42 protein-coding genes and 1 tRNA gene are annotated in these 46,061 nt (G+C 68.8%); 19 read left to right on the top strand and 24 right to left on the bottom strand.

Going from position 1 to position 46,061, the window contains the following annotated elements; all coding sequences use genetic code 11:
- Positions 1–732: LPXTG cell wall anchor domain-containing protein (locus Q0P88_RS12540; RefSeq protein ID WP_295014645.1), on the top strand; the 732-nt coding region annotated here is incomplete at its 5' end.
- A gap of 154 nt (positions 733–886) precedes the next feature.
- On the opposite strand, the gene rplI is transcribed toward Q0P88_RS12540, so the two are convergent.
- The 4 genes from rplI to rpsF form a co-directional block, all read right to left on the bottom strand.
- A complete protein-coding gene (gene rplI, locus Q0P88_RS12535; protein WP_251443739.1) occupies positions 887–1,339 on the bottom strand; it encodes a 50S ribosomal protein L9 in 453 nt (150 codons plus the stop codon).
- Positions 1,340–1,350: 11 nt separating this feature from the next.
- A complete protein-coding gene (rpsR, locus tag Q0P88_RS12530) occupies positions 1,351–1,605 on the bottom strand; it encodes a 30S ribosomal protein S18 (protein ID WP_040168021.1) in 255 nt (84 codons plus the stop codon).
- A 79-nt stretch (positions 1,606–1,684) separates the two neighbouring features.
- Positions 1,685–2,200, bottom strand: coding sequence for a single-stranded DNA-binding protein (locus Q0P88_RS12525; RefSeq protein ID WP_295014641.1), 516 nt, complete (start codon positions 2,198–2,200; stop codon positions 1,685–1,687).
- A gap of 5 nt (positions 2,201–2,205) precedes the next feature.
- Positions 2,206–2,571 (bottom strand): 30S ribosomal protein S6, encoded by a 366-nt coding sequence (rpsF, locus tag Q0P88_RS12520; protein ID WP_295014639.1) that lies wholly within the window; start codon positions 2,569–2,571, stop codon positions 2,206–2,208.
- Positions 2,572–2,731: 160 nt separating this feature from the next.
- Here rpsF and Q0P88_RS12515 point away from each other — a divergent pair, with 160 nt between their 5' ends.
- Positions 2,732–3,583, top strand: a complete 852-nt coding sequence (locus Q0P88_RS12515; protein WP_295014637.1) for a bifunctional 2-polyprenyl-6-hydroxyphenol methylase/3-demethylubiquinol 3-O-methyltransferase UbiG — start codon at positions 2,732–2,734, stop codon at positions 3,581–3,583.
- 75 nt (positions 3,584–3,658) lie between these two features.
- Positions 3,659–4,819 (top strand): hypothetical protein, encoded by a 1,161-nt coding sequence (locus Q0P88_RS12510; protein ID WP_295014635.1) that lies wholly within the window; start codon positions 3,659–3,661, stop codon positions 4,817–4,819.
- Between the two features lie 129 nt (positions 4,820–4,948).
- On the opposite strand, the gene Q0P88_RS12505 is transcribed toward Q0P88_RS12510, so the two are convergent.
- The 10 genes from Q0P88_RS12505 to Q0P88_RS12460 form a co-directional block, all read right to left on the bottom strand.
- The gene (locus Q0P88_RS12505; RefSeq protein ID WP_295014633.1) at positions 4,949–6,661 is read right to left on the bottom strand and encodes an ABC transporter ATP-binding protein; all 1,713 of its coding nucleotides are present in this window, start codon (positions 6,659–6,661) and stop codon (positions 4,949–4,951) included.
- Positions 6,658–7,674 carry an ABC transporter permease gene (locus Q0P88_RS12500; protein WP_295014631.1) on the bottom strand — a complete coding sequence of 339 codons (1,017 nt, stop codon included), beginning with the start codon at positions 7,672–7,674 and terminating at the stop codon, positions 6,658–6,660. Before Q0P88_RS12500 ends, Q0P88_RS12505 begins: the two co-directional genes overlap by 4 nt.
- A gap of 1 nt (position 7,675) precedes the next feature.
- The gene (locus Q0P88_RS12495; protein ID WP_295014629.1) at positions 7,676–8,752 is read right to left on the bottom strand and encodes an ABC transporter permease; all 1,077 of its coding nucleotides are present in this window, start codon (positions 8,750–8,752) and stop codon (positions 7,676–7,678) included.
- 104 nt (positions 8,753–8,856) lie between these two features.
- Positions 8,857–10,491 carry an ABC transporter substrate-binding protein gene (locus tag Q0P88_RS12490; protein ID WP_295014627.1) on the bottom strand — a complete coding sequence of 545 codons (1,635 nt, stop codon included), beginning with the start codon at positions 10,489–10,491 and terminating at the stop codon, positions 8,857–8,859.
- Positions 10,492–10,630: 139 nt separating this feature from the next.
- Positions 10,631–11,047 (bottom strand): DUF779 domain-containing protein, encoded by a 417-nt coding sequence (locus Q0P88_RS12485; protein ID WP_295014625.1) that lies wholly within the window; start codon positions 11,045–11,047, stop codon positions 10,631–10,633.
- Positions 11,048–11,068: 21 nt separating this feature from the next.
- Positions 11,069–12,616, bottom strand: a complete 1,548-nt coding sequence (locus Q0P88_RS12480) for an aldehyde dehydrogenase family protein (RefSeq protein WP_295014623.1) — start codon at positions 12,614–12,616, stop codon at positions 11,069–11,071.
- A gap of 231 nt (positions 12,617–12,847) precedes the next feature.
- Complete coding sequence (locus tag Q0P88_RS12475) at positions 12,848–14,179, bottom strand: GAF domain-containing protein (protein ID WP_295014621.1); 1,332 nt, start codon at positions 14,177–14,179, stop codon at positions 12,848–12,850.
- A gap of 105 nt (positions 14,180–14,284) precedes the next feature.
- Positions 14,285–15,727 carry a CCA tRNA nucleotidyltransferase gene (locus Q0P88_RS12470; RefSeq protein WP_295014619.1) on the bottom strand — a complete coding sequence of 481 codons (1,443 nt, stop codon included), beginning with the start codon at positions 15,725–15,727 and terminating at the stop codon, positions 14,285–14,287.
- Positions 15,728–15,812: 85 nt separating this feature from the next.
- Entirely contained in the window at positions 15,813–16,868 is a 1,056-nt protein-coding gene (locus tag Q0P88_RS12465) for an LLM class flavin-dependent oxidoreductase (protein WP_295014617.1), read from the bottom strand.
- A 29-nt stretch (positions 16,869–16,897) separates the two neighbouring features.
- On the bottom strand, positions 16,898–18,412 hold the full coding sequence (locus Q0P88_RS12460) for a methyltransferase (protein WP_295014615.1): 1,515 nt from the start codon (positions 18,410–18,412) through the stop codon (positions 16,898–16,900).
- 116 nt (positions 18,413–18,528) lie between these two features.
- On the opposite strand from Q0P88_RS12460, the gene Q0P88_RS12455 reads away from it, so the two are divergent.
- From Q0P88_RS12455 to trxA, 5 genes are all read left to right on the top strand, one after another.
- Positions 18,529–20,793 carry a DUF6049 family protein gene (locus Q0P88_RS12455; RefSeq protein WP_295014613.1) on the top strand — a complete coding sequence of 755 codons (2,265 nt, stop codon included), beginning with the start codon at positions 18,529–18,531 and terminating at the stop codon, positions 20,791–20,793.
- On the top strand, positions 20,790–22,415 hold the full coding sequence (gene murJ / locus Q0P88_RS12450; RefSeq protein ID WP_295014611.1) for a murein biosynthesis integral membrane protein MurJ: 1,626 nt from the start codon (positions 20,790–20,792) through the stop codon (positions 22,413–22,415). Before Q0P88_RS12455 ends, murJ begins: the two co-directional genes overlap by 4 nt.
- Positions 22,416–22,432: 17 nt before the next feature.
- Positions 22,433–23,077 (top strand): YigZ family protein, encoded by a 645-nt coding sequence (locus Q0P88_RS12445; protein WP_295014610.1) that lies wholly within the window; start codon positions 22,433–22,435, stop codon positions 23,075–23,077.
- Positions 23,078–23,240: 163 nt separating this feature from the next.
- Positions 23,241–24,194, top strand: a complete 954-nt coding sequence (gene trxB / locus Q0P88_RS12440) for a thioredoxin-disulfide reductase (RefSeq protein ID WP_295014608.1) — start codon at positions 23,241–23,243, stop codon at positions 24,192–24,194.
- A 71-nt stretch (positions 24,195–24,265) separates the two neighbouring features.
- Positions 24,266–24,589 (top strand): thioredoxin, encoded by a 324-nt coding sequence (trxA, locus tag Q0P88_RS12435; protein WP_295014606.1) that lies wholly within the window; start codon positions 24,266–24,268, stop codon positions 24,587–24,589.
- 1,230 nt (positions 24,590–25,819) lie between these two features.
- On the opposite strand, the gene Q0P88_RS12430 is transcribed toward trxA, so the two are convergent.
- The 9 genes from Q0P88_RS12430 to rpmH all read right to left on the bottom strand — a co-directional run bounded on the left by Q0P88_RS12430 (position 25,820) and on the right by rpmH (position 31,595).
- Positions 25,820–26,158 (bottom strand): tryptophan synthase subunit alpha, encoded by a 339-nt coding sequence (locus tag Q0P88_RS12430; protein WP_295014604.1) that lies wholly within the window; start codon positions 26,156–26,158, stop codon positions 25,820–25,822.
- A 92-nt stretch (positions 26,159–26,250) separates the two neighbouring features.
- A complete protein-coding gene (locus Q0P88_RS12425) occupies positions 26,251–27,222 on the bottom strand; it encodes a ParB/RepB/Spo0J family partition protein (protein WP_295014602.1) in 972 nt (323 codons plus the stop codon).
- Positions 27,222–28,097 carry a ParA family protein gene (locus tag Q0P88_RS12420; RefSeq protein ID WP_295014600.1) on the bottom strand — a complete coding sequence of 292 codons (876 nt, stop codon included), beginning with the start codon at positions 28,095–28,097 and terminating at the stop codon, positions 27,222–27,224. Before Q0P88_RS12420 ends, Q0P88_RS12425 begins: the two co-directional genes overlap by 1 nt.
- 443 nt (positions 28,098–28,540) lie before the next feature.
- Positions 28,541–29,188, bottom strand: coding sequence for a 16S rRNA (guanine(527)-N(7))-methyltransferase RsmG (gene rsmG, locus Q0P88_RS12415; protein WP_295014598.1), 648 nt, complete (start codon positions 29,186–29,188; stop codon positions 28,541–28,543).
- 15 nt (positions 29,189–29,203) lie between these two features.
- Positions 29,204–29,689 carry a R3H domain-containing nucleic acid-binding protein gene (locus Q0P88_RS12410; protein WP_295014596.1) on the bottom strand — a complete coding sequence of 162 codons (486 nt, stop codon included), beginning with the start codon at positions 29,687–29,689 and terminating at the stop codon, positions 29,204–29,206.
- Positions 29,686–30,771: a membrane protein insertase YidC gene (gene yidC, locus Q0P88_RS12405; protein WP_295014594.1), complete on the bottom strand. Its 1,086-nt coding sequence runs from the start codon at positions 30,769–30,771 to the stop codon at positions 29,686–29,688. Before yidC ends, Q0P88_RS12410 begins: the two co-directional genes overlap by 4 nt.
- Positions 30,772–30,774: 3 nt before the next feature.
- Positions 30,775–31,125, bottom strand: coding sequence for a membrane protein insertion efficiency factor YidD (gene yidD / locus Q0P88_RS12400; RefSeq protein WP_295014592.1), 351 nt, complete (start codon positions 31,123–31,125; stop codon positions 30,775–30,777).
- Entirely contained in the window at positions 31,122–31,454 is a 333-nt protein-coding gene (gene rnpA / locus Q0P88_RS12395; RefSeq protein ID WP_295014590.1) for a ribonuclease P protein component, read from the bottom strand. The genes yidD and rnpA overlap by 4 nt, the downstream gene beginning before the upstream one ends.
- A 3-nt stretch (positions 31,455–31,457) precedes the next feature.
- Positions 31,458–31,595 carry a 50S ribosomal protein L34 gene (rpmH, locus tag Q0P88_RS12390; protein ID WP_022879826.1) on the bottom strand — a complete coding sequence of 46 codons (138 nt, stop codon included), beginning with the start codon at positions 31,593–31,595 and terminating at the stop codon, positions 31,458–31,460.
- Positions 31,596–31,894: 299 nt separating this feature from the next.
- Here rpmH and dnaA point away from each other — a divergent pair, with 299 nt between their 5' ends.
- From dnaA to Q0P88_RS12355, 7 genes are all read left to right on the top strand, one after another.
- Entirely contained in the window at positions 31,895–33,292 is a 1,398-nt protein-coding gene (gene dnaA, locus Q0P88_RS12385) for a chromosomal replication initiator protein DnaA (RefSeq protein ID WP_295014586.1), read from the top strand.
- Between the two features lie 486 nt (positions 33,293–33,778).
- The gene (gene dnaN, locus Q0P88_RS12380) at positions 33,779–34,918 is read left to right on the top strand and encodes a DNA polymerase III subunit beta (protein WP_295014584.1); all 1,140 of its coding nucleotides are present in this window, start codon (positions 33,779–33,781) and stop codon (positions 34,916–34,918) included.
- A 134-nt stretch (positions 34,919–35,052) separates the two neighbouring features.
- Positions 35,053–36,243, top strand: coding sequence for a DNA replication/repair protein RecF (recF, locus tag Q0P88_RS12375; protein WP_295014582.1), 1,191 nt, complete (start codon positions 35,053–35,055; stop codon positions 36,241–36,243).
- A complete protein-coding gene (locus Q0P88_RS12370) occupies positions 36,236–36,721 on the top strand; it encodes a DUF721 domain-containing protein (RefSeq protein ID WP_295014580.1) in 486 nt (161 codons plus the stop codon). Before recF ends, Q0P88_RS12370 begins: the two co-directional genes overlap by 8 nt.
- A gap of 119 nt (positions 36,722–36,840) precedes the next feature.
- A complete protein-coding gene (gene gyrB / locus Q0P88_RS12365; protein ID WP_295014578.1) occupies positions 36,841–38,916 on the top strand; it encodes a DNA topoisomerase (ATP-hydrolyzing) subunit B in 2,076 nt (691 codons plus the stop codon).
- Between the two features lie 75 nt (positions 38,917–38,991).
- Positions 38,992–41,559, top strand: coding sequence for a DNA gyrase subunit A (gene gyrA / locus Q0P88_RS12360; RefSeq protein ID WP_295014575.1), 2,568 nt, complete (start codon positions 38,992–38,994; stop codon positions 41,557–41,559).
- Positions 41,556–41,957 (top strand): DUF3566 domain-containing protein, encoded by a 402-nt coding sequence (locus Q0P88_RS12355; RefSeq protein ID WP_295014573.1) that lies wholly within the window; start codon positions 41,556–41,558, stop codon positions 41,955–41,957. The genes gyrA and Q0P88_RS12355 overlap by 4 nt, the downstream gene beginning before the upstream one ends.
- Before the next feature lie 89 nt (positions 41,958–42,046).
- Here Q0P88_RS12355 and Q0P88_RS12350 read toward each other — a convergent pair whose 3' ends face one another.
- Positions 42,047–42,760 carry a VIT family protein gene (locus Q0P88_RS12350; protein WP_295014571.1) on the bottom strand — a complete coding sequence of 238 codons (714 nt, stop codon included), beginning with the start codon at positions 42,758–42,760 and terminating at the stop codon, positions 42,047–42,049.
- Positions 42,761–42,911: 151 nt separating this feature from the next.
- On the opposite strand from Q0P88_RS12350, the gene Q0P88_RS12345 reads away from it, so the two are divergent.
- The 4 genes from Q0P88_RS12345 to Q0P88_RS12330 all read left to right on the top strand — a co-directional run bounded on the left by Q0P88_RS12345 (position 42,912) and on the right by Q0P88_RS12330 (position 45,876).
- On the top strand, positions 42,912–44,195 hold the full coding sequence (locus Q0P88_RS12345; RefSeq protein ID WP_295014569.1) for a histidine kinase: 1,284 nt from the start codon (positions 42,912–42,914) through the stop codon (positions 44,193–44,195).
- A complete protein-coding gene (locus Q0P88_RS12340) occupies positions 44,183–44,884 on the top strand; it encodes a response regulator transcription factor (RefSeq protein WP_295014567.1) in 702 nt (233 codons plus the stop codon). Before Q0P88_RS12345 ends, Q0P88_RS12340 begins: the two co-directional genes overlap by 13 nt.
- Complete coding sequence (locus Q0P88_RS12335) at positions 44,881–45,750, top strand: hypothetical protein (RefSeq protein ID WP_295014565.1); 870 nt, start codon at positions 44,881–44,883, stop codon at positions 45,748–45,750. The genes Q0P88_RS12340 and Q0P88_RS12335 overlap by 4 nt, the downstream gene beginning before the upstream one ends.
- A 52-nt stretch (positions 45,751–45,802) precedes the next feature.
- A tRNA-Ile gene (locus tag Q0P88_RS12330) sits at positions 45,803–45,876 on the top strand.
- The last annotated feature ends 185 nt before the right edge of the window (positions 45,877–46,061 follow it).

Genomic DNA, 46,061 nt, shown 5'->3' with positions numbered 1-46,061 from the left:
GTGACCGCCCCGGTCTCCGTGCTCGGCAACGCGATCGGCGTCGCCGGCGACGGCACGGTCACCAACGGCACCGGCACCAACGGCACCGGCTCGACCGGCAGCAACCCGCCCGCCACGGGCGGATCCGCGCCCACCGGCCCGACCACGGGCGGTGACGACGGCGTGCTGGGAGGCACCCAGGTCGTCGCACCCGTGACCGCCCCGGTCTCCGTGCTCGGCAACGCGATCGGCGTCGCCGGCGACGGCATGGTCACCAACGGCACCGGCACCGGCACCGGTTCGACCGGCACCGGCTCGACCGGAACCCCGGCCGGTTCCGGGCTCGGCGCCATCACCTCCGGGCTGGGATCGATCCTCGGAGGATCCCAGATCGCCCTTCCGATCACCGCCCCCATCACGATCGGCGGCAACGGGATCGGCGTCCTCGGTGACGGGACGGTCACCAACCCCGGTGGGAACAACCCTGGGGGAAACAACCCCGGAGGCAACAACCCCGGTGGGAACAACCCTGGAGGGAACAACCCCGGGGGGAACAACCCCGGAGGCAGCAACCCGGGAACCGTTCCCGTGGTCTCCGTGACGCACCACGCCGCGGCCATGACCGCCGCCGCCTCGACGCCGGCCATGCTGGCCAGCACGGGTGGCGAGGGAATGCTCCCGCTGGTCCTGTTCGCGCTGCTGCTCCTCGCGGGCGGCGCGGGCGCACTGATCCGCCGGCGTCGTGTGAGCTGACGCCGGTCACACGGGGCCGCCGTCCCCAGCGGCGGCCCCCTTCCCCCGCGTGCGGCCCCCGGTGACGGGCATCGTCCCCAGCGGCCCGTTCCCGACCCCGCACGCAAAAGGGGCCGTCTCCGAGAGGAGACGGCCCCTGAAGGCGTGTCGCGGCTTACTTGGCGGCGACGACCTGCAGCGTGATCACCGCGGTCACGTCGTCGTGCAGACGAACCGTGGCCTCGTGGTCGCCGACCGACTTGATCGGCGAGGTGATGTGCACCTTGCGCTTGTCGATCGCGCCGATGCCCGCGGCCTCGACGGCGGCGGCGACATCGGCGGTCTTGACCGAGCCGAACAGGCGACCCTCGGCGCCCGCCTTGACGGCGAGACGGACCTTGGCGGCCTCGATGGCGTTCTTCAGCGCCACCGCGTCGTCGAGGTCGTGGATCGCACGCGCCCGACGGGCGGCCTGGATCTGCTCGACCTGCTTCTCGCCACCGCGCGTCCACGCGACGGCGAAACCCTGCGGGACGAGGTAGTTGCGGGCGTACCCGTTCTTGACCTCGACCACGTCACCGGCGCTACCGAGCCCGGCGACCTCATTCGTGAGAATCAGCTTTGCCATGTCGGTGCTCCTTAACGGCCGGCGCCGGCGTAGGGCAGGAGAGCCATCTCGCGCGCGTTCTTGATCGCCTTGGCGATCAGACGCTGCTCCTGCACGGACACACCGGTGATGCGACGGGCGCGGATCTTGCCGCGCTCCGAGATGAACTTGCGGAGGGTCGCGACGTCCTTGTAGTCGATGACACCCACGCGGATGGACTTCGCGGGAGCGGCGTTCTTCGCGCCCTTCCGCGGCTTGCGGCGGTCGCCGCTCGACTTTCCAGCCATGAGTCTTCCTTACGAGAAATGGTTGTCGGATCCGTCAGGATCCGGAATCTTGGTGCTGCTCCGGGTGATCCGGGCCGCGTCAGAACGGCGTGTCGTCGCCGAAGCTGCCGGGAGTGCTCCACGCGTCGGCGCTCGAGGAACCGGGGGTCGACCACGGTTCTTCCGAGACCTGCTGCTGCGGACGTCCGCCACCCTGCTGCCCGCCGCCGGAGAACCCGCCGCCGCCGTTCGAGGCGGCACGGGTGACCTGCGCGGTCGCGTAGCGGAGCGAGGGGCCGATCTCGTCGACCTCCAGCTCGATCGCCGTGCGGTTCTGGCCCTCGCGATCCTGGTAGGAGCGCTGACGCAGACGGCCCTGCGCGATGACGCGCATGCCCTTCGTCAGGGATCCCGCCACGTGCTCGGCGAACTCGCGCCACACGGACGCGCGGAGGAACAGCGCTTCGCCGTCCTTCCACTCGTTCGCCTGGCGGTCGAAGGTGCGCGGCGTCGAGGCGATGGTGAAGTTCGCCACCGGCAGCCCGTTCTGCGTGTACCGCAGCTCGGGGTCGGCGGTGAGGTTTCCCACCACGGTGATGACGGTCTCGCCGGCCATGATCCTTAGGCCTTCGCGACCTTGGGCTTGCGAGCGGCCTTCTCCTCGGCGCGCTTGGCCTCGGCGGCGACCTGGGCGATCGCTTCCTCGGCACGCAGCACCTTGGTGCGGAACACGAGCTCGCTGAGGTTCAGCTGGCGGTCGAGTTCGTTGGTCGCGTCGCTCGTCGCGGTGAAGTTCACGACGGCGTAGATGCCCTCGGACTTCTTGTTGATCTCGTAGGCGAAACGGCGCTTGCCCCAGATGTCGACCTTGTCGATCGAGCCACCATCGTTGGTGATGACCTTCAGGAACTTGTCGAGGTTGGGGGCAACCTGGCGCTCGTCCAGCTCGGGGGTCAGAATGACCATGAGCTCGTACTGGTGCGTCACTTACCCACCTCCTTCGGACTAGAACGGCTCTCGGGACTTTCCCGGGAGCAGGAGGGTGTGTTGCACGTGCCGGGACACAGGAGTGCCCAGGCAACCTGCACAGCTTAGCGGATCCGGCTGGGAGCGGCGAATCGGATCCGGACGCCGGTAGCGTGGCGGCATGAGCAAGCCCGTGACGAGGACGGTGCGGATCGACGGGGATACCGCCCGCGCCGCCAACCGCGAGAACTGGGACGACCGCGTCGCGCTGCACGTCGACGCGTACGGGCTGGAGGCCTTCGACGACGCGGAGCACCTCTCCGACGTGGTGCGCGCCGACGCCGCGGCGCTCGAACCCTTCCTTGCGGACGGGTTCGAGGGGATCGAGCTCTGCCACCTCCAGTGCCACATCGGCACCGACACGCTCTCGTTCGCGCGGCTGGGCGCGCGGGTCACCGGCGTGGACTTCTCGGCACCGGCCCTCGAGGCCGCGGCCGCGCTCGCGAGCCGTCTCCTCCTCGACGCGGACTGGGTGCAGACCGATGTGCTCGACGCGGCCGCGGGGATCGACCGCACGTTCGACGTGGTCTACACCAGCATCGGGGCGATCTGCTGGCTGGACGACCTGGACCGCTGGGCGGCTCAGGTCGTCGCTCTGCTGCGGCCCGGCGGCGTCTTCTACATCCGCGACGGACACCCCGTGCTGTACGCCCTGGACGAGACCCGGGACGAGCTCGTGCTGCGATACCGGTACTTCGACACCGGCGAGGCGCAGGCGTGGGACGACGACAGCACCTACGCCGGCGACGGCACGGTCGCCCACTCCCGGACGTACGAATGGCCGCATCCGCTGTCCGCGATCGTCAACGCCCTGATCGGCGCGGGACTGCGGATCCGTCTGCTCGACGAGGGACGCACCCTCCCGTGGCGCTTCAGCCCGCGCATGGTCGAGGTCGACGGCGACTACGCGTGGCCCGAGGCGGAGCGCGACCTCGTCCCCTGCACGTTCACGATCGTCGCCACGATGGACTGAGCGGATGCGGTGGGAGCAGGACGACCGGCACGGCCTCGCCCTGGCTTTCGCCCTGTTCGGCGTTAGCGTGGGAGCGTGACCGCACCGAACCCGCCCCTCGGATCAGCGCGGTTCGACGCGTCTCCGCTCACGATGCCGGTCGATCGGGGCGCCCTGAACGCCTACCTGTCGAGAGCGCGCGCCGACGGCACGGCCGGCGGCCGTCCGTTCACGATGCTCTTCGTCGCCGGCGTCGCCGGGGCGTTCGTCGTCATCGGCGGTTCCGTGTTCGGCGCGGCGCTCGCGCAGACCATCGGAGGCGCGAGCCTGGTCGTCACTCCGCTGCTGATCGTGCTGCTGCTCGCCGCGGTCGCCGGAGTCGTGTGGGCCGGACTGCGCGCGCAGCGGATCCACCGGTTCCGGCTGGACGCCTTCGCCCGGGCCAACGGCCTGTCCTACCTGCCCGAGCTCGCGAACCCGTCGCTCCCGGGGATGATCTTCGACCTCGGCCACTCCCGCGCCTCGACCGACCTCGTCCGCGGAAGCGTTCCCCGTTTCGTCGAGTTCGCGAACTACCGCTACACGACCGGATCGGGGAAGAACTCGCAGACGCACGAGTGGGGCTACATCGCGATCCGCCTCGACGTGCCGTTGCCGAACATCGTGCTCGACGCGCGGGAGAACGACAGCTTCCTCGGCTCGAACCTGCCCGCCCGCTACGACCGCCATCAGCGTCTCTCCCTCGAGGGCGACTTCGACCGGGCGTTCTCCCTGTACTGCCCGGAGGGATACGAGCGCGATGCGCTCTACCTCTTCACGCCCGACATCATGGCCCGGTTCATGGATCATGCCGCGACGTTCGACGCCGAGATCATCGACGACTGGCTCCTGCTCTACACGCGACAGAAGGTGTCGACCCTCGATCCGTCCGTCTGGGCCGAGGTCTTCGGCACCGTGGGAGCGGTGCTCGACAAGCTCGCGCAGTGGGCCCGTTGGCGGGACGAGCGGCTGACCTCCGCCGCCGGAGCCGGCGCCCCGGGTCATCAGGAGGGGGCAGCGGTCCCCGCCCCGCCCGCCGCGTTCGCGGTCGGGTTCTCGGCGCCGACGCCGCCCGCCGCCGGTCAGCCCTGGTCGCCGCCTCCGGGCGTGGCGGCCCCGGGACGTCGTCTGCGACGCAGCTTCCCGTGGATCGGCGTGCTCGTGGTCGTGGGAGTCGGGTTCTTCTGGTTCGTGTTCCCCGTCCTGTTCGGCCGCTGAGCCGCCCCGTCGCGGAGGGACCCCCGAGACGACGAACACGCACACGAGGCGACGTTCGGCACACGGATCCGGTGATCTCGTGCGCCGAACGTCGCGTCGCGTGCGTATCGTGCGGGGCGATCGAACGCCTCAGCCCCGACGGACCGCCTGCCAGAGCGCGCGCCGCTCGGCCTGCTCGACCGGATCCGGCACGGGGAGCGCGGCCAGCAGCTCACGCGTGTACGGATCCTGAGGGTCGTTGAGCACCTGCGCGGTCGTTCCCTGCTCCCGGATCGTGCCGCGCTGCAGCACGATGATCCGGTCGCTGACCGCGTCGATCACGGCCAGATCGTGGCTGATGAACAACGACGCGAAGCCCAGCTCGGCCTGCAGCTGCACGAACAGGTCGAGCACCTTCGCCTGCACAGAGACGTCCAGAGCGCTCGTGGGCTCGTCCGCGATGAGCAGTTTCGGATCCAGGGCGAGCGCGCGGGCGAGCGAGGCCCGCTGACGCTGCCCCCCGGAGAGCTCGTGCGGATAGCGATCGCCGAAGCTCGTCGGCAGTCGCACCGCGTCGAGCAGCTCGTCCACCCGCGCGCGCGCCGCGGCGACATTCTTGGCCCGCCCGTGCACGACGAGCGGCTCGGCGATGCACTCGGCGATCGTGAGCAGCGGGTTGAAGCTGGTCGCCGGATCCTGGAAGACGAAGCCCACGTCCGGTCGCAGCGGCGCGAGCCGGCGCTGCGAGACGCCGTTCATCTCCTGGCCGAGCACGCGGAGGGATCCGCCGACGACCGTCGTCAGGCCGACGACGGCCCGCCCGATCGTCGTCTTGCCCGATCCCGACTCTCCCACCAGGCCGACGACCTCGCCCGGCCCGACGTGGAAGTCGACGCCCTTGACCGCGACGACACCGCCCCGGCCGAACCGGCCCGGGTAGCCGATCTCGCACGCGCGGGCCACGATGAGGCTGCCCTCCGGGGCCGCAGCCCCCGCGTCCTCGCTCGACGACTCCGGACGGGACGCCGACTTGCCCTGGCCGACGTGCGGCACGGCGGCCAGCAGCTCCCGGGTGTACGGCTCGCGGGGGTTCGCGAACAGCTCGCGCACGGGCGCCTGCTCCACGATGTCGCCGCGCAGCATCACCACGACCCGGTCGGCGAGGTCCGCGACGACGCCCATGTTGTGCGTGATGAGCACGATCGTCGCGCCGAACTCGTCGCGGCAGGCCCGGAGGAGTTCGAGGATCTCCGCCTGCACGGTCACGTCGAGCGCCGTGGTCGGCTCGTCGGCGATGATGAGCCCCGCGTTCAGCACGAGCGCCATCGCGATGACGATGCGCTGCTTCTGGCCGCCCGAGAACTGGTGCGGATAGTCGTCGACGCGGGTGTCCGGATCCGGGATCCCCACCTTGCGCAGGATCTCGACCGCCTGGGCGCGCGCCTCCTTCTTGGAGAGCTTGCGGGACGCGTGCGCACGAAGACCCTCGGCGATCTGCCATCCCACCGTGTAGACGGGGTTGAGCGCCGTGGACGGCTCCTGGAACACCATCGCGGCATCCCGTCCGCGCATGGCCCGCAGCTTCGCGTGCGAGGCATGCACCACGTCGGTCTCGCCGCCCTCCCGGCCTCGCACGATGACGGCGCCCGACATCGTCGCCGTCTCCGGCAGCAGGCCCAGCAGCGCGTTCGCGGTGACGGTCTTGCCGGATCCCGACTCGCCGACGATCGCGAGGACCTCGCCCGCGTGGGCCGAGATGTCGATGCCCTTGACGGCGTCGACCGGCTCGCCGTCGGTCGCGAACCGCACCCTCAGGTCGCGGATGTCGGCGACCGCGGGGGCCGTGTTGATCGTGTCGGTCATGCCGCACCTCCCGCGCGACGGCGGGTGCGCAGTCGCGGATCGCTCAGGTCGTTGAGGCTCTCGCCGACGAGCGTGATGCCGAGCACCACGAGCACGATCGCGAGGCCGGGGAAGACCGAGGTCCACCAGATGCCACTGGTGACGTCGGCCACGGACCGGTTCAGGTCGTAGCCCCACTCGGCCGCCGAGGTCGCCTCGATGCCGAAGCCGAGGAAGCCGAGGCCGGCGAGGGTCAGCAGCGCCTCCGAGGCGTTCAGGGTGACCACGACCGGTAGCGAACGGGTGGAGTTGCGCAGCACATGGCGGATCAGGATGCGCCCCGTGGGCACGCCGATGACCTTGGCCGACTCGACGAACGGTTCCGCCCTCACCCGCACGACCTCGGCGCGGATGACGCGGAAGTACTGCGGCACGAAGACGACCGTGATCGACAGGGCGGTCGCCATGACGCCGTTGAACAGACCCGACTGCCCGTGCCCGATGACGATCGTCAGCACGATCGCGAGCAGCAGCGACGGGAACGCGTAGATCGCATCGGCGATCACGACGATGATCCGGTCGAGCCAGCCGCCGAAGTAGCCCGAGAGCAGGCCCAGCGCGATGCCGACGAAGATCGAGCAGGCGATCGCCGCCAGGATCACGAGCAACGCGGTCTGGGATCCCCAGATCACCCGGGAGAGCACGTCGAATCCGCTGACGGTGGTGCCGAGCAGGTTCGTCGCGTTCGGCGGCATCTGGGTGCCGAACTTCTGCCCGTCGGGGCCCGTCTGCTGCGCCCAGGAGTACGGCGCGAGCAGCGGGGCGAAGAGCGCGACGAGCACGAAGAGCCCGGTGATGATGAGGCCGGTGACCAGCATGCCGCGCTGCAGACCGACGCTCTGGCGCAGCTGCGAGATCACGGGCAGCCGCTCGGTCCAGCGCTTCTTGCGCGGGGTCTGCGCGGCGAGCGCTTCGGTACGCGGCGTCGGCAGATCGCGGTCGATCACGGGGCCGTCGGGAGTGTCCGCAGTCATCTCAGTACCTCACTCGCGGGTCGATCATGGCCGCGACGATGTCGACGATGAAGTTGGTCAGGGCGACGATCACGGCGATCATGACGACGATGCCCTGCACGGCCACGAAGTCCCGCGCCTTCAAGTATTCGGCGAGCATGAAGCCGATGCCCTTCCATTCGAAGGTCGTCTCGGTGAGCACGGCTCCCGCCAGCAGCATCGCGATCTGCAGGCCCATGACAGTGATGATCGGGATCAGCGCGGGCCGGAACGCGTGCTTGGTGAGCAGCCGGTACTCGCTCACGCCGCGCGAGCGGCCCGAGGTGACGTACTGCTGCGCGAGCGTCCCGATCACGTTCGTGCGGATCAGGCGCAGGAACACGCCCGCGGTGAGCAGACCGAGGGCGAGGGCCGGGAGCACGGCGTGCCACAGCACGTCGGCGATCGCCGGACCGTTGCCGAGGCGGATCGCGTCGAGCAGGTAGATCCCCGTGGGCGTGCTCACCCCGCTCATGAGCAGCTCGGTCTGCGTGCTCGCCCGTCCGGAGACCGGCAGCCAGCCCAGCCAGACGGAGAACACGAGCTTCAGCAGCAGGCCGACGAAGAAGATCGGTGTCGCGTAGGCGAGGATCGCCATGATCCGCAGCGTCGCGTCCTGCCACTTGTCGCGGCGGTGCGCGGCGATGAGGCCCAGAGGGATCGAGACGGCGAAGGCGACGATGAGGGCGTAGATCGCGAGCTCCAGCGTCGCGGACCCGTAGGTGAGCAGGACCTGCAGCACGGGCGTGCCGTCGGTGATGGTCTTGCCGAAGTCGCCGTGCAGGATCGCACCCAGATAGTCGAAGTACTGGATGAGCACGGGTCGGTCGTACCCGGCCTCGTGAACCCGCTGAGCGAGCTGCTCTGCGGGCAGGCGGCCGCCGAGGGCTGCGGTGATGGGGTCACCGGTGACCCGCATCAGGAAGAAGACCAGGGTGACCAGGATGAACACGGTCGGGATGATCAACACGAGGCGGATCAGGATGTAGCGCCAGAGTCCTCCTCCGGAGGATTTCGGGCGCGTCGCCACGGGATCCGCGGCGAGGACGTCAACAGCCATGAAGGGAACCTTCGTCAATACGGGGGCGCGGCACTGCGCCCGGGTCAGGACAGGGCGACGGGGCATCGTCGCGCGTGCGGCGATGCCCCGTCGTGGTGGTGTTCTTACTTGCTCAGCGGCGCGTAGCGGAACTTGAACGACGCGTCGAGCGTGGTGCCGTCGACGCCGGATCCGACGACCGCGACCTGCTTGCCCTGGAGCAGCGGCAGGGTGGAGAGGTCCTTCGCGACCATGTCCTGCACCTGCGCGAGATCGGCCATGCGCTTGTCCTTGTCGGTCTCGGTCTGCGACTTGACGATCAGGTCGTTGACGGCCTGGTTGTCGTAGTGGTTGCCGAGGAAGTTCTTCGTCAGGAAGAACGGCGACAGGTAGTTGTCGGCGTCGGAGTAGTCCGGGAACCAGCCGAGCTGGTAGGCCGGGTAGACGTCGGCGGTGCGGTCCTTCGAGTACTGGGTCCACTCCGTCTGCTGCAGGTTGACCGTGAACAGGCCGCCCTTCTCGAGCTGGGCCTTGATCGCCGCGTACTCGTCACCCGACGACGGGCCGTAGTGGTCGCCGTTGTACTGCAGGTTCAGCGCGACGGGGGTGGTCACGCCTGCCGCGGAGAGGACTTCCTTCACCTTGTCGAGCGAGGGGCCGCCGCTGCCATCGCCGTACATCGACTTCAGCGGCGTCGTGGCGCCGGAGAGGCCGTCCGCGACGAACGAGTACAGCGGGCTGTACGTGTCCTTGTAGACGTCCTTGGCGAGCGCGGAACGGTCCACGAGGTCGGCAGCCGCCTGACGGACGGCCTGCGCCTTGGCCGGGTCGGCCTCGGGGGTCGTCGCGCCGTAGGGCATCGTGTTGAAGTTGAAGACGATGTAGCGGATCTCGCCGCCGGGACCCTCGACGAGCTTGACCTTCTTGTTCTTGGAGAGGTCGTCGACGTCGGTGGCGGAGAGGCTGCGGAAGGCCACGTCGATGTCGCCGTTGCCGATCGCGAGCTTGAGGTTGGAGGCGTCGGCGTAGTACTTCACGTCGACCTGCGCGTTCTTGGGCTTGCCGAGCTCGCCCTGGTAGCCGTCGTACGGCTTGTAGGAGATGAGCTGGTTCTTCTTGTAGCTGGCGATCTCGTACTGACCCGCGAACGCCTTGCCCTTGACGATCGTGTCGTCGTCGGTGACCTTGTCGGCCGAGAACACCTTCTCGTCGACGATGGGCGCCGCAGGGCTGGAGAGGATGAGCGGCCAGATCTGGTCGTTGCCGTTCTTCAGCGTGAAGACGACCGTCGTCTCGTCCTTCGCCTCGGTGCTGGCGAGGTTGCCGAGCAGGGAGGCGGGGCCGTTGGGGTCGTTGATCTTGAGCATGCGGTCGAAGGAGAACTTGACCGAGGCAGAGGTGAGCGGGTCGCCGTTGGCGAACTTCAGGCCCTTCTTGAGCTTGACCGTGTACTCGGTCGGCGAGGTGAACTCCGCGGAGGTCGCGATGTCGGGCGTGACCTCGGCCGTGCCGTACTTGCTGTTCATGAGGAACGGGTAGATCTGGTTCATCACGGCGAACGAGCCGTTGTCGTACGAACCGGCGGGGTCCAGGAACGTGACCTTGTCGGTGGTGCCGACGTTGATCGTGCTCCCGGTGGATCCGCCCTTGCCGGAGCTGGTGTCCGTGCTGCTCGTCGCGCAGCCCGCGAGCACGAGGGCGGAGACGCCGATCGCGCCGATGGCGAGGCCGAGTCGGCCTCGAGTGCTGTGGAAAGACATATACACCTCTGTATCGGTTCCATGACCGCTGAACCTCGCGGCCGTGAGTGCCCGTCGCCGCAGGTTTTCACGGCGCACGGACACCCGATTGTATGCATGGCTTTCCGGATCGCGAGAGATCCGACGCCGAGACGTGATCTCAGGACGTGTGGTCCTCCGTGTCAGCGCTCGACGACGCCCGCAGCCCGAGGCCGGCCAGCTCCTCCGCATCGAGCATGCGGGAGCGGGTCAGGAACCGCCGCCCCGTGGGTGCCTCGACGCTGAATCCGGCCCCGCGCCCGTCGACCACATCGATGGTGAGGTGCGTGTATTTCCAGTACTCGAACTGCGACGCCGACATGTAGACGGCCACAGGATCGTCCAGACCGATGTCGAGGCCGCCCAGGAGCACGTCCCCGGATCCGACGAGGAACATGCCGACGGGATAGCACATGGGTGCGGACCCGTCGCAGCACCCGCCCGACTGATGGAACATGAGCGGCCCGTGCTGGGCGGTGAGAGTGCGCAGCAGCGTCGCCGCCTCCGGAGAGACGGCGACGCGCAGGGAATCCGACATGAGCTCGCCTCGACCCGCGGCTCAGAAGAAGCCCATCGGACCCTCCGCGTACGAGACGAGGAGGTTCTTGGTCTGCTGGTAGTGGTCGAGCATCATCCTGTGGTTCTCCCGCCCCACGCCCGACTGCTTGTAACCGCCGAACGCGGCGTGCGCCGGGTACTGGTGGTACGTGTTGGTCCAGACGCGGCCGGCCTCGATCGCCCGTCCGGCACGGTAGGCGGTGTCGATGTTGCGGCTCCACACACCGGCGCCGAGTCCGTAGAGCGTGTCGTTGGCGATCGAGATCGCGTCGTCGAAGTCGGAGAAGCTCGTCACGGACAGCACCGGTCCGAAGATCTCCTCCTGGAAGATCCGCATGTCGTTGGTGCCCTCGAAGACGGTCGGAGCGACGTAGTAGCCGTCGCTGAGGTCGCCGCCGAGGTCGACCCTCTCCCCGCCCGCGAGCAGCCTCGCACCGCCCTGCTTCCCGATGTCGATGTAGCTGAGGATCTTCTCGAGCTGGTCGTTCGACGCCTGCGCGCCGATCATCGTGTTCGGATCGAGCGGATTGCCCTGCACCACCTTGCTCACGCGCTCCAGCCCGTCGGCGAGGAAGCCGTCGTAGATCGAGCGCTGGAGGAGCGCGCGGGACGGGCAGGTGCAGACCTCGCCCTGGTTCAGCGCGAACATCGTGAAGCCTTCGAGCGCCTTGTCGTAGAACGCATCGTCCTTCGAAGCGACGTCCTCGAAGAAGACGTTGGGGCTTTTGCCCCCGAGCTCGAGCGTGACCGGGATGAGGTTCTGCGAGGCGTACTGCATGATGAGGCGCCCCGTGGTGGTCTCGCCCGTGAACGCGACCTTGCGGATCCGCCGGTGCTGGGCCAGCGGGGCGCCGGCCTCGATGCCGAACCCGTTGACGATGTTCACGACCCCGGCGGGGAGCAGGTCGCCGATGATGTCGAAGAGGAACAGGATCGACGCGGGCGTCTGCTCGGCGGGCTTGATGACGACGCAGTTGCCCGCGGCGAGCGCCGGGGCGAGCTTCCAGGTGGCCATGAGGATCGGGAAGTTCCAGGGGATGATCTGACCCACGACGCCCAGCGGCTCGTGGAAGTGGTACGCCACGGTGTTCTCGTCGAGCTGGCTGATCCCGCCCTCCTGGGCGCGCAGGACGCCGGCGAAGTAGCGGAAGTGGTCGACCGCGAGCGGGATGTCGGCGGCGAGCGTCTCGCGGACGGGCTTGCCGTTCTCCCACGTCTCGGCGACCGCGATCGCCTCGAGATTCTGCTCGATGCGATCCGCGATCCTGTTCAGGACGTTCGCGCGCTCGGTGGGGCTGGTCTTGCCCCAGCTCTCGAACGCCTTCCACGCGACGTCGACGGCGCGGTCGATGTCCTCGCTGGTGCCGCGGGCGACCTCGGTGAACGGCTTGCCGGTGACCGGACTCACGTTCTCGAAGTACTGGCCCTTGATCGGATCGACGAACTCCCCGCCGATGTAGTGACCGTAGCGCGGACGGTAGTTCGCGAGCGCCCCGGGCTGCCCCGGTGCCGCGTAGGCGGTCGACACGCTCTCCTCGATGATGGTCATCACGTCTCCTTCGACGTACCGCGGCTGCGATGCCGCGTGGGTGGATGTGGGTCGACCATATGTCCGGCCACGTTGCACCCGCGTGCGTCACGTTGCATCGGGTTGCGCGCCCTCGCCTCACCCGTCAAGCCCTCGCCTCTCCCGTCTCTTTGCGTCAAACCGTGGGTCTCGGGGCCCGAATTCCACGGTTTGACGCAAAGAGACGGAGCGTGCGGGCCGCCGAACGCGGCGTCAGGCCTGCTCGAGGCGTTCGATCCGACTGACCAGGCCCGCTCGCTTCGGCGAGCGCGCGGGAAGCAGCTCCAGGCACAGACGCAGGATCTCGGCGTCGTCGGCGCCTTCGGGGATCTCCGCATAGCTGAGCAGCAGGTCGACGCCGGCCTCGGTGCGCATCGTCTCGCGCAGGGTGGAGCGCACGGACTCGCGGTACTCCTCCACGCCGGGCGCCGTCGAGTCCGGCAGCACGGGGCCTCGATAGGCGGTCAGCGCAACCCGGTGCGCGCCGCGGTCGAGCAGCGAGAGCACGTCCTGTGCGTCGGTCTCGAGCGGCACGGGAAGTCGGTACGGTCGCGACTCGGGCACCAGCGCGGGCCAGACCCGTTCGAGCTGTCGACGCAAGCGCACCATCTCCGGACGCAGGGTGTCGGGGCTCGCCCCCTCTCCGTACACGAGATCCGCGAGGCGCTGTGCGCTCACACCCTGCCGATGCACGGCGAGCAGCAGCAGGATCTCGGCATGACGGGCGCTGAGCTCGATCGATCGTTCGCTCTCCGCGCCGAACACCTCCAGCCGTGCGCGATCGCGTCCGAGCACGCGCAGGGTCGCGCGTTCCGGTGCGGGACGACGCGAGGGTGCCGGAGCGACGGGTCCCGGCTGCGCCCGCGCACGCAACCGGGCCACGAGCAGTTCCGCCTCGACGGCCCGCGCGGTCGCATCGACGAGCATCCGCGCCTGCGGGGTGGCCGCCTCCGCTCCCCCGGTGACGTCGATCACCCCCAGGATCCGCCGGTCCTCGGGGTCGAAGACGGGCGTCGCCGTGCACGACCAGGGCTGCACGAGCCTGTTGTAGTGCTCCGCGCCGTGGATCTGAACCGACGCGCCCAGTTCCAGAGCGGTGCCGGGGGCCGAGGTGCCGATGGCCCTCTCTGACCAGTTCGCGCCCGCGATGAAGCCCATCTCCCCCGACAGCACGCGCTGGTTCAGATCCCCTTCGACCCAGAGCAGGCGGCCCGCATGATCCCCGACCGCCACGACGACGCCGGAGTCCTCCGCGGATCCCGGCAGCAGCAGTGCACGGATCGTGTCCATCGCGCCCGCGAGCGGGTGCGAGAGCCGATACGCGTCGAGCGCCTCCGTCGTGAAGTCGATCGGCGGGAGGCCTTCCGCGACGACCCGCTGCCGCCAGGAGCGCTCCCAGGACTCGCGGACCAGTGCACGGACCTGGTGCAGACGCTCGTCGTGCACGTTGCCCGCCACGAGCTCTTCGTGTGCGCGCTCGACGAGCAGCCGCGGAGTCGGGTTCTCGCGGGAGTGCCACGCGGAGGGCGTCGTGGGTCCGGTCATGGGCCTCCGATCGGCGGTGACGGAGTGCGTCCAGTGTACGGCCGCTGGTGCGGGCGCGGGTCGGAGTCGTGCCGAACGCGATGACGGGATCGCGACTCGCCGAGGTCAGCCGCGGGCGGCCCACCACGCGCGCAGGCGCTGTTCGGCGGCCTCGGGGCCGATCACGCCCTCGTCGAGGCGCAGGTCGAGGAGGAAGCGGTACGCCTCGCCGACCTCGCGGCCCGGGGCGATGCCGAGGATCCGCTGGACGTCGTTGCCGTCGAGCTCGGGGCGGATCGCGTCGAGCTGCTCCTGCGCGCGCAGAGCGGCGATCCGCTCCTCGATGTCGTCGTAGGCGGCGGCGAGGCGCTGCGCCTTGCGGCGGTTGCGCGTCGTCACGTCGGCACGGGTGAGGATGTGCAGTCGTTCGAGCTGATCGCCCGCGTCGCGCACGTAGCGGCGCACCGCGGAGTCGGTCCACGCGCCTTCCGAGTATCCGAAGAAGCGCAGATGCAGCTCGACGAGGGTCGCGACCGCGTCGGTTGACTCCTTGTCGAAGCGCAGCGCCTGCATCCGCTTGCGGGCCATGCGGGAGCCGACGACGTCGTGGTGGTGGAAGGTCACTGCCCCTCCGTCCTCCAGCTTGCGGGTGCGCGGCTTCCCGATGTCGTGCAGCAGCACGGCGAGCCGCAGGACGGCGTCGGCGGGTTCACCGGGGTGGCGGGCCCGTTCGAGCGCGATCGCCTGCTCCAGCGCGGTGAGCGAATGCTCGTAGACGTCCTTGTGGTGGTGGTGCTCGTCGACCTCGAGCCGCAAGGCGCTGACCTCGGGGAGGAACTCCTCCACGAGACCGGTGTCGACGAGCACCCGGATGCCCCGCACCGGGTCGTCGGACTGCAGCAGCCGCACGAGCTCGGACTGGATCCGTTCGGGGCTCACGATCCGCAGCGTCTCGCGCAGCGTGGAGATCGCGGCGAGGGTGTTCTCCTCGATCGCGAAGCCGAGCTGGGCGCTGAACCGGGCGGCGCGGAGCATGCGCAGCGGATCGTCCCCGAAGCTCACCTCGGGAGCGGTCGGCGTGCGCAGGATCCCGGCGATGAGATCCTCGACGCCCCCGGTCGGATCCACCAGCCGCTGCTGCGGCACGAGGAGCGCCATCGCGTTCACGGTGAAGTCGCGGCGCACGAGGTCGCCCTCGATGTCGTCCCCGAACTCGACGACCGGCTTGCGGGTCACGCCGTCGTAGGCGTCGGCGCGATAGGTCGTGATCTCGACCTGCTCCGCCGGGCCGTCCGGGGAGGGGACCTTCGCGCCGATCGTGCCGAACTCCCGCCCGATGTCCCACTGCACGGTCGAGATCGGCGTGACGATGCGGAGGATGTCGTCCGGACGGGCGTTGGTGGTGAAGTCGAGGTCGTGCGTGGCGCGACCGAGCAGCGCGTCGCGCACCGGTCCGCCCACGACAGCGAGGTCGAACCCGGCGTCGGAGAAGGCCCGGGCGAGCGTGCCCACGACCGGATTCGCGGCGAGGGCGCCCAGACGAGAGAGGGCGTCGGCCATGTTGAGCATGGATTCCAGGGTACCGGGGACACGGTCGACCCCAGCCGAGCCCTCCGCGATGCCCGCCGGACCTGGCGGTGGCCCGTGGCCCGTCTCAGGCGGGGTAGCCCTGCACCGGTCCCTCGGTGTTCGGCTTCCAGCCCAGTGCCGGCGCCACGTGCTCCGCGAACGCCTGCAGCACGTGCAGGTTGTACTCGGGGCCGAGCTGGTTGGGGATCGTGAGCAGCAGGGTGTCGGCCGCCATGACCGCCTCGTCCTGCTTCAGCTGGGCGATCAGCACATCGGGCTCCGCGGCATAGGTCTTGCCGAAGGTGGATCGCAGGCCGTCGATCACGCCGATCTGGTCGTCGCTCTCCTCGCTGCGGAGGCCGAAGTAGGCGCGGTCCATGTCCGACACCAGCGGGAACACGCTGCGGCTCACCGAGACGCGGGGCGTGCCGGTGTGACCGGCCTCCTTGTAGGCGGCGCGGAACAGGTCGATCTGCTCGCGCTGCAGCTCGTGGAACGGCTGCCCCGTCGCCTCGGTGACGAGCGTCGAGCTCATCATGTTGAGCCCCTTGCGTCCGGTCTCCTCCGCGGTCGCGCGGGATCCGGATCCCCACCAGATGTGGTCGCGCAGGGTCGCCGACCTCGGCTCGATCGCGAGGTAGTGGCCCTCGCCGACCATGCGCGGGTCGCCCTGTGCGACCCCGGCGCCGTCGATGGCCTCCAGGAAGAGGTCGAACTTCTCCCGGGCGAGCACGCTGCCGCGCTCGACGTCCTCGTCGTCCCGGTAACCGAAGGACTCGTATCCGCGGAGGGCGGTCTCGGGCGAGCCGCGACTCACCCCGAGGGCGATGCGGCCGTCGGCGATGTAGTCGAGGGCCGCGGCCTCCTCGGCGAAGTACAGCGGGTTCTCGTAGCGCATGTCGATCACGCCGGTGCCGACCTCGATGCGCTTCGTCGCCTGCGCCATCGCCGCCAGCAGCGGCATGGGTGAGGCCGCCTGACGCGCGAAGTGGTGCACGCGGACGGACGCGCCGTTCACGCCGATCTCATCGGCGCCCTGCGCGATCTCGATCGTCTGCTTCAGCATCTCGCCGGCGGTGCGGGTGACGGATCCGGGCACGTTCGCGTAGTGCCCGAAGGAGAGGAATCCGAAAGCCTTCATGATCTATTCGAACGCATATACCTGAGCGTTCATTCCCTCCCCGGAGGTCGCAGGAATCCATCGAGGATCAGCGTCCGGATCCGCGGCTCCAGATCCGCCCAGAGCTCGTCGAGCGGCACGTCGAAGAGGTCGGCGAGGGCTCCCGCGATCTGTGCGACCGTGAGCTCGCCGTCGCATGCTCCCACGAAACCGGCGAGCGCAGGATCCACCGAGAGCGTCCTCCCGAACCCGCCGCCCTGACGCAGCTCGATCACGCTCGGCGCCTCCTGACCCGGGAGGTGGTGCCGGGCCTCCGTCACGTCGGGCGCGACCGTGAGGCGCGCGGGCATGCCCTCGGCCAGCGCGTCCTGCCCGGCCAGGCCGTCGAGGAACGCGCGGCCCGCACTGGTCACGGGCTGCGCGAGCGTCTCGAAGCGTCGCAACGGTGGCACGTCGTCCGCGAGCGGACGGCGCAGCAGCACGTATCCGAAGCCGATCTCGGTCACGTCGCGTGCGGCGAAGTCGTCGAGCCAGGCCTCGAGCAGCGGTTCGAAGTCGGCGTCGCGCGGAGTGGTCCCCCCATCGCGGATCCAGAGCTCTGCGTAGCTCAGGGGCGAGAGGGTCTCCCGCTGCACGACCCACGCGTCCAGCGCCGGGTCGATCCACGACTCCAGCCGGGTCATGCCGCGCGCGGATCCGATCGACTCCCAGTTGCCGAGCAGCTGGGCGGATCCTCCCGGGGTCAGGTGCGGCGGGGCCTCGCGCACGAACGCCTCCACGAGCGCGTCCCCGACGAGGCCGCCGTCGCGGTACTCGTACGCCGGCACATCCGCGCCCCGCGGGGTGATGACGAACGGCGGGTTCGAGACGATGAGCCCGAAGCTCTCGCCGGCGACCGGCTCGAACATGCTGCCCCGCCGGAACTCGATGTTCGTCGCGCCGGCGAGCCGGGCATTGAGCTCCGCGTAGGCGAGAGCGCGCGCAGAGACGTCCGTCGCGACGACGGATCCGGCATGCCGGGCGACGAGCAGCGCCTGGATCCCGCAGCCCGTGCCCAGATCCAGCGCACGATCGACCTCCACCGGCATGACCAGCGCCGCCAGGGTGCGCGAAGCTCCGCCCACGCCGAGCACGTGATCGGGCGGCAGAGCGGATCCGAGCGCGAGCTCGTCGAGGTCGCTCGCGATCCACCACTCCCCGATGCCGTCGGCGTCCACGAAGGACTGCGGACGGATCAGCGCAGCGGGAACGACGACGCCGTCCTCGACGTACCCGAGCCCGAGCCGTTCCAGGCCCGCGACGCCCGTACGCTCGAGCGCCGCCGCCACCTCCGGCTCCGGCTGAGGCATGCCGAGCACGAAGAGCCGCCCCAGGGTCACGAGCGGATCCGTGCGCCCCTCGACCGCCCGCAGCAGCGCGGTCCGGATGCCCCGGGCGAGGGCGTCGTCGGCCTCCTCCCCCCAGGCGGCGCGCAGCGGTTCGGAGCGGAAGTCCGCGGCGTCGAGGTCGGCGGCGAGCGAAGCGCAGAGCAGCGGATCGGGCTGGGGCGTGAGGTGACGGACCACGGCGTCACTCTACGCGGCGGATCCGTCCCGCCCGCCTCCAGGGAGCGGACGGCGGCGCCGCCTAGAATCGCAGGGTCCGCCTCACCCCCGCACGGGGGGCGCGCGGACGGGAACCCATGACAGCACCCACCTCCTCCTCTCGCGTCGCGACCGCGCCCCGTTCGCCGTCGGCGACGCGCGGTCGCCTCCGACGCCTCTCCGCGGCCCTCGCCGTCGCGCTGGGCATCCTGCTTCCCCTGGCCCCCTTCTCCCCCGCGGTCGCTGCGACGCAGGCCGCCGAGACGCCGACCCCGTCGCCGACGCCGACGCCGACGCACGCCGGGGTGCAGGTCTCGCTGCTTCCGGATGCGCACGGCACCTATTCCGCGGGCTCCCCCCTGTCCGCGTCGCTCACGATCCGCAACGATGCGGCGACGGGCCTGTCCGCGGGAACCGTGGGAATCGCGCTCGGACGGACGCCCTTGGCAGATCGCACCGCCGTCAGCGCATGGCTGCACGGGACCGGCGTCGCGCCGGCGCTCACCGAGATCGGGGAGGCGCGGACCGGGGTGCTCGGCGCCGGCGACGCCTCCAAGACCTCCGTCGTGGTCCCGGCCGGCGACGTCGGCGCGCTGGCGCCGGGCGTCTACCCGATCCGGGCACGGTTCGAGGCCGCCACGAACGAGAGCACGCCGCACACGTCCACGGCCACCTCGTCGAGCGTGCTCGTCGTGGGTCGCGGGGCGGCACCCTCGGTCCTCTCGATCGTGCCGCTCACCGCGACTCCGGCGGGATCCCTCCTCAGCGCGGCCGAGTTGAGCACGTTGACCGCGCCGGAGGGGGCGCTCACCGCCCAGCTCGAGGGTGTGACCGGGACGTCCGCGGTGCTCGCGATCGATCCGTCGATCGCCGCGGCGATCCGGGTCCTGGGCGCCAACGCCCCCGCGACGGCGACGGCGTGGCTGAGCCGTCTCGAGGCGCTCCCCAACGAACGCTTCCTGCTGCAGTTCGGTGACGCCGACGTCGCCGCCCAGGCGGCCGCCGGCCTCACCGCGCCGCTCACCGTCGACTCCTACCTCCCCTTCACGGATCCCTCCGGAAAGGGTTCCTCGACGCCCACACCCACGCCGACCGCCACCTCCGCGCCATCCGACGTCGCTGCGAAGGATCCGGCCGCGGTCGCCGGGGCACGCACCGACATCCTGTGGCCTCGCGGCGAGGTCTCGACCGCCGAGGTCGGCACGATGACCGGATACCGATCCACCGGTGAGCCGATCGCGGCGACCCTGCTTCCCTCCACGTCGTTCACGGCGGGAGCGAAGGATGCTCCCGTGCCCGCGCATGGAACGGTCGGGGACGCCCCGGTGCTCGTGACCGACACGGCCGTCTCCGCCGCGCTCAGCAGCGCTGCGGTCGAGGACGATGCCACCCGTCGGGGGGCGGATCTGGCGGAAGCGAACGCGCAGCTGTGGTTCGCGGACCCCGGCTCGATCGTGATCGCAGGACTCGCGCGGGCGGACGTGCGCTCCGCAGCAGGCCTGTCGGATGCGGTCTCGACCTTCGCCGGCAGTCAGGACGGCCGGCTGATCCGGGCGCTCACCGCCCCCGCGTCCGCGCTGACCGTCACGACCGCCTCGGCCGCGGATCGCGGCGCGGCGGTGACGACGCTCGACGAGGATGCGGGGCGCCTCGCCGCGTTCGCCACGATTCTGGACCGACCGGAGGACCTCACGATCCGCGAACGCATCTCGATCCTCCGCCTGCTCGGCGTGGGGGTGCACACGACGGCGGAGGACTTCGCGGCGGCGCTCCTGGCGCATCGTGACGCGACGCGCAAGACCATGGACGCCGTCGGGATCCAGCCCTCGAATCCCATCCTGATCAGCGCGAAGGTCGACGTGCCGGTGTGGGTGCGGAACGACCTGCCGTACCCGGTGCGCGTGCGCCTGCACGTCACTTCGAGCGATCCCCGCATCGAGGTCCCGGCGCAGAAGGAGGTCGAGGCGGGGCCGTCCAGCACGACCCGCGTCAAGCTCCCCGTCGAGGCGCACGTCTCCGACGCCGAGGTCGACCTCGGGCTCACGTTGACCAGTTCCACCGGCGTGGCCATCGGAGCCGGGCAGAGCGCGCACCTCACGATCCGCGCGCAATGGGAGACCATCGGTCTGATCGTCTTCGGCTCGCTGGCGGTTCTCCTCATCGCCGCGGGCGTGTTCCGCACCGTGCGGCGCCGTCGATCCGCGACGCATGCCTCGAACGGCATGGACAATGCCGGGGATCGCCCGTCCGAGAGCGGGGGCGCCGCGGAGAGCGCAGAGGACGGCCCGGCGGAGACGGCGTCGGAGGATTCCTCGCCGCAGAAGGCAGCCGATCCGCAGCGCGCGAACGAGGAGAGCCTGTGAGCGGGCTCGGCCGGGCGAGCGCTCTTCTCGCCGCGGGAACCATGGTCTCGCGCGTCACCGGACTGCTGCGGACGATCGTGCTCGTCGGAGTCGTCGGTGCCAATGCCTCGGAAGCGGCCGACGCCTTCGGCGTCGCGAATCAGCTGCCGAACGACGTGTTCTCCCTCATCTCGGTGGGCATCCTCACCGCCGTCCTCGTTCCGCAGATCGTCAAGGCGTCCTCGTTCGAGGACGGCGGCTCACGGTTCCTCTCGAAGATCTTCACCCTCGGGGTCGTCGTGCTGCTGGCGGCGACCGGCGTGGCGATGCTCCTCGCTCCCGTGCTCGTGTCGCTCACCGTCGACGGGAGCGCACCGCGCGGCCCCGAGCAGCTGGCCCTGGCCACGGCCTTCTCCTACTGGTGCCTCCCGCAGATCTTCTTCTACGGGCTCTACGCGCTCATCGGCGAGACCTTGAACGCACGGCGCATCTTCGGCCCCTTCACCTGGGCGCCCGTCGCGAACAACATCATCTCCATCGCGGGATTCCTGATCCTGCAGGTGCTCTTCCACGGCACGCTCCAGGAGCCTTCCGACTGGACGCCGGACAGGATCGCTCTCCTCGGCGGGATCGCGACCCTGGGGATCGCCGTCCAGGCACTCGTGCTGGTCGTGTTCTGGCCCCGCACGCGCTTGGCGATCCGGCCCGACTTCCGCTGGCGCGGCGCGGGCCTGGGCAGCGTCGGACGGATGGCGGGCTGGACCCTGCTGATGGCCATCGCGAGCCTCGCGGCAGGCATCTTCCAGCACCGCATCGCCTACGAGGCGTCGGGGGTCGGGGCATCCGTCGCCGTCATGATGAACGCCTGGCTGATCTTCATGCTGCCCTACTCGGTGATCGTCAATTCGATCGGGACCCCGTACTTCACGCAGCTCAGCGAGCACGCGCACGCCGGCCGCGATGAGGATGTGCGCGGCGACATCTCGCGCAGCATCCGCACCCTCGGCTTCTTCCTCACGGGCGCTCTCGCCGCCGTGGTCGCGGCGGCCATCCCCGCCTCGCGCATCTTCACCCGCACCGCGGAAGACGCCCAGTCGACCTCGCTCGTCCTCCTCGGCTATCTCGTGGCCCTCCTGCCGCTCGCCGTGCTGTTCATCGTGCAGCGCACGTTCTATGCGTACGGAGACACCCGCACACCGTTCTTCTTCACGATCTTCCAGTGCGTTCTCATCGTCGCCACGGCCGTCGTCGCCAAGGTGCTGCACGACATGGGGATCATTCCTCTCTCGGGACTCGCGGCGACCATCGCACTCGGGCAGTCGCTCGCGAGCATCCTGCAGACCGTCGTCGCCACCGTGCTTCTTCATCGGCGGTTGGGCGGCATTCACACGGCGACGTGGATGCTTGCGATCCTTCGGTTCCTCGCCGCGGGAGTGCCTGCAGCGGCCGCGGGCTGGGGTGTGTTCCTCGTGACGGGCGGTGGGGACGGCTGGACCACGTCCTCCGTGTTCGCCGCCGCCGGCGGATGCGCCTTCATCGGCGTCGTCGTCCTGCTCGTCTACCTCGGGATCCTCGCACTCCTGCGCGCCCCCGAACTGGGAGCACTCACGGCCCTCGTGCGGCGTTTCGCACCGTCGCGCTGACACCCTCGCACGACTCCATGTCCTCCTACCCCGACACGATCTCGGAAGCGGTCGAATCCGAGCTCGTCGTGCGGAAGTCCCGGTTCCTCACGATCGTCGCTCCCGCGCGCACGAACGAGGAGGCGGAGGGCGTCGTCGCGGCCCAGCGACGGAGGCACGCGGATGCACGACATCACTGCACCGCGATGATCTTCGGCGTTCACGGGGATCGGGCGCGATCCTCCGACGACGGCGAGCCCTCGGGGACGGCCGGCGTGCCGATGCTCGACGTGCTCCGGCGGCGGGCGATGACGGACGTCGTCGCCGTGGTCACCCGCTACTTCGGCGGCGTCAAGCTCGGTGCCGGCGGCCTCGTCCGCGCATACTCGACCGCGGTGTCGGCTGCGTTGGACACCGCGACACCGGTGCACCGCCGCGAGCTTCGCGAGGCCCTGATCGAGATCCCGCACGCCGACGCCGGTCGTGTCGAGAACGCGCTCAGGGAGTGGGCGTCCACCCACGAGGCGAGTGTGAGCGGCATCTCCTACGCGGCCTGTGCGACGCTCGCACTCTGGATCCCGCCCGCGGCGCACGCCGCCCTGCAGGCCGAGCTCGCATCGCTCTCGGCCGGAACGCTGACGGCCCTCTTCGGCGAGCTGCGCATCACCGATGTCCCGCACTGACCGGGCCTCCCGACCGGGGCGACCGCCCGGGCCGGGCCTCCTCGCAGACCGGCCCTCTGCGCATCGCGGGACGCTCCGCCGTCGGGGACCAAGCGCATGCCCAGCCGTGGAGGAATGTCCCGCGACTACCATGTGTTGAAGCGTGCGAAAGCAAGGAGAGGCAATGCGACAGGTCATCATCATCGGCTCCGGTCCCGCAGGGTTCACCGCGGCGATCTACGCGGCTCGAGCGAACCTGAACCCCGTGCTCGTGGCGAGCTCGGTGGAGGTCGGCGGTGAGCTGATGAAGACCACCGAGGTGGAGAACTTCCCGGGCTTCCCCGAGGGCATCCAGGGCCCCGAGCTCATGGCCAAGATGCAGGAGCAGGCGGAGCGTTTCGGCACCGAGGTGCTCTACGACGACGTCACGGGGCTCGAGCTCGACGGAGAGATCAAGAAGGTCACGCTGGGCAGCGGCACCACTCTCGAAGCCGCGTCCGTGATCTACGCCACAGGCTCCGCCTACCGCACGCTGGGGATCCCCGGCGAGGAGCGGCTCTCCGGGCACGGTGTGTCCTGGTGCGCGACGTGCGACGGGTTCTTCTTCCGGGATCGCACCATCGCCGTCGTCGGTGGCGGCGACTCCGCGATGGAGGAGGCCACGTTCCTGACGAAGTTCGCGTCGAAGGTCTACGTCATCCACCGCAAGGACACGCTGCGCGCTTCCAAGATCATGCAGGAGCGTGCGTTCGCGAACGAGAAGATCGAGTTCATCTGGAACAGCGCGGTCGAGGAGGTCCTCGGTGAGGATGCCACGATCGGTGTGCGCCTCCGCAACACCGTCGACGGATCGGTGAGCGACCTCGATGTCGACGGCCTGTTCATCGCGATCGGGAACGACCCGCGGACGCATCTCGTCCACGGGAAGCTGGACCTCACGCCCGAGGGCACGATCTGGGTGGACGGGCGCTCCTCGCGCACCTCGCAGCCGGGCGTCTTCGCGGCCGGCGACGTCATCGATCCGACCTACCGTCAGGCCGTGACGGCCGCGGGATCCGGCACGGTCGCGGCGCTGGATGTCGAGCACTTCCTCGCCGCTCTCGGCGACGGCTCCCCCTCGACGGCCGCACTGGTCTGACCGAGGGAACATTTCGCCCCGACCGGGCGTTGACGACTCAGAACGTTCACCGTTCACGATCAAGGAGAATCATGACTGCCAAGGCAACCAGCCAGGCGACCTGGGAGCAGGATGTGCTTCAGGCCGAAGGCCCCGTTCTGGTCGACTTCTGGGCCGAGTGGTGCGGCCCGTGTCGCATGGTCGCGCCCGTTCTGGACGAGATCCAGGCCGAGAACGGCGACAAGCTCACCATCCTCAAGCTCAACGTGGATGAGAACCCCGACCTGGCGATGAAGTACCAGATCACGTCGATCCCGGCGATGAAGGTCTTCCAGGGTGGCGAGGTCAAGACCACGATCATCGGCGCCAAGCCGAAGTTCGCTCTCGAGCAGGATCTGGCCGCGTTCCTCGGCTGACCCCCACTCCCCCGAAGCCCCGGTCCTCTCGCAGGATCGGGGCTTCGTTCGTTTCCGCGTGCGGCTCCGTTTCCGAGTGCGGCTCCGCTTCCGCTCGCTCCCTTCTTCTCATGCGTGTCCTCGATGCCGTCGGCGCCACCATCTCGGTGCGATGCGGTTGGCCTGACCTCCCCGCTTCGTCCTTCCTCCGCGACCTGCCCCCTCTTCCTCCTGGCAGGCGACGTTCGAGGGTGCTTCCCTGCGCAGCCCGCTGCCACTTCCCTTCCCGGGGCGGCGTCCGGGAGGGCGTTCCTGCGTGGCCTGCTTCCACTTCGGCCGCGCAGCCGACGTTGGCGAGTGCGCAGCAACAGAGATGTTTCACGTGAAACGCTCTTGAGGTGACGCGTGGACCGGGGCTGTCCATGATCCCGGGCCCTTTCGACCGGGCGCGTTCTCGGACGACAACGTATCCACGGATACGTGCAGCGAGCTCTCAGAACGCATCTTTCCGGTTCTCCTGATTCCGCTGCGCGCGCGGTGCACGTCTTCCGATGGGAGTTCGACGGATCCAGCACTCGGTCGACCAGGGGGTGGGGGTGGAGCATCATGGGCATGGGCTCCTCCGTCGGGGGGTCGTGATCGCAGCTCACGGTTGCGGCAACACCGAACTTCTACGTCGGCCACCCAGTTTCCGACCTTTCTGTGCGGACCATCCAGCGTTGACGTCCCAGCGTTGACGTCCCTGTGATAGCTGCCCTGTGATGCCTTGCTTGACCTCACACCCGTGACAAGCCGCTCCGTACTCACCACCCGTGACAGCCACCCGTGACAGCCACCCGTGACAGCCACCCCTGACAGCCACCCGTGACAGCCACCCCTGACAGCCACTCGTGACAGCTGCCCATTGACGGTCACCCTCTGCCGGTCACCCGGTGCCGGTCACCCGGTGCCGGTCATCCGGTGCCGGTCATCCTCTGCCGGTCACTCTGCAACGAACGCCTGGTGACGCTGAGGACCGACAAGCCCGTGAACGGCTGCATCGTCGCACCCCTGCTGACCAACGGTGCGCCGTTTCACGTGAAACATCTCACACTTGGTTGGTGTGCGGCCCTGTCCGACGATGGTGCGGCCCGAGAAGCTAGAGAGATGCGTGTGGCGCGAGTGCGCTCACGCGGAGACACGAGATGTTTCACGTGAAACGGAACATCGGCGTCGTCGATATCAACAGCGGTGTCCTCGACGTCGACAGCGTCAGAGTCGCGGGTCGTTGGCGAGCAGATCCCAGCGTCGATACTTGGGTCCCTCACCGAGCAGTCCCCAGACGACCCGAGTGAGCTCGGGATAGTCGAGCGCGATACGGCGCAGCACCTCGAAGTTGCGCTCGGCGTCCGGACGCACGCCCCCACTCCCCACGATCTCGTCGGCGCGCAACAAGAACACCACGAGCTCATCGACGCTCGGCAGCTCCTGCATGAAGTCCCAGGGGTCCTCCCCACCGAGAAGTCGCTCCTGTACGAGCACAGCGAGCTCGTCCGCAGCCTCGGCGCGCAGGACTTCGAGGCTGGCGCGACGGCTGGGGGATTCACTCACTCTCTTAGCCTACGCGCGCCCACGGACAGGGGCTCGGATGGTGGCAATCGCCGCCCACTCCGAGCCCCCGAGTCACACGGAGCCGTCGACGGTCAGGACCCGTAGCTCTCCTCACCGATCTCCGCAAGGATGCGGTTCAGGTCTTGGATGGAGGCGAACTCGATCTTCACCTGGCCCTTCCGTGCGCCCAGCGCGATCTGAACACGCGTGTTCAGGCGATCACCGAGCTTGCCGGCCACATCGTCAAGATAGGCGCGGCGCGCGCCCGCGTGGGGCTTCGCCGTGGGCCCCGGGCTCCCCGTCGCGATCGTCTTCGCGGCCTCTTCAGTGGCGCGGACCGAGAGATCCTCGTTCACCACCTTGTCCGCAAGGCGCTGCATGAGCTCAGCATCGTCGAGGGACAGGATCGCGCGGGCATGTCCGGCAGTCAGGACGCCCGCGGCGACCCGCTGTTGGACGGGAACAGGCAGACGCAGAAGGCGGATGGTGTTGCTCACCTGCGGGCGGGACCGTCCGATGCGTGTCGCCAGTGCCTCCTGGGTGATGCCGAAGTCCTCCAAGAGCTGCTGATATGCGGAGGCCTCCTCAAGAGGATTCAGCTGCGAACGGTGCAGGTTCTCGAGCAGCGCATCGCGGAGCAGATCCTCATCCGCCGTCTCGCGCAGGATCGCGGGGATCGAGTCGAGGCCGGCTTCGCGCGCCGCCCGGGTGCGCCGCTCCCCCATGATGAGCTCGTACGCGCCGTCCTCGTTGCGTCGCACGACGACCGGCTGCAGCACGCCGAACTCCCGCACGCTGTGCACGAGCTCGGCCAGATCCTCCTGATTGAAGTGCGTACGGGGCTGCCGCGGGTTCGGGACGATCTCGTTCGGATCGACGCGGATCAGTCGGGCACCGGGGACCGCGACCAGATCATCCTCGACCTCGACAGCCTCGCTGACGATCGCGGGGGCGGCCGTCGAGAGCTTCGCACCGGGGAAGAACACGTCGACCGGCCGCTCGGCGGCATCGGAAGTCGGAATGAGAGCGCCGATCCCGCGCCCCAGTCCCGTTCGTTTGGCCATCAGTGCCCCTTCTCGTTCTCGCTCGCCCTACGGGCGATCTCCACAGCTGCTTCGCGGTATGCGACGGCGCCCACCGAGTGTGCGTCGTAGGCGATGACGGTCTGTCCGAAACTCGGCGCCTCGGACACGCGCACGGATCGAGGAATCACCGTGGTGAGCACTTCATCGGGGAAATGTCCGCGCACCTCCTCCGCCACCTGCTGCGCAAGACGCGTCCGCCCGTCGAACATGGTGAGGAGGATGGTCGACATCCGCAGCGTCGGGTTCAGATGCTTCTGGATCATTCTGATGTTGCCGAGGAGCTGGCTCAGGCCCTCCAGCGCGTAGTACTCGCACTGGATCGGGATCATCACCTCGGTCGCTGCGGTGAAGGCGTTGATCGTCAGCAGGCCCAGCGACGGGGGACAATCGATGATCACCACGTCCTGAGGATGATGCGCGAGATAGTCGTTGAGAGCCGTGCGCAGCCGATGTTCGCGGGCCACCTGCGAGACGAGCTCGATCTCGGCCCCCGCGAGGTGGATGGTGCTGGGTGCGCAGAGGAGATTCGGGGACTCCGGGCTCTGCTGGATGACGTCCGCGAGCTGAGCGTCGCCCACCAGCACGTCGTAGATGCTCTGCAGGTCTGCCGTGTGCGGTACACCCAGGGCGGTTGATGCGTTTCCTTGGGGATCGAGATCGATCACCAGCACCTTCGCACCCAACTCAGCCAATGCCGACGCGACATTCACGGCCGTGGTCGTCTTACCGACCCCGCCCTTCTGATTGGAGATCGTGAAGACGCGCGTCGGCCCGGAGAAATCGACGTGCACCCCCTCCAACGCTTTCCGCCGTGCGGTCAGATCCGCGAGTTCTCGAGCGAGAGGGGTGTCCATCCCGAATCCGGCTGTCGAGGTGACTGAGGACTGTTTCACGTGAAACATCCACTCCTTTCGACGACTTCCGACGGCGACACGACGGAACCTCCACTCTAACGGGCGCGCCCGACAAACCCGGCGTCGAGGCCCAAGTCTGTGCGATGTTTCACGTGAAACGTCGATGTGGACGATGAGTGTCCATGTGGACGACGAGTACCGAGAACCGAAGACCTCGACCACAGGTGGGGCCTCACACGCGGGCGCCCCACCCGTCGCTCCCGCCGCGGAATCAACGAGAACAGAGCACTTCATTCATCGCCCATCAACGGCACGCAGGCCGGTGTGTGCGCACCGGAGCACGATGACCTCGTGCATCAACGCCAGACGAGGCGCACGGCGGAACGTTCAGGTCCCACACGGGTGCCGGCGGCGTGGCGGGGGTGGCCGAGTGACGAGCGGGGTCAGCCGCGAACCGTCGCCCGCACGACCCTCGTCGACTCATCCAGCACTCCCTCACCCAGTGTCTCGACGCGTACGTCGCTGAGGAGGAACTTTCGGATCTGCTTCTGCGCCGCAGTGATCTCGTTCTGCGCGTTCTGCCCTTTGAGAAGCGCGAGCTCGCCCCCGCTGCGCACGAGCGGAGCGGTCCAAGGGATCAAGGTCTTGAGCGCGCTGACGGCACGGGCGGTCACCATGTCGAACGTTCCACTGAGACCCACGTCCTCCGCACGCCCACGGAGCACCGTCACGTTGTCGAGCTCGAGTGCGCGGACCTGCTCGGTCAACCAGTCCACGCGCCGCTCCATGGGTTCGATCAGCGTCCAGTCAACATCCGGCCGGGCGATGGCCAGGACGATCCCCGGCAATCCCGCCCCGGAGCCCACATCCGCCACGGATCCGTGGAAAAGCGGCGCAGCGATCGCGCTGTTCAGGATGTGACGCGTCCAGAGTCGCGGGAGTTCGAGAGGACCGATGAGACCGCGTTCTTCGCCTTCGCGCGTCAGCGCCGACGCGAAAGCGCGCGCACGATCGATGCCTCCCCCGAAGAGGGACTCCGCCACGATCGGCTCGCGCTCCACGGCTCCCGGGGTCGAGGGGGACTCAGCCATGTTTCACGTGAAACGTCAGTGCTTACGGATCACGGTGTGCCGCGTCGGACCCTCACCGTACGACTCGGAGACGAGACCGCGTTCGGCGACGATGTCGTGCACCAGCTTGCGCTCGTAGCTCGACATCGAGGGCAGTGAGGCCTGCGAAGCCCCCTCGTCGAGCTTCGCCACGGCGGAGTCGACGAGACGCTCCAGCTGGGAGCGACGCGCATCGCGGGAGCCGGCCACGTCGAGGATCAGTCGGGAAAAGGATCCGGTGGAGTTCTGCACCGCGAGCCGGGTGAGCTCCTGCAGCGCCTGAACGGTATCCGGAGCGGAGAGCAGACGCAGCCCATCGCCTTCGGCCTCGACCGAAACGTATGCGCGACCCTGTTTGACGTCCAGCGTCAGATCCCCGTCGATGTCCGCGATGTCGAGGAGACCCTCGATGAAGTCCGCGGCGACGTCGCCCTCGTTCTCGAGATCCGCGACGGTCGGCTCTGCGACATCCTGATCGGTCATGCCTGGCTCCCGTTCTGTTCCCTCTTGGCGCGCTTGGCGCTCTTCGGCTGCTGCCTCTTCGGCTGCTGCGCGCGGAGTCGTTCCGCGTCTTCGAGCATCTTCTGCTGCTCGGCCTCGTAGACCGCGACCGGGACGACCTTGCCGTCCGCGTTGATCGCCTTACCCTTGCGCGCCAGCCGCTCCTCGCGCGCTTTGGCCGCGTCGGATCCTGGGGTCGGCATCTCGCGCAGCACCAGGAACTGCTGGCCCATGGTCCACAGGTTGCTGATGAACCAGTAGATGACCACGCCGAGCGGGAAGAACAGGCCCGAGAAGATGAAGCCCAGCGGGAGGATGTAGAGCATGATTCTCTGCATCTGGTACGCCTGACCAGTCTTAGCCTCGGGCGAGAGGTTCTTGGAGATGATCTGCAGCTGCGTGAAGAACTGCGATCCGATCATGAGGATCACCAGGACGACCAGGATCGCGACCGTGGCCTCCCAGCCCGTGGGCTTGTGCTGCACCGCGTCGACCAGGCTCGTGTGCAGCGGCGCCACACCGAACAACGTCGCGTCGTAGAACTGCTTCGTGAGTTCCTTGGACAGGAGCCACACACCGCCGACACCGGCCTCGGCGTGCTTCTTCACATCGCTCAGCGTGTAGAACATGCCGAGCAGGAAGGGCATCTGGACGAGCAGCGGGAGACAGCTCGACATCGGCGTCGTGCCGTGCTTCTTGTAGAGCGCCATCGTCTCGCGGCTCATCGCCTCGCGACTCAGCTGATCACGCTTGCCCTTGTACTTCTCTTGAACTTTCTTTAGTTCGGGGGCGATTTCCATCATCTTGCGCTGGCTCTTGATCTGCCGCACGAAGAGGGGGAAGACCGCAGCGCGGATGACGAGCACGAGGCCGACGATCGACAGCACCCAGGTGAGGCCCGCCGCGCCCGGCAGCCCGATCGTCGTGAACAGCCAGTGCCAGGCGACGAGGATCGCCTCGACGAGCGCCTTGAACGGCCACATGATGGTGCCGAGCAGGTCGAACCCACCGCTCGAGGGCGCGGGCGTCGACGTGGACGCGGCAATCAGGAGGTCGGGACCCACTGTTCAGTCCTTTCGGGAGGGTACGACGAATCCTCGTGGCGTGAGGGCGTGTCGGAAGTTCTTGTGCAGCGGTACGTCGTCCACACCGCCGTGGCTCCAGGGATTGCAGCGCAGGATCCGCCACGCCGAAAGGCCAGCGCCCTTCACCGCACCGTGCTGCTGCACCGCACCTACAGCGTAGGCGGAACACGATGGGTAGTAGCTGCACACGTCGCCGTAGAGCGGAGAGACGATCGTGCGATAGACGGCGAGAAAGCCGAGGACGAGATTCCGTGGGACGAGCGGGATCGCTCGGACCGTGTCCACCGCGTGCAGGTGGGCGCTTCCGCGGGAGTAGGCCGGAAGGGCGCTCACACCGCGCCCCGTTCCACCGCGCGCTCGACATCCGCCAACAGTTCGGCGAACGGCGCCGTCGCGGACGCCGGAAGAGCTCGGATCACGATGTCGATCCCTTCCGGGAGCGGCAATTGCCGCGCACACGCATCCTTGAGGCGTCTGCGCACCGTGTTGCGGACGACCGCATTACCCACCTGCTTGCTCACGATGAAGCCGAAGCGGGTCGGACGCGTCTCCCCGGTGTCCAGCACCGAGACGATCAACCGGGGCCCGCCGTATCGCCGCCCACGCCGAACCGCGGTGCGGTAGTCGGACCCGCGGACCAGGCGATGCGGGCGGGCGAGCACGGATTACGCCGAGAGCTCGGTGCGACCCTTCGCGCGGCGGGCGGAAAGGATCGCGCGGCCGGCACGGGTGCGCATACGGGCGCGGAAGCCGTGCTTCTTGGCGCGACGACGGTTGTTGGGCTGGAAAGTGCGCTTGCTCATGATTACTCCGGGATGGAAGCTGTCACCGGGATCGCTGCGACCGGAGACGGTGGACAAAGACTGCCGAAAGGCATAAGTCAACCGATTAAGGCTACGACGTCGTCCCCGACATCGCAAACCGAGCAGACGGAACTCCTCATTATCCACACCTGTGAGCGGATCCGCCCACAGGGACACGCGTGCCCATCCTGCCCAGTCCTGGCTTGCCCTCGGACCCCCCGGCTGACTACCGTGGCACGAGCACTTATCCACAGGCAGCGTGAACAACTCCGCGGCCGCGCTGAACGCCCGGGGGAACCATGTCCGCAGCCGATGAGACCGACGTTCCGATCTGGGACGAGCTTCTCGCCGAGCTGGTGCGCGACGAGCGGGTCACCGCTCCCCTGCAGGGCTTCCTCAACCTGGCCGTGCCGGTCGGCGTGATGACCGCGACCCTGTACCTCGAGGTGCCCAACGACCTCACCGCGGGCCAGATCAACAAGCGCCTCCGTCTGCCGATCATGGAGGCGCTGTCCCGGATCGGCGACGAGGTGACCTCGTTCCGCGTCACCGTGAACCACGACATGGCGGAGCAGCAGAACGCGCCGCTCCCCGTCGCCGACTTCGCCTCCTCCCGCCCCGAGCCGGCGCGCGTGGAGTCGCCGATCGAACAGCCCACCCCGATCCGCCATGAGTCGCGGCTGAATCCGAAGTACGTCTTCGACAACTTCGTGATCGGCCAGTCCAACCGTTTCGCCCACGCCGCGGCCGTCGCCGTGGCCGAGGCGCCGGCCAAGGCCTACAACCCCCTGTTCATCTACGGCGGCCCAGGACTCGGCAAGACGCACCTCCTGCACGCGATCGGCGACTATGCGCAGTCGCTCTACGCGGGGGTCAAGGTGCGGTACGTGTCGAGCGAGGAGTTCACGAACGACTTCATCAACTCGATCGCGAACAACCGCGGATCCGCTTTCCAGGCGCGCTACCGCGAGGTCGACATCCTGATGATCGACGACATCCAGTTCCTGCAGGGGCGTGCCGAGACGCAGGAGGCGTTCTTCCACACCTTCAACCAGTTGCACGACCACAACAAGCAGGTCGTCATCACGAGCGACGTTCCGCCCAAGCACCTCACCGGATTCGAGGAGCGGATGCGGAGCCGCTTCGAATGGGGTCTCATCACGGACGTGCAGGCACCCGACCTCGAGACCCGCATCGCGATCCTGCGCAAGAAGGCGCAGAGCGAACAACTGCACGTGCCCGACGACGTGCTGGAGTACATCGCCACGAAGGTCTCGTCCAACATCCGCGAGCTCGAGGGCGCCCTCATCCGCGCCACGGCGTTCGCGAACCTGAACCGGTCCGCCCTCGACATCGCCACGGCGCAGACCGCGCTGCGCGACATCGTGGATCAGGACGAGGACAGCATCATCTCGCCGACCGACATCATCACGACGACGGCGAACTACTTCAAGCTGACCGAGGACGATCTGTACGGGTCGAGCCGATCGCAGCAGATCGCGACCGCCCGGCAGATCGCCATGTACCTCTGCCGAGAGCGCACGAACCTCTCCCTGCCCAAGATCGGCCAGCTCTTCGGCAACCGCGACCACACCACCGTGATGTACGCGTACAAGAAGATCAGCGAGCTCATGAAGGAGCGCCGGGCCATCTTCAACCAGGTCTCCGAGATCACCGGACAGCTCAGCCGGCGCTGACCGCTCCCCACCGGACGTCGTTCCCGATCCGATTCGGGACAAGCATCCTGGCATGAGCGCATGCCGAAGTCCACATGTGGATAACTTGGGGATATCTCGGCTCACACCCCGCCCCGAATCCCCATGGAACGGGGTGAACTGTGGATAACTTGCCACGACAGCGGACGACCTCCTCGTCAGCGACCCCACGGATTCCGCAGGATCTCCACAAGTCACACCGTTGTGGTTCCTTAGTCCCGCCACGCATCCCCAGAGTTATCCACAGTATCCACAGGCGTTAACACCGTTAAGAACTCTTCCGGGATAGGGGGCCATCGATCACCTGAGGGGCCCGTCCTGGGGATGGATCCGCCCGGAGGGTGTTTTCGGACCCTGGGCGCTCGTTCGGCGCACGAACGTGGCATTAGCATGGGATCCCGTGGCGTTCGCCATGCGGCGGAAGGTGCTCGACGTGACCTCCCGCTACCCAACGACGAAGGAGCGCCGGTGAGGTTCCAGGTCAATCGCGATGTCTTCAGCGAAGCAGTGTCCTTCGTCGTCAAGCTGCTGCCCCAGCGCAACCCGCAGCCGATCCTGGCCGGAGTGCTCATCGAGGCGGGACCAGAGGGACTGACCCTGTCGGCCTTCGACTACGAGGCCTCCGCGCGGACCACCATCGAGGCCACCGTTGACGAACCGGGCACGATCCTCGTCCACGGACGGCTCCTCTCCGACATCGCGAGCCGTCTGCCGAACGCCCCCATCGAGATCTCGGTCGAGGAGGATGGCGGCGTCGCCGTCCGATGCGGATCCGCCCGCTTCACCCTCGCGGCCATGCCGGTCGAGGAATATCCCTCGATCCCCGAGGTCACGGGATCCTCCGGGCTCGTCCCTGCGGAAGACTTCAGCACCGCGATCTCGCAGGTCGGCTTCGCCGCATCGCGTGACGACGTGACTCCCGTGCTCACCGGTGTGCAGCTCGAGGTCAGCGGAACGACGCTGAGCCTGGTCGCCACGGACCGCTACCGCGTTTCGCTGCGCGACGTCCCCTGGGACGGCGCCGAGGCTGAGCAGACCGCGCTCGTCCCCGCGAGGACGCTGCAGGAGGTCGGCAAGACCTTCGGGCACGCCGGAACCATCCAGATCACGTTCTCGGGGGCCGGCGATCGCGAGATCATCGCCTTCACCGCGGGCAACAAGACCGTCACGTCGCTGCTGATCAAGGGCAACTTCCCGCCCGTGCGCCGCCTTTTCCCGGAGCAGACCGACCATCACGCGATCGTCAACACCGCGGATCTGGTCGAGGCGGTCCGTCGTGTCGCCCTCGTGCTCGATCGCTCGGCGCCACTGCGGTTCACCTTCGACACGAGCTCCGTGACGATGGACGCCTCCGGTGGCGAGCAGGCCCGCGCGTCCGAGTCGGTCGACGCACACCTGAACGGCGAGGACGTGACGCTCGGGCTCAACCCGCAGTACCTCCTGGAGGCGCTCAGCGCGCTGAAGAGCGAGTTCGTGCGGGTCACGTTCACCTCCTCCGACAACGCGAACAAGCTCAGCCCGGTGCTCATCACCAGCCAGACCTCGGTGGATCAGGCAGGTCTCGACTCGTTCAAGTACCTCCTGCAGCCCAACCTCCTGCTGCGCTGATGCGGTGAGGCGGCGCGGGCCGGTCCACATCCGGATCCCGCTGTGCCGGATCCGGGCGGATTCCGCCGGCGGGTGTGGTTGGTCGCCGCACCGGACCGGTCCCGCTGTCGGGGGCCGCGGGTAAGGTTGCTCGGGTGATTGTGGAGCACCTCAGCCTCGTGGACTTCCGCAATTACGCGACCGCCGAACTCACGCTGCATCGCGGACCGAACGTGCTCGTCGGCAGCAACGGACAGGGCAAGACGAATCTGGCCGAGGCCATCGTCTTCCTCGCGACGCTCGGCTCCCATCGCGTTTCCTCCGATGCGCCGATGGTCCGCGACGGCACGGAGGCCGCGGTCGTGCGCGCCCGACTCGCCCACGGAACGCGAAAAGTCCTGGTCGAGACGCAGATCAATCGCCAGGGATCGAACAAGGCTCGGATCAACGGCTCCCCCGGGCGCACGGCCGACCTGCCCCGGTACGCCCACGTCGTGCTCTTCGCGCCGGAGGATCTGCAGATCGTGCGCGGCGATCCGTCCTCCCGCCGCCGGTTCGCGGACCAGCTCCTCGTGCAGCGTGCGCCGCGGATGTCCGCGGTGCTCGGCGACTACGACCGGGTGCTGCGGCAGCGCACGGCGCTCCTCAAGTCGGCGCGCGCCCGCGGGATCAAGGCGGAGGCGCTGACCACCCTCGACGTCTGGGACGAGAAGCTCGTCGCGCTCGGATCCGAGATCGTCGACGCGCGCACGCGCCTCGCCGCCGACCTGCAGCCCGGTCTCACGGACTCTTACGCCGCGATCGCCGGCGCCGATCACGACCCGCGTCTGCACTGGGCGCAGTCGATCCGCGGGGGCGACCCCGAGGAGGGGCTCGACGCCGACGCCGCGGCGAGGGCGGGAACCACCGAAGAACTCTTCCGCGAGGCCCTCGCGGCGAAGCGCGGGGCAGAGCTCGAACGAGGGCTCACGCTCGTCGGCCCGCACCGCGACGACCTGCTGCTGCGCGTGCGCGATCTCCCGGTCAAGGGCTACGCCTCGCACGGCGAATCGTGGTCGATCGCGCTGGCACTGCGACTGGCATCCGCCGAGCTGCTGCGCCGCGAGTCCCCGGCGGGCGATCCTGTGCTCATCCTCGACGACGTCTTCGCCGAACTCGACGCCGAGCGCCGCCGCCGCCTCGCCGGCATCACCGCCGGGTACGAGCAGGTGCTCGTCACCGCCGCGGTCGAGGAGGACATCCCCGAGGTGCTGCACCGGCATGTCGTCCGGATCGCGCACGGCACGATCACGGACGAGCGCGAGGATGCCGCGCCTGAGGCGGCGGAGGAGCGCACGCATGGCTGAGCACGACGACGTGCCGGAGACCGTCGCGACCTATCTGCGCCTGCGCGGGCTGAAGCCGAGCGCCAAGAACTGGAAGCGCAAGAAGCGTCTCGTCGACGACGAGAACGCCCCGTTCACCCCGGGCCGCGATCCCGGATCGCTCGGCGACGTGCTCGCCACCCTCACCCGCGACGCCGGCTGGGAGGCCGCGCTCAGCCGGGAGGACCTCGTCCTGCAGTGGGCGGAGCTCGCCGGACCCGACACCGCCAAGCATTCGGAGCCGGTCTCCCTCGAGGGCGGCATGCTCACCGTCAAGTGCGACTCGACGGCGTGGGCCAAGAACCTGCAGTACATGCGTGCGGTCATCATCACGGAGATCGGACGACGCTACCCCGAGGCGGGCGTGCAGAACCTCCGCTTCGTGGGACCGGACGTCCCCTCGTGGAAATGGGGTCCCAGAGTCGCTCCAGGGCGCGGTCCGCGCGATACCTACGGCTAGGGCATGATCCATCCCGTCCGCGGGGTGTTCAGGCGCGCAGAAGGCCGCACAACGAGACAAGCAGGGGTCTTTCCGATAGACTGGACCCCTAGATCTTCGATGTGGAGCCCCTCTCTCAGATGACACCTGAAACCCCCTCTGACGCGAACGAATCGACTCAGAACGACGCGACCCGGGCGGGGGCTTCCACTCCGGCCGATTCCGCGATCCGGCCGTCCGACGAGTACGGCGCCGACTCGATCCAGATCCTCGAAGGACTCGAGGCCGTCCGCAAGCGTCCCGGCATGTACATCGGCTCGACCGGGCCGCGCGGGCTCCACCATCTCGTGTACGAGATCGTCGACAACTCGGTCGACGAGGCCTTGGCCGGCTACGCCGACACCATCCTCGTCACGCTCCTCGCCGACGGCGGCGTGCGCGTGATCGACAACGGCCGCGGCATCCCCGTCGACCCGCACTCCTCCGACCCGTCGAAGTCGACGGTCGAGGTCGTGCTCACGATCCTGCACGCCGGCGGCAAGTTCGGCGGCGGGGCGTACGCCGTCTCGGGCGGTCTGCACGGCGTGGGATCGTCGGTCGTGAACGCACTCTCCACGCGCTTCGAGGTCGAGGTCAGGCAGAAGGGCTACGTCTGGCGGCACAGCTTCGCCGAGGGCGGGGTGCCGCAGCAGCAGCTCGAGCGCGGCGAGGAGACCACGGAAACCGGAACGACTATCACGTTCTGGCCGGACGGGACGATCTTCCAGGAATCCGTCGAGTTCGACTACGACACGCTGCGCACGCGTTTCCAGCAGATGGCCTTCTTGAACAAGGGCCTGCGGATCGAGCTGCGGGACGAGCGTCCCTCCGCGGTCATCGAGGAGGAGGTCGACGGCACCGTCGTCTCCCGTCAGCGTGAGGACGTGTTCTTCTACGAGCGCGGCCTCGTCGACTACGTCGAGTACCTCAACCACGCCCGCCGTGCGGAGGTCGTGAACGACGAGATCATCGCCTTCGAGTCCGAGGATCCCGAGCGCAAGATCTCGCTCGAGGTCGCGATGCAGTGGACCACGGGCTACACCGAGAACGTCTTCACGTACGCGAACACGATCAACACGCACGAGGGCGGCACGCACGAGGAGGGCTTCCGTGCGGCGCTCACCACGCTCGTGAACCGGTACGCCCGCGCGAACAACCTGCTCAAGGAGAAGGACGACAACCTCTCCGGCGACGACGTGCGCGAAGGCCTCACCGCCGTCATCTCGATCAAGCTCGGCGAGCCCCAGTTCGAGGGTCAGACCAAGACCAAGCTCGGCAACACCGAGGCGAAGGCGTTCACGCAGAAGGTCGTCGGCGATCAGCTCGGCGACTGGTTCGATCGCAACCCCGTGCAGGCGAAGAACGTCGTGCGCAAGGCGATCGACGCGGCGACCGCGCGCATGGCCGCCCGCAAGGCGCGCGAGACCGCGCGCCGCAAGAGCGTCTTCGAGTCGGCCGCCATGCCGGACAAGCTCAAGGACTGCACGAGCAAGGACCCCTCGATCTCCGAGATCTTCCTCGTGGAGGGCGACTCGGCCGGCGGATCCGCAGTGCAGGGGCGCGATCCGCACACGCAGGCGATCCTCGCCCTGCGCGGCAAGATCCTCAACGTCGAACGCGCCCGGCTCGACAAGGCGCTCGCCAACAAAGAGGTCCAGGCGATGATCCAGGCCTTCGGCACGGGCATCGGCGAGGACTTCGACCTCGACAAGGCGCGGTATCACAAGATCGTGCTCATGGCCGATGCCGACGTCGACGGCCAGCACATCACGACGCTGCTGCTCACGCTGCTGTTCCGCTACATGCGGGGCCTCATCGAGGCGGGCTTCGTGTTCCTCGCGATGCCGCCCCTGTACCGGCTGAAGTGGACGAACGCCGCGCACGAGTACGTGTTCAGCGACGGCGAGCGCGACGTGCGGATGGACGAGGGCCTCGCCAGCGGCAAGCGCATCCCGAAGGACGCCGGCATCCAGCGCTACAAGGGCCTCGGCGAGATGAACGCCAAGGAGCTGTGGGAGACCACGATGGACCACACCACCCGCACGTTGCGCCAGGTGACCATCGAGGACGCCGCGGCCGCCGACGAGATCTTCAGCGTGCTGATGGGCGAGGACGTCGAGTCGCGCCGCAGCTTCATCCAGCGCAACGCGAAGGACGTGCGGTTCCTCGACATCTGACGAACCGCGGCCACGAGAGAGCACCGTCTCCCCTGCGCCGCGGAATCGTCCACCGAACGGAAATGAAGAGAGCACATGGCTGACGACGAAGAGATCATCACCAACGAAGGTGCCCAGGTCCTCCGGGACGGGCACAACCACGGACGAATCGACCAGGTCGATCTGCAGTCCGAGATGCAGCGGTCGTACCTCGACTACGCGATGGCGGTCATCGTCGGGCGCGCCCTGCCGGATGTACGCGACGGCCTCAAGCCCGTGCACCGCCGGGTGATCTACGGCATGTACGACGGCGGGTTCCGTCCCGACAAGTCGTTCTCCAAGTGCGCGCGCGTCGTCGGCGAGGTCATGGGTCAGTACCACCCGCACGGCGACTCCGCGATCTACGACGCGCTCGTGCGGCTCGTGCAGCCCTGGTCGCTGCGCTACCCGCTCGCGCTCGGACAGGGCAACTTCGGATCCCCCGGCAACATGGGCGCCGCGGCGCCGCGGTACACCGAGACCAAGATGGCTCCCCTCGCGCTGGAGATGGTGCGCGACATCGAGGAGAACACGGTCGACTTCTCCGACAACTACGACGGGCAGACGCAGGAGCCCGACGTGCTGCCGGCGCGCTTCCCGAACCTGCTCGTGAACGGCTCGGTCGGGATCGCGGTCGGCATGGCCACGAACATCCCGCCGCACAACCTGCGCGAGGTGTCCGAGGCGGCGCTCTGGGCGCTCGAGAACCCGGATCTGCCCCGTGAGGAGCTCCTCGACGGGCTGATCCAGCGCGTGCCGGGGCCGGACTTCCCCACCGGCGCGCAGATCCTCGGCACCAAGGGGATCCACGAGGCGTACCGCACCGGCCGCGGCTCCATCACGATGCGCGCGGTCGTGGGCGTCGAGGAGATCCAGGGGCGCACGTGCCTGGTCATCACCGAGCTGCCGTACCAGGTCAACCCGGACAACCTGGCCGTCAAGATCGGCGACCTCGTGCGCGAGGGTCGGATCTCCGGCATCGCCGACATCCGGGACGAGTCCAGCGACCGGACCGGGCAGCGCCTCGTCGTGGTGCTCAAGCGCGATGCGGTCGCCAAGGTCGTGCTCAACAACCTCTACAAGCACACCCAGCTGCAGGACAACTTCGGCGCGAACATGCTCGCGATCGTCGACGGCGTCCCGCGCACGCTCGCGCTGGACGGCTTCATCAGCCACTGGCTCGACCACCAGATCGACGTCATCGTGCGGCGCACGCGCTTCCGTCTGGCCAAGGCCGAGGCGCGCATGCACATCCTGCGGGGCTACCTCAAGGCGCTCGACGCGCTGGACGAGGTCATCGCCCTGATCCGTCGCTCCCCCACGGTCGACGAGGCGCGCAGCGGACTGAAGACGCTGCTCGACATCGACGACGACCAGGCCGACGCGATCCTCGCGATGCAGCTGCGCCGCCTCGCCGCCCTCGAACGCCAGAAGATCATCGACGAGGCCACCGAGCTCGAGGCGCAGATCGTCGACTACAAGGAGATCATCGCGGATCCGCTGCGCCAGCGCGGCCTCATCCGCGAGGAGCTCACCGCGATCGTCGACCGCTTCGGGGATGACCGGCGCACGCACATCCTGCACGGCTTCGACGGCGACGTCTCGATGGAGGACCTCATCGCCGAGGAGGAGATGGTCGTCACCGTCACGCGCGAGGGCTACATCAAGCGCACGCGCAGCGACAACTACCGCTCGCAGCACCGCGGCGGCAAGGGCGTCAAGGGTGCGCAGCTGCGCGCCGACGACCTCGTCGAGCACTTCTTCGTGACGACCACGCACCACTGGCTGCTGTTCTTCACCGACAAAGGCCGGGTCTACCGCGCGAAGGCGTATGAGATCCCGGAGGCCGGCCGCGATGCGAAGGGTCAGCACGTCGCCAACCTCCTCGCCCTGCAGCCGGAGGAGAAGATCGCGCAGATCCTGGATCTCCGCGACTACGCCGCGGCCGACTACCTCGTGCTCGCGACCCGCGGCGGACTCGTCAAGAAGAGCCGCCTGGGCGACTACGACACCAACCGCCAGGGCGGCGTCATCGCGATCCGGCTCCGTGAGGACGACGAGCTGGTGAGCGCGTTCCTCGCCGATGCGACCGACGACATCCTCCTCATCAGCCGCCATGGCATGTCCGTGCGCTTCCACGCCACCGACGAGGCGCTGCGTCCGATGGGACGGGCGACCGAGGGCGTCAAGGGCATGAAGTTCTCCGGATCCGACAGCCTCCTCTCGGCGTCCCTCGTCATCGCGGGCAGCTTCGTGTTCGTCGTGACGGACGGCGGATACGCGAAGCGCACCTCGGTCGACGAGTACCGCGTGCAGGGGCGTGGCGGACAGGGCATCAAGGTCGCGAAACTGAACGATGACCGGGGCATTCTCGCCGGCGGTCTCATCGTCCAGGAGGACGACGAGGTCCTTGTGGTTCTTGCCAGCGGCAAGGTGGTACGCTCCTCCGTGGCCGAGGTGCCGGCCAAGGGCCGCAACACCATGGGGGTCGTGTTCGCACGGCCCGACGACGGGGATCGCATCCTCGCGATCGCGCGGAACACGGAGCGCGGTCTGGCCGAATCCGACGAGTCCGAGGACTCCGCCGCGGAGTCCCAGAACCCGACCGAAGGAGCAGACGCATGAGCACGGTAGCCGACAAGCTCGCGAAGAAATCGTCCCGCAAGACCTCCGGCAAGCAGGTGCGCCTGCGCCTGGTCTACATCGACTTCTGGTCAGCCGTGAAGCTGTCGTTCCTCGGTGCGATCGCGATCGCGGTCGTCACGCTCGTGTCGTTCCTGCTCATCTACATGGTGATGTCCGCGACCGGTCTCATCGCGAAGGCCGATGACTTCGTCGCGGGCTTCGCCGAGGGGCTCAAGGTCAGCACGTACATCGGGCTTCCGCAGGTGCTCGCGTTCGGATCCGTCTGCGCCATCCTGAACCTCATCGTGTTCACGGTGCTCGGCGCCGTCGTCGCCGGCATCTACAACCTCGCGGTCAAGGTCACCGGAGGCCTGTTGGTCGGCTTCACCTCGAACTGATCGTGCAGATCTGAGCGGTACGACGAAGGCCCGGGCATCGACCCGGGCCTTCGTCGTCGGCGAGTGAGGTCGACGCGGTGCGGGAGGGATCAGACGACACCCGTCGTCCCGAGCAGCGTCCCGATCAGCCAGGTGGCGGCGAGGGCCAGCGCCCCGCCGATCACGAGCCGGATCGACGCCCGCATCGGGCTGGATCCGCCGATCCGCGCGCTGATCGCTCCCGTCGCCGCCAGGGCCACGAGCACGGCCGCGAACGTGATCGGGATCCGCAGGCCCGGCGGGGGCAGCAGGATCGCGAGGAGCGGCAGCAGGGCGCCGATCGTGAAGGAGATCGCCGAGGAGATCGCGGCGTGCCAGGGGTTGACGAGGTCGTCCTGATCGATGCCGAGCTCGACCTCGAGGTGCGCCGCGAGGGCGTCGTGCGCGGTGAGCTCCTCCGCGACCCGCTGGGCGGTCTCCGGTGTGAGCCCCCGGCTGCGATAGAGCGCGGTCAGCTCCGCGAGCTCGGCCTCCGGCATCGTGCGCAGTTCCTCGCGCTCCTTCGCGATGAGCGCGTGCTCGCTGTCGCGCTGACTCGACACGGACACGTACTCGCCGAGCGCCATCGAGATCGCGCCGCCGATGAGCCCTGCGAGACCGGCGACGAGCAGCGCGGCGTTGTCGCTGGACGCGCCGGCGACGCCGACCACGAGCGAGGCGACGGACACGATGCCGTCGTTCGCGCCGAGCACGCCCGCGCGCAGCCAGTTGAGGCGCTGGCCGAGGCCGGCGCCGTGGGGTTCATCGGGATGAGGCACGGTCATGGGACTAGGCAACCACCGGTCTCCGTGGACGTCCAGCCAGGTGAGGCTTGCATGACCCCGTGACTCGGGCGCGAGGGATTCGGGAAAACCCGAATCCGATCCTCCGGATCCCTCCGTTCCTCCGTCCCGATCCCGCCCGTACCGTGGAGGCATGTCCACACCCCCGGCCGCCGCTCCTCCCGCGCCCGCCCCGCCCACCCGCCGGAAACCGCACCCGCCGTACCGGATCCTGGTGACCGTTCTCGAGCTCGCGGCGCTCGGCGTCGCCGGGGCGGCCGTCTCGACCGTCCTCGCGACCTTCGCCGGGGTGAGCTTCGGGCTCGTCTTCGTCGGCATCGGGCTCGTCTTCCTCGTCGGGCTGCTCTACGCACTCTTCGGGGTCGCCTGGTTCGAGATCGCCCGTCTGAACGGCCTCTACGGCTACGACCTGCCTGCGCTCCGCTGGCGGCCGCGGGAACGCCCGGGGTTCGCCGGCTGGCTGCGCTCGCTCTGGCGGCAGGCCTACAACGGCCGCATGTGGCGGGCCCTGGCGAACTTCGCGATCGCCTGCGCGTTCGGATCCCTCGTGCTGCGCCTGTTCTCCTGGTTCGGGTGGTCCGTGGTGAGCGCCTTCCTGCCGCTCTTCGGGGCGGAGCAGGCCGACACCGGCTGGGGAACGCGCTACCCGGTCGTGTGGGCGCCGGTGCTCGGCGGACTTGCCGCCGCCGCCGCGCTCGTCGGGATCGTGGGGCTGGCGCTGCTGCATCGCGTGATCTCCCGCGGGATCGTCGTCACCCCGGATCGGGCGGGTGCGCTGAGGGAGCAGGTGCGCACGAGCTCGGCGCAGCGGGCCGGCGCGGTGCGCGCGGCCGACGTCGAGCGCACCCGCATCGAGCGCGATCTGCACGACGGGGTCCAGCCCCGGCTTGTGTCCGTCGGGATGACGCTCGGGATGGCGCAGCAGAAGATCGACAGCGATCCGGAGGCCGCCAAGGCCCTCATCGCCGAGGCGCACACATCGACCAAGGCGGCCATCACCGAGCTGCGCCAGCTCGCGCGGGGGATCCACGCCTCGGTGCTGGACGATCGCGGGCTCGACGCCGCGCTCTCCGCGCTCGCGGGCCGATCTCCCGTGCCGGTGATCCTGGATGTGCGCCTGGACGGACGGTGCTCCCGCGAGGCGGAGGCCGCGGTGTACTTCACCATCGCAGAGTCCCTCACGAACGCGGCCAAGCACTCCCGTGCGAGCGAGTGCCGCGTGGTCGTGCGCGTGCGCGACGGCGGAACGCTCTGGGCGCGCGTCGAGGACAACGGCGTCGGAGGGGCGAAGGTCGTCCCCGGCGGGGGGCTGGACGGCATCGGCAACCGGGCGCTCGCAGCCGGGGGGAGCATCCGCCTGGACAGCCCGGTCGGCGGACCCACCAGCCTGGAGGTGAGCGTCCCGTGCGCATCCTGATCGTCGAGGACTCCGTGCTCCTCAGGGAAGGGCTCGTCCGCCTGCTCGAAGACGCCGGGCACGACGTGGTGGCGGCGCTCCCGGACGCGACCGATCTGGACGCTCGCGTCGACGGCACCGATCCCGAGCTGTGCATCCTCGACGTGCGTCTTCCGCCGACCTTCGTGGACGAGGGGATCCGTGCGGCGCTGTCCTTGCGCCGCCGCATCCCGCGGCTTCCGCTGCTCGTGCTCTCGCAGTACGTCGAGGAGCGCTACGCGAGCGACCTGATCGCCGCCCAGAGCCCGACCGGGCAACGGGCGTCCGGCCCCCTGGGCTACCTGCTGAAGGATCGGGTGGCGGACGTCGCCGAGTTCATCGCCTCGGTCGAGCGGATCGCGGCCGGATCCACGGTGCTCGATCCCGAGGTCGTCGCGCAGTTGCTCACCCGCCGCACGCAGGACGACCGGTTGCAGAGCCTCACCGACCGGGAGCGCTCGGTGCTCGCGATGATCGCCGAGGGCAAGTCGAACCAGGCCATCGCGGCGACCCTCTTCCTCTCCGAGGCGAGCGTGGAGAAGCACATCACGGCGATCTTCCAGAAGCTCGGCCTCGAACCCGACGAGTCCGGCAACCGCCGGGTGCTCGCCGCCATCGCCCACATCGAGAACGCGGGGCTGAACGGCCCCCAGACAGGAATGAGTCGATGACGAACCTCACCCCTCCCCCTGCCCCGTCGAGCGATCCCCGGATCCCCGCCGCGGCCGTCCGTCCGCCCCGGCGGCGCGCGACCACGGCGATCACCACCGCGGCGATCATCGTCGGCGCCCTCTCGCTCGCCGCGACTGGTGGGGGCGCCGCTGTCGCCGCGACCGGGCAGATCTCCGGATCGACCACGGCGGCGAGCACGACCGTGGATGCCGCCGGCGCCCGGGCGCTCACCCTCGACGCGAGCGCCGGGGCCGTGACCATCCGCTTCGCCGACGTCACGAAGGCGACGCTGCGCACGGAGGGCGTGCGCGGTGCGGACTGGACCCTGGATCGCTCGGGCGACACCCTCCGGGTGCGCAGCGCCGACGCGCCGTTCGGGTGGTGGCTGGGCAGCTGGTTCTCGGACGGGCCGCGGATCGCCCTCACGCTCCCCCGGGCGCTGCAGGGCGCGCTCGACGCCGACCTCACGCTCGACGCCGGATCCCTCGATGCACGCGGCGACTTCCGCGCCCTGACGACGACGATGAGCGCCGGATCCCTGTCGGTCGACGCCTCGGCGGACTCGCTCACGACGCGGGTCGACGCGGGTTCGGCGAACCTGCGGGTGCGCGATGCCGCTACCGCCGACCTGCAGATGTCGGCAGGGCGCATCACGGCGACGCTGACCGGTTCCGCACCGGACTCCGTGCGTCTGGACGTGAGTGCGGGATCCCTGGATCTCACCCTCCCGTCGGGTGCCTACGCGCTGACCAAGGACGTGTCCGCCGGATCGCTCGACACGCGGATTCCGACCGACCCGTCGTCCTCGCATCGCATCCAAGCCGACCTGTCCGCAGGGAGCATCACGCTGCGCTCCGGGGACTGAGCATCGATTTCGCTTTCGCTGCCCCGTCCGGTAAAGTCTTCAAGGTTGAAACGGGGCTATAGCTCAGGCGGTTAGAGCGCTTCACTGATAATGAAGAGGTCCCAGGTTCAAGTCCTGGTAGCCCCACCGACACCGAGAACGGATCCGCATCGCGCGGGTCCGTTCTCTCGTTCCCGCCGGTGGCACCGCCTGCGCTTTTGCGGCGAGCGGAGCGCGCCGGTATGCTCGATCGGGCGGTTCCGCGAGGATCCGTGCACGGGGCCTTAGCTCAGTTGGTAGAGCGCCTGCTTTGCAAGCAGGATGTCAGGAGT

The sequence above is a fragment of the uncultured Microbacterium sp. genome, from assembly GCF_945952435.1.
Classification (GTDB): domain Bacteria; phylum Actinomycetota; class Actinomycetes; order Actinomycetales; family Microbacteriaceae; genus Microbacterium.
Note: the sequence above shows the minus strand (reverse complement) of the source record. Positions and strands in the feature narration are given on the sequence as shown.

Excerpts from the sequence above, each read along its gene's own strand:
- Q0P88_RS12500 (WP_295014631.1), bottom strand. The coding sequence starts at position 7,674 with ATGACTGCGGACACTCCCGACGGCCCCGTGATCGACCGCGATCTGCCG.
- Q0P88_RS12525 (WP_295014641.1), bottom strand. The coding sequence starts at position 2,200 with ATGGCCGGCGAGACCGTCATCACCGTGGTGGGAAACCTCACCGCCGAC.
- dnaA (WP_295014586.1), top strand. The coding sequence starts at position 31,895 with ATGTCCGCAGCCGATGAGACCGACGTTCCGATCTGGGACGAGCTTCTC.
- Q0P88_RS12480 (WP_295014623.1), bottom strand. The coding sequence starts at position 12,616 with ATGACCATCATCGAGGAGAGCGTGTCGACCGCCTACGCGGCACCGGGG.
- Q0P88_RS12425 (WP_295014602.1), bottom strand. The coding sequence starts at position 27,222 with ATGGCCAAACGAACGGGACTGGGGCGCGGGATCGGCGCTCTCATTCCG.
- rpmH (WP_022879826.1), bottom strand. The coding sequence starts at position 31,595 with ATGAGCAAGCGCACTTTCCAGCCCAACAACCGTCGTCGCGCCAAGAAG.
- trxA (WP_295014606.1), top strand. The coding sequence starts at position 24,266 with ATGACTGCCAAGGCAACCAGCCAGGCGACCTGGGAGCAGGATGTGCTT.
- Q0P88_RS12515 (WP_295014637.1), top strand. The coding sequence starts at position 2,732 with ATGAGCAAGCCCGTGACGAGGACGGTGCGGATCGACGGGGATACCGCC.
- Q0P88_RS12335 (WP_295014565.1), top strand. The coding sequence starts at position 44,881 with ATGACGAACCTCACCCCTCCCCCTGCCCCGTCGAGCGATCCCCGGATC.
- Q0P88_RS12345 (WP_295014569.1), top strand. The coding sequence starts at position 42,912 with ATGTCCACACCCCCGGCCGCCGCTCCTCCCGCGCCCGCCCCGCCCACC.
- Q0P88_RS12420 (WP_295014600.1), bottom strand. The coding sequence starts at position 28,097 with ATGGACACCCCTCTCGCTCGAGAACTCGCGGATCTGACCGCACGGCGG.
- Q0P88_RS12445 (WP_295014610.1), top strand. The coding sequence starts at position 22,433 with ATGTCCTCCTACCCCGACACGATCTCGGAAGCGGTCGAATCCGAGCTC.
- rpsR (WP_040168021.1), bottom strand. The coding sequence starts at position 1,605 with ATGGCTGGAAAGTCGAGCGGCGACCGCCGCAAGCCGCGGAAGGGCGCG.
- Q0P88_RS12490 (WP_295014627.1), bottom strand. The coding sequence starts at position 10,491 with ATGTCTTTCCACAGCACTCGAGGCCGACTCGGCCTCGCCATCGGCGCG.
- Q0P88_RS12485 (WP_295014625.1), bottom strand. The coding sequence starts at position 11,047 with ATGTCGGATTCCCTGCGCGTCGCCGTCTCTCCGGAGGCGGCGACGCTG.
- gyrB (WP_295014578.1), top strand. The coding sequence starts at position 36,841 with ATGACACCTGAAACCCCCTCTGACGCGAACGAATCGACTCAGAACGAC.
- gyrA (WP_295014575.1), top strand. The coding sequence starts at position 38,992 with ATGGCTGACGACGAAGAGATCATCACCAACGAAGGTGCCCAGGTCCTC.
- Q0P88_RS12410 (WP_295014596.1), bottom strand. The coding sequence starts at position 29,689 with ATGACCGATCAGGATGTCGCAGAGCCGACCGTCGCGGATCTCGAGAAC.
- Q0P88_RS12350 (WP_295014571.1), bottom strand. The coding sequence starts at position 42,760 with ATGACCGTGCCTCATCCCGATGAACCCCACGGCGCCGGCCTCGGCCAG.
- Q0P88_RS12505 (WP_295014633.1), bottom strand. The coding sequence starts at position 6,661 with ATGACCGACACGATCAACACGGCCCCCGCGGTCGCCGACATCCGCGAC.
- Q0P88_RS12475 (WP_295014621.1), bottom strand. The coding sequence starts at position 14,179 with ATGACCGGACCCACGACGCCCTCCGCGTGGCACTCCCGCGAGAACCCG.
- Q0P88_RS12470 (WP_295014619.1), bottom strand. The coding sequence starts at position 15,727 with ATGCTCAACATGGCCGACGCCCTCTCTCGTCTGGGCGCCCTCGCCGCG.
- rplI (WP_251443739.1), bottom strand. The coding sequence starts at position 1,339 with ATGGCAAAGCTGATTCTCACGAATGAGGTCGCCGGGCTCGGTAGCGCC.
- Q0P88_RS12495 (WP_295014629.1), bottom strand. The coding sequence starts at position 8,752 with ATGGCTGTTGACGTCCTCGCCGCGGATCCCGTGGCGACGCGCCCGAAA.
- Q0P88_RS12370 (WP_295014580.1), top strand. The coding sequence starts at position 36,236 with ATGGCTGAGCACGACGACGTGCCGGAGACCGTCGCGACCTATCTGCGC.
- rsmG (WP_295014598.1), bottom strand. The coding sequence starts at position 29,188 with ATGGCTGAGTCCCCCTCGACCCCGGGAGCCGTGGAGCGCGAGCCGATC.
- trxB (WP_295014608.1), top strand. The coding sequence starts at position 23,241 with ATGCGACAGGTCATCATCATCGGCTCCGGTCCCGCAGGGTTCACCGCG.
- Q0P88_RS12465 (WP_295014617.1), bottom strand. The coding sequence starts at position 16,868 with ATGAAGGCTTTCGGATTCCTCTCCTTCGGGCACTACGCGAACGTGCCC.
- Q0P88_RS12455 (WP_295014613.1), top strand. The coding sequence starts at position 18,529 with ATGACAGCACCCACCTCCTCCTCTCGCGTCGCGACCGCGCCCCGTTCG.
- Q0P88_RS12355 (WP_295014573.1), top strand. The coding sequence starts at position 41,556 with ATGAGCACGGTAGCCGACAAGCTCGCGAAGAAATCGTCCCGCAAGACC.